43 protein-coding genes are annotated in these 46700 nt (G+C 42.4%); 32 read left to right on the top strand and 11 right to left on the bottom strand.

Features of this window, described 5'->3' with window-relative positions; genetic code table 11:
- Positions 1-342 (top strand): zinc ribbon domain-containing protein (locus ACTQ16_RS13725; RefSeq protein ID WP_441937887.1); only part of this gene is annotated, 342 nt, incomplete at its 5' end.
- Positions 343-587: 245 nt separating this feature from the next.
- On the opposite strand, the gene ACTQ16_RS13730 is transcribed toward ACTQ16_RS13725, so the two are convergent.
- Both ACTQ16_RS13730 and ACTQ16_RS13735 read right to left on the bottom strand, forming a co-directional pair.
- Positions 588-1838, bottom strand: coding sequence for a type II toxin-antitoxin system HipA family toxin (locus tag ACTQ16_RS13730; RefSeq protein ID WP_441937889.1), 1251 nt, complete (start codon positions 1836-1838; stop codon positions 588-590).
- Complete coding sequence (locus tag ACTQ16_RS13735) at positions 1828-2145, bottom strand: helix-turn-helix domain-containing protein (protein WP_316211608.1); 318 nt, start codon at positions 2143-2145, stop codon at positions 1828-1830. Before ACTQ16_RS13735 ends, ACTQ16_RS13730 begins: the two co-directional genes overlap by 11 nt.
- Before the next feature lie 224 nt (positions 2146-2369).
- Between ACTQ16_RS13735 and ACTQ16_RS13740 the strand changes: the two genes are divergently transcribed.
- The gene (locus tag ACTQ16_RS13740) at positions 2370-2516 is read left to right on the top strand and encodes a hypothetical protein (protein ID WP_287608329.1); all 147 of its coding nucleotides are present in this window, start codon (positions 2370-2372) and stop codon (positions 2514-2516) included.
- Positions 2517-2795: 279 nt separating this feature from the next.
- Here the strand turns inward: ACTQ16_RS13740 and ACTQ16_RS13745 are convergent, their stop codons facing one another.
- The 4 genes from ACTQ16_RS13745 to amrB all read right to left on the bottom strand — a co-directional run bounded on the left by ACTQ16_RS13745 (position 2796) and on the right by amrB (position 6380).
- Complete coding sequence (locus tag ACTQ16_RS13745) at positions 2796-3203, bottom strand: DUF1828 domain-containing protein (RefSeq protein ID WP_441937891.1); 408 nt, start codon at positions 3201-3203, stop codon at positions 2796-2798.
- An 80-nt stretch (positions 3204-3283) separates the two neighbouring features.
- Entirely contained in the window at positions 3284-3991 is a 708-nt protein-coding gene (locus ACTQ16_RS13750) for an SDR family NAD(P)-dependent oxidoreductase (RefSeq protein WP_441937893.1), read from the bottom strand.
- A gap of 20 nt (positions 3992-4011) precedes the next feature.
- Positions 4012-4896 (bottom strand): AmmeMemoRadiSam system radical SAM enzyme, encoded by an 885-nt coding sequence (gene amrS, locus ACTQ16_RS13755; RefSeq protein ID WP_441937895.1) that lies wholly within the window; start codon positions 4894-4896, stop codon positions 4012-4014.
- A 44-nt stretch (positions 4897-4940) separates the two neighbouring features.
- Positions 4941-6380 (bottom strand): AmmeMemoRadiSam system protein B, encoded by a 1440-nt coding sequence (gene amrB / locus ACTQ16_RS13760; protein WP_441937897.1) that lies wholly within the window; start codon positions 6378-6380, stop codon positions 4941-4943.
- A gap of 405 nt (positions 6381-6785) precedes the next feature.
- Here amrB and ACTQ16_RS13765 point away from each other — a divergent pair, with 405 nt between their 5' ends.
- Positions 6786-6965 carry a hypothetical protein gene (locus ACTQ16_RS13765; RefSeq protein WP_264949527.1) on the top strand — a complete coding sequence of 60 codons (180 nt, stop codon included), beginning with the start codon at positions 6786-6788 and terminating at the stop codon, positions 6963-6965.
- A 302-nt stretch (positions 6966-7267) separates the two neighbouring features.
- Positions 7268-8659, top strand: a complete 1392-nt coding sequence (locus ACTQ16_RS13770; RefSeq protein ID WP_316211594.1) for an ATP-binding protein — start codon at positions 7268-7270, stop codon at positions 8657-8659.
- Positions 8660-8990: 331 nt separating this feature from the next.
- On the opposite strand, the gene ACTQ16_RS13775 is transcribed toward ACTQ16_RS13770, so the two are convergent.
- From ACTQ16_RS13775 to ACTQ16_RS13785, 3 genes are read right to left on the bottom strand one after another with little or no spacing between them, the layout of a single operon-like run.
- The gene (locus ACTQ16_RS13775) at positions 8991-9326 is read right to left on the bottom strand and encodes a hypothetical protein (protein WP_293575208.1); all 336 of its coding nucleotides are present in this window, start codon (positions 9324-9326) and stop codon (positions 8991-8993) included.
- A 45-nt stretch (positions 9327-9371) separates the two neighbouring features.
- Positions 9372-9941 (bottom strand): hypothetical protein, encoded by a 570-nt coding sequence (locus tag ACTQ16_RS13780; RefSeq protein ID WP_441937898.1) that lies wholly within the window; start codon positions 9939-9941, stop codon positions 9372-9374.
- Positions 9942-9945: 4 nt separating this feature from the next.
- The gene (locus ACTQ16_RS13785) at positions 9946-10236 is read right to left on the bottom strand and encodes a sulfide:quinone reductase (protein WP_287609351.1); all 291 of its coding nucleotides are present in this window, start codon (positions 10234-10236) and stop codon (positions 9946-9948) included.
- A gap of 616 nt (positions 10237-10852) precedes the next feature.
- Between ACTQ16_RS13785 and ACTQ16_RS13790 the strand changes: the two genes are divergently transcribed.
- The 24 genes from ACTQ16_RS13790 (at position 10853) to ACTQ16_RS13905 (ending at position 41507) form a co-directional block, all read left to right on the top strand.
- Positions 10853-11317: a hypothetical protein gene (locus tag ACTQ16_RS13790; protein WP_441937899.1), complete on the top strand. Its 465-nt coding sequence runs from the start codon at positions 10853-10855 to the stop codon at positions 11315-11317.
- A gap of 12 nt (positions 11318-11329) precedes the next feature.
- On the top strand, positions 11330-11683 hold the full coding sequence (locus ACTQ16_RS13795) for a DUF4134 family protein (RefSeq protein ID WP_287596230.1): 354 nt from the start codon (positions 11330-11332) through the stop codon (positions 11681-11683).
- Positions 11684-11727: 44 nt separating this feature from the next.
- Positions 11728-12117, top strand: coding sequence for a DUF4134 domain-containing protein (locus tag ACTQ16_RS13800; RefSeq protein WP_441196202.1), 390 nt, complete (start codon positions 11728-11730; stop codon positions 12115-12117).
- A 9-nt stretch (positions 12118-12126) separates the two neighbouring features.
- Positions 12127-12426, top strand: coding sequence for a DUF4133 domain-containing protein (locus tag ACTQ16_RS13805; RefSeq protein WP_287596232.1), 300 nt, complete (start codon positions 12127-12129; stop codon positions 12424-12426).
- 31 nt (positions 12427-12457) lie between these two features.
- Positions 12458-15358: a TraG/VirB4 family ATPase gene (locus ACTQ16_RS13810; RefSeq protein ID WP_441937900.1), complete on the top strand. Its 2901-nt coding sequence runs from the start codon at positions 12458-12460 to the stop codon at positions 15356-15358.
- A gap of 82 nt (positions 15359-15440) precedes the next feature.
- On the top strand, positions 15441-18041 hold the full coding sequence (locus ACTQ16_RS13815; protein ID WP_441937901.1) for a hypothetical protein: 2601 nt from the start codon (positions 15441-15443) through the stop codon (positions 18039-18041).
- A gap of 11 nt (positions 18042-18052) precedes the next feature.
- On the top strand, positions 18053-18886 hold the full coding sequence (locus tag ACTQ16_RS13820) for a hypothetical protein (protein ID WP_441937902.1): 834 nt from the start codon (positions 18053-18055) through the stop codon (positions 18884-18886).
- Positions 18887-18889: 3 nt separating this feature from the next.
- Entirely contained in the window at positions 18890-19633 is a 744-nt protein-coding gene (locus ACTQ16_RS13825; protein WP_293575187.1) for a DUF5045 domain-containing protein, read from the top strand.
- A 90-nt stretch (positions 19634-19723) separates the two neighbouring features.
- Positions 19724-20836: a hypothetical protein gene (locus tag ACTQ16_RS13830; RefSeq protein ID WP_264949586.1), complete on the top strand. Its 1113-nt coding sequence runs from the start codon at positions 19724-19726 to the stop codon at positions 20834-20836.
- A 29-nt stretch (positions 20837-20865) separates the two neighbouring features.
- A complete protein-coding gene (traK, locus tag ACTQ16_RS13835) occupies positions 20866-21483 on the top strand; it encodes a conjugative transposon protein TraK (RefSeq protein WP_264949515.1) in 618 nt (205 codons plus the stop codon).
- 20 nt (positions 21484-21503) lie between these two features.
- On the top strand, positions 21504-21833 hold the full coding sequence (locus ACTQ16_RS13840) for a hypothetical protein (protein ID WP_441937904.1): 330 nt from the start codon (positions 21504-21506) through the stop codon (positions 21831-21833).
- Position 21834: 1 nt separating this feature from the next.
- Complete coding sequence (gene traM / locus ACTQ16_RS13845; protein WP_441937905.1) at positions 21835-23091, top strand: conjugative transposon protein TraM; 1257 nt, start codon at positions 21835-21837, stop codon at positions 23089-23091.
- A 36-nt stretch (positions 23092-23127) separates the two neighbouring features.
- Positions 23128-23976, top strand: coding sequence for a conjugative transposon protein TraN (gene traN / locus ACTQ16_RS13850; RefSeq protein WP_420493316.1), 849 nt, complete (start codon positions 23128-23130; stop codon positions 23974-23976).
- A 22-nt stretch (positions 23977-23998) separates the two neighbouring features.
- Positions 23999-24511, top strand: a complete 513-nt coding sequence (locus tag ACTQ16_RS13855) for a hypothetical protein (protein ID WP_441196194.1) — start codon at positions 23999-24001, stop codon at positions 24509-24511.
- A 19-nt stretch (positions 24512-24530) separates the two neighbouring features.
- Positions 24531-25202, top strand: coding sequence for a hypothetical protein (locus tag ACTQ16_RS13860; protein ID WP_287596259.1), 672 nt, complete (start codon positions 24531-24533; stop codon positions 25200-25202).
- A gap of 19 nt (positions 25203-25221) precedes the next feature.
- Complete coding sequence (locus ACTQ16_RS13865) at positions 25222-26793, top strand: hypothetical protein (protein ID WP_441937908.1); 1572 nt, start codon at positions 25222-25224, stop codon at positions 26791-26793.
- A 26-nt stretch (positions 26794-26819) separates the two neighbouring features.
- Positions 26820-27668: a M23 family metallopeptidase gene (locus tag ACTQ16_RS13870; RefSeq protein ID WP_441937910.1), complete on the top strand. Its 849-nt coding sequence runs from the start codon at positions 26820-26822 to the stop codon at positions 27666-27668.
- Positions 27669-27679: 11 nt separating this feature from the next.
- Positions 27680-27952: a hypothetical protein gene (locus ACTQ16_RS13875; RefSeq protein WP_264949584.1), complete on the top strand. Its 273-nt coding sequence runs from the start codon at positions 27680-27682 to the stop codon at positions 27950-27952.
- 13 nt (positions 27953-27965) lie between these two features.
- Complete coding sequence (locus ACTQ16_RS13880) at positions 27966-30041, top strand: hypothetical protein (RefSeq protein ID WP_441937912.1); 2076 nt, start codon at positions 27966-27968, stop codon at positions 30039-30041.
- 366 nt (positions 30042-30407) lie between these two features.
- Complete coding sequence (locus ACTQ16_RS13885) at positions 30408-35279, top strand: ArdC-like ssDNA-binding domain-containing protein (RefSeq protein ID WP_441937914.1); 4872 nt, start codon at positions 30408-30410, stop codon at positions 35277-35279.
- A 46-nt stretch (positions 35280-35325) separates the two neighbouring features.
- Positions 35326-36735, top strand: coding sequence for a glucosaminidase domain-containing protein (locus ACTQ16_RS13890; RefSeq protein ID WP_441937916.1), 1410 nt, complete (start codon positions 35326-35328; stop codon positions 36733-36735).
- Positions 36736-36770: 35 nt separating this feature from the next.
- Complete coding sequence (locus tag ACTQ16_RS13895; RefSeq protein WP_294419610.1) at positions 36771-37376, top strand: hypothetical protein; 606 nt, start codon at positions 36771-36773, stop codon at positions 37374-37376.
- Between the two features lie 262 nt (positions 37377-37638).
- Positions 37639-40227 (top strand): hypothetical protein, encoded by a 2589-nt coding sequence (locus tag ACTQ16_RS13900; protein ID WP_441937917.1) that lies wholly within the window; start codon positions 37639-37641, stop codon positions 40225-40227.
- 206 nt (positions 40228-40433) lie between these two features.
- Positions 40434-41507: a hypothetical protein gene (locus tag ACTQ16_RS13905; protein WP_441937919.1), complete on the top strand. Its 1074-nt coding sequence runs from the start codon at positions 40434-40436 to the stop codon at positions 41505-41507.
- A gap of 221 nt (positions 41508-41728) precedes the next feature.
- On the opposite strand, the gene ACTQ16_RS13910 is transcribed toward ACTQ16_RS13905, so the two are convergent.
- A complete protein-coding gene (locus tag ACTQ16_RS13910; protein WP_441937921.1) occupies positions 41729-42250 on the bottom strand; it encodes a hypothetical protein in 522 nt (173 codons plus the stop codon).
- Positions 42251-42275: 25 nt separating this feature from the next.
- Positions 42276-43010 carry a DUF4099 domain-containing protein gene (locus ACTQ16_RS13915; protein WP_441937923.1) on the bottom strand — a complete coding sequence of 245 codons (735 nt, stop codon included), beginning with the start codon at positions 43008-43010 and terminating at the stop codon, positions 42276-42278.
- Between the two features lie 207 nt (positions 43011-43217).
- Between ACTQ16_RS13915 and ACTQ16_RS13920 the strand changes: the two genes are divergently transcribed.
- The 4 genes from ACTQ16_RS13920 to ACTQ16_RS13935 form a co-directional block, all read left to right on the top strand.
- Complete coding sequence (locus tag ACTQ16_RS13920; protein WP_441937924.1) at positions 43218-44219, top strand: glucosaminidase domain-containing protein; 1002 nt, start codon at positions 43218-43220, stop codon at positions 44217-44219.
- Between the two features lie 54 nt (positions 44220-44273).
- On the top strand, positions 44274-45476 hold the full coding sequence (locus tag ACTQ16_RS13925; protein WP_441937926.1) for an OmpA family protein: 1203 nt from the start codon (positions 44274-44276) through the stop codon (positions 45474-45476).
- Positions 45477-45550: 74 nt separating this feature from the next.
- On the top strand, positions 45551-46153 hold the full coding sequence (locus ACTQ16_RS13930) for an IS607 family transposase (protein WP_316211599.1): 603 nt from the start codon (positions 45551-45553) through the stop codon (positions 46151-46153).
- Positions 46137-46700: hypothetical protein (locus ACTQ16_RS13935; RefSeq protein WP_441937928.1), on the top strand; the 564-nt coding region annotated here is incomplete at its 3' end. The genes ACTQ16_RS13930 and ACTQ16_RS13935, both read left to right, overlap by 17 nt.

The following is a 46700-nucleotide window of genomic DNA, read 5'->3' on the forward strand; positions in this document are numbered from 1 at the left end:
AACCAGAAGTTTGTTCAGATGCCTTTTGCGAGATTAACCTCCTATCTAAGATACAAGTGCGAAATGGTTGGCATTGACTTCGTGGAACATGAAGAAAACTACACAAGTAAATGTGATGCACTGGCTCTCGAACCAATAGGAAAACATGAAGAATACCTTGGAAGAAGAACTAAGAGAGGACTCTTTTGTTCTTCCATAGGTAAACTTATTAATGCCGACCAGAATGGGGCATTGAACATCATGCGGAAAGTAGTTGGCGATTCCTATGTCAGTAGGATAGTCAATAGTGGGCACTCGTTATGTCCTGTAAGGTACAGCAATCCGTTTGTTCGGATTGTGTAACTTATGTAAAAAGTAGAATAAAGTTTAACACATTTAATACTTTTAATAACGTGAAGAATTTCAATTTTTATGCACCCACTCAGGTGGTGTTCGGTCGTAACACAGAAACACAGGTAGCAGAACTCGTCAAGATATACGAAATGGCTAGATAATAACCTCAAAGACTCAAAACAAAAGATAATCAGAAACAGATTGCATCCTAAGCTTCTGTTTCTGATTATCTTTTTTAATTCTCCTCTATCTTCTTATTCGTTCAAAATCCGTTCTATCTTGCGTATCCAACGCTCATCGATTTCCACTTTCTCGGCATAAGACTTGAAGTTCATCACCACGTCTTCCACTTCTTCTATGATACTAGAAGCATTTCTGATATCCTGTCTTTGTGCAAAAAGCATCAAATCCTGCTTCGTTATATTCTTTCGCTTGCCAAGAACCGTAAGTTCATGGTAACGATAGAAATGTGAATCTGGATCAGCAGAAAACACGATGTCGTAAGCTGGTGATATATGCCATTCTCCGTTGGGATACATCACAAATGAGAAGTTCTTGGTATGGTCATCAACATTCTCTGCAAGAACATTAAACACCATTCTCCTATATTGCTGACTCTGCTCTTCTGCAGACAAATTCAGTTTTCTACCCACAACAAACAAATCTTCGTAAGCATCAGCCAAGGAACTCATGGCAGCTAAAGTCTGGGTATATATTTTTCTGCCCTCCACTCTATCAAAGCGTTGGGTCAGGAAATTCTGGGTTCCTTCAATCTCTATCAAACGTGAAGGCATCATGTTAATACCGGCATCCTTGGCCATCAGATAATAAGCCATTTCTACCCTGGTAAAAGGAAGTTCATTCTTCCTGCTTGTATCAAACTTCAATATATAATGTTTAAAGTTGGCTGGCAAATCGGCTTGACCAGAACGAATAATACCCGTAGTTTCATCCATGCCAATAATCGCCTTAGGACGCTGACCACCAGCGGAAGTTCCCACCTTGTACAGATCTTCCATGATAAGGCTGTTGCTCATATCAATGCTTACATCCTGCCTGTCCAGAAATATCTTAGTGGCAAGTTCATAAAGCGAAGCCAATTCTATATTTACAGATGCATCCTCCTGGATATGAGCAGGCTGAAATTCCAAGGCACCCATTGCTCTCTTACCGATGAAAGACAGTCTATCCACTGCATTTACCATTTTTGATTGCAGATGATTGGCTTCCATCCATTTCTGAAAGACCACATTTCCCCAATGGTCAGGCAAAGAATCTGCTATGAACTCAGGCAAACCTGCATAAAGTTTTTCTCTGTTTCCAGACATAGGGAAAGTTCTTTGAACATAAACAGAATCTAGCGGTGCTACCAATGGTGCAATATTCCAACCATATTGAATAAAATCCTGGTCGAATTGGAAGACAGAGCAGCTGCGCTTGTCATCCCAAGACAACAAGCCCACATTCTTATCCCACAAATTTACCAGCACAACATTATCTTTCATGTCTTACCCTTTCCTTCTTTTCATTCATTTTCTTCACTTGGCTAGGCAGCATTGGCAGTGGCGGCAAGAGTTTCTCTGCTTCCTCCAGGAATCCGATACTCCTCAACAGAGAAAGAATAGTGCCAAAGCCTATGTTCTTAGCTTCGCCATTTTCAAACTGGCTAATGGTGAAAATGCTCACACCAGCCTTTACAGCCACCTCTTTCTGAGTGAGATTGCTGAACAGACGATATTGCTTGAATCGTCCTCCCAATTCTGATATAATCTCAGAATTAGACTTTGCCTCTATACCATATTCCGTAATCATGATGCAAATATAGTTATTTCTTTATTTATCGCCAAATATCGGGTTAAATATTTAAATATCTTTAGTTATTAGAAAGAAATAATAAAGAGATAAAGGAGTAAAAATAGGCAAAATTTAAGTTTTAAAAATTATTAGGAAAAGAAGTGGCGATAGTTACATAAAAAGTCGTACCTTTGCATTCCATAAAACATGTAACATAAAACATAAAATAGATGTTAAACGTTATGGAACAGCTGAATAACCCATTTGTTATCTACGGATATAAGGGAGCAGAATACTTCTGCGACCGCAAGAAAGAGACAGAAGTCATCATGAAGGCTTTGCAGAGCATGTGTATCACGGCATCAGCTCTGCCGATGGTACTCAAATGAATTGAGCAGTCCATCGCATACCCCTTATTTGGAATTCCCAACGTATATTCTCGAAACATCGGTTCAAATTTCTTGATGGTCAGATAACCATTCTGATAAGGCAAAGGCAAGGCATCCGTCATTTCCTCAGTAGATAGGTCGAAGGAACTCAATACCGCCTACTGCCCTTCCAGAGAAGCCAAAAGAATCTCTTCATAACTAAGCTCAATGGATTAAAAAGCAATATGAGCACATACCTCAGAGAAAAAGAAAGGAGCAATGCTATGCACCGCTCCTCTATTATTTATTATTCGAGAGCCTTGACATATCAGATATTAATGATATAGCAGACATAAAATTGTGCATTTTCCTTGCAAAATCAGCACCATTGGATTCTGTGACAATTTCTCCTTCTGGTGTTATCTTTATGCCAAAGTTATTGGCAACCTTTTGCATGTAATCTTTACGCTTTTGTGAACGTAACACATCTACTCCTGAGAGAAATAATTTTTCAATGGTCTCACCATCATCCGAAAGTAAAATTTTTGTCTCGGATTCTTTCTTGACAAAAATTTCTATATTGTCATTTAATACCCCCACAAAAGGTGTAGATACAGAAAACCATCCTGTACCTTTATCCTCTCTAATAGCTGTGTTATCTTTCTGCCATTGGTAGTATTCTGCTATTCTATTATCTATCCATCCCATACATTAATTCACTTTCAAATGTTAGCTTTGTCTGTAAATTTCTCACATCGCTAATAGTTCAAGGAAATGATAATCCTTCCTTAATCTTCCTTCACGATAGGATACAATTCTATGAATTCGCCATTATGGGACTGTCCATCATTGATGAGCTTTGCAAACTTCTCGCCTACTGTATCAATTGTATGGAAACCAGACAAAGCCATGTTGCCATTCAGATCAGTGGTAGTTGGACCAGGGTGTACGCTGAAAATCTCAACAGGTATGTCGTTCTGCTCAAACTCCATTGCCATCACACCCATCATGGCATTCTGGGCAGCCTTGCTTGCCACGTAAGCCAGAGGATGCCAATACGGACTGATTTCACTAGGAACGGTGATGTTGACGATTCTACCCTTGTTGGCTTTGATGAGTGGAAGAAGGGCCTGAGTCACGGCCAAGGTGCCAAAGTAGTTTACGTCAGCAGTCTCCTTGATATCCTTCATGTCTGTCTCCCAGCTGGTCTTCGACATATCACCAGGAATACCGGCATTGTTCACTAGAAGATTGAGCGAAGGATATTTTTCATTGATCTCCTTTGCCGCCAAACTGATGCCGTCGAGATCACAGAGTTCAATTTTCACCCAACCAAGCACTGTACATCCTGCATCTTTCAACTTGTTCATAGTCTCCAAGGCTCTTGCTTCATTGCGGGCACCGATAATGATATCCCAGCCACTTAACCCTAAATACTTACTGATTCCCAAGCCAATACCTTTATTGGCTCCTGTAATTAATGCTGTTTTGTTCATTTCAATCTATATTTTTTGTGTTAAATATTTCCTAAATATATTTTTCTAATCCCTTCTTCTTGTGCAATCCTTCGGGCAGTAAACAGAGTTTCAGTAGGTGTAGGTACAGAATCCTGCATCTTGTACTGTGGGAAAAACCTGCTAAAATGAAGAGGACAATCGGCCAAACCATTGTCTCTGAGCCAACTGCACATATCTCTTATCATGCCCTCGCCGTCGTTAACCCCAGGAATCAGCAGGTTTGTTATCTCCAGATGCACACCAGTTTCCTTCATTGTGAGAAGCGTATCCAGAACAGGCTGTAAATGACCGCCACATTGCTTCTGATACACATCATCAGAGAATGCCTTGAGGTCGATATTGGCAGCATCAATGAGTGAAACTATCTCCCTAAGAGGCTCCGGGTTGATATAACCTGCAGATACCAGGATATTCCAAAGCCCCCTGGAATGAGCTTCCTTGGCGATGTCATAGATGTACTCATAATAGGTAAGCGGCTCCGTGTAGGTATAGGCAATGCCCGGCAAATGATGCTTGGCTGCAATATCTACAATATCAGATGGAGACAACTCGTAGAAATCTACAGCAGACGGAAGTACCTGCGAGATGTCATGGTTCTGACAGTTGAGACAGCGGAAGTTGCAACCTGTACAGGATAGAGACAGACAACGGGTTCCGGGATGGAATTCATTCAGCGGTTTCTTCTCTACAGGATCATCTGCCAAAGCACACGGTTTACCGTAAACAACAGAGTAAAGCATTCCGTTAAAATTCCATCTGCTGCCACATTTTCCATGCTTGCCTTCCAAGATAACACAACAGTGGGGACATAATTCGCACCTTACTGTATCAGAAGTATACTCACCTCCCCCATCAACTTTCTGATAAAAACAACATTCTTTCATACCCAAACCATTTCATGATAACACAATCATCTGAATATCGGCTACTAGAATACAATAGCCTCATAAGTATAAAGCTCAGCTGTCTTCCAGCCATCCCAACCTATTCCAGCCTTATCCTGAGAGCAATGCCCCAGGAATTCTTCTTTGGTCCATGATACTTCATCAGCCACCTGTGGAAGGAAAGTACCCGTATGATAGCCCTTGCGTATGAAAATACCCTGCTTGCCCAGTTCAAACTCATCTATACTTTGGATGCGTTTCATCGGTGTGAGTACTGAGATTTCGATATCAATATCATCCAGTTCCTCCATGGTCACCCCATAAAAGCGTGGATCCTCAAAGGCTGCCGCCTTTGCCATGTGCTCAACTACCTGATATAGTGGCATGTCTTCACCAAAATGTCCGATGCAACCTCTGAGTCTTCCCTTTTTGTGCAGAGAGACGAAGGCTCCACACTTTGTAAGAAGAACATCAGATAACTTGCCTGGCTCATACTTCTTACCTTCAAGAGTAGCCTTGATGGTATGATAAGCGATAGACTTGAGCATCTTTCGGTCTTCAGAAGTTAAATCAAAACCACAGGTTTCTGTAGTAAAAACAAAAGAATGATACCCTACAACCTTGTCTTTTCCTCCATATGGGGAATCACCGGAGTTGCAGTACATAACATGATGTGGCTTGATCTTTGCATCATTTTCTGTCATCATCAACAATGTGGCAATAGGAGCCATGCCACATGCACTCGTTGCCAGATGGTCAATGCCAAGCTCCTGGTTGTGAAGGGTGGCGTTCACAAATGCTTCTACCTTTCCTGTCATGATGCTATCTTTGGTAAGTCCATCTACAATCTCTGCATCCTTGTATGCGGGATAGTGCGAGAAGTCGCTGCTGATAACAAAAAGATTCTTCTCATTCAGGTAGGGCTTCAGGGTATCAGCAATCTTCTTCAAGGTCGTCAATTCCTGCGTGGCAATGATGATAGGAACAATGGATGGTAACTTTTTCATGTGATATTGCAGGAATGGCAGTTCCACCTCCAGGCAATGTTCGCTCTCATGTGCTTCTTGAGCATAAGTAATAGCATCACTCTTTTCCATAAGGTCTTTACAGAGAGCGGTATCTACAGGAACATTTCCCAGAGGAGTGGCATAGGCAGAAGCACCTATATTTACTGATGCCTTCCCCAAATACACATGATGGCTAGGTCCCAGGAGAAAGATGTGCTCATATTCTGCATCCGGATTGATGGCAGCAAATGCCGATGCTGCAGTCACCCCAGAGAACACGTAGCCGGCATGAGGTACGATTACTGCCTGTACATTCTCCATTAAAGGGTTCTTGCACCTAGAGAAACAATTCTGAACATCCTGGCGGAGTTCTTTGGCATCGCCAGCATAAAAACTTCCTGCTACAGCAGGTTTGCGAATCTTAGCTTCCATCATAATACTTACTGTTATTAATACGATGAATATGATTTTTCTCATAACTCAAGATGATGATTCAGATGGCAAGATGCCACCTACTTGCAAAGATACAAAATATCAGATAGAAAAGAGTAAAATAGGGTAAGATTTAAATTAAATTTAATTTCCTCCATATCATCTGAACCATGATGCTCTCATTAGATGGTATTTGACTTACCCCCACAGTCAGTGCTTCCCTAAATCATCAACGTCAAGCATAACTTAAAGGTTATTTGATGTAAAACGATGAGAAAAATTTGGTTGTTAGGACAAAAATATGTATTTTTGCAGTGTCTTTGTGAGGTGTTGTCATCTCTGTCTTCATCATAAGATTCGTTTGCCCCCTACGACTCGCAATGCAGTGCAGATTAAACATCAAAATAACCGGTATGAGAGGGGCATCTCATATCAAAAAAATGAAGAGTCATGAAGAAAACTCTACTAGTATCAGCATTCTCAGCTATTGCCATGGTTGCAGGAGCACAAACTGAAGTGGCAAGTGCTGCCGGTGAATTTGATTTCATCACCAAGAATTTTACAGTAGGTCAGAAGACAATTCCGTATTCCTTGGTAAAAGACTTCCTGACTGCATTGAGGGAGCCGTGAATATATCTAACTGAGGATTCGGATCTGTCTTTTTAAACATAGTCATTCTTTTAATTGATGGTGTAAAGATACGAAAAATATTCCAGATAACAGCATAAAGCAGAGATTATTTTCGTGAAATATAAACATCTTAAACAGGCCTTACTTTTTAAAGTGGGCTCAGTAAAGAACATGCAAATACTACTTAATGATTTCGATTAATAGTTAAATAACAATAACAAGCAACTAATTGTTGCTCAAATATTTGGAATTATCGTTCAGAAAGATTATCTTTGTGAACGATAATAATAAAGCATAACATTATGGAATATAATAGATTAATAGATAGAAAGGCGGAGACAGACCGAATAACAGAAGCTCTGAAACGAGAGAACACCCAATTTATCGTTATATATGGTCGTCGCAGAATAGGAAAATCTACGCTCATCAAATATCTTGTGAATAGTCAAGAACAGGCTATTTACTTCTTGAGTGATACTTCTACAGAGGCAGTACAGCGATCTGCTTTTGCCAAATCTGTGGCAACAGTCATTGATGGGTTCGACAAGGTTATCTATCCCGACTGGGAATCACTTTTCCGCAGTATGAACAATCAACTATCTCAGAGAATCATGGTATGTCTGGATGAATTTCCTTATCTCGTAAAAAGCTGTGAGGCACTTCCTTCCATCATTCAAAAGCTCCTGAACGAGAAAATCTTAAAGTTTGATTTTGTTCTTTGCGGTTCTTCACAACAATTGATGCATGGCTATGTACTCAATCGCCAGTCACCACTTTATGGACTTGCCAATGAGATTATCAAGATGCAACCGATTGCGGCTCAATATATGAGGGAGGCAATGGAGTGTGATGCCGTGCAAGCGGTAGAAGAATTTGCAATATGGGGCGGTGTGCCTCGCTATTGGGAATTGCGTCGTGACTATCCTGATACAAAAACGGCGATTCGCAAGGTGTTGCTTGATCCACAAGGCCCCTTGATGGAAGAACCTCAGCGACTGCTTCGTGATGATATGCGAGATACCGTTCAGGCATCAACCTTACTCACTATTATCGGTAATGGCGCCAACAAACTTTCAGAAATAGCATCCAGGGCTGGTAAGGAAGCCAACTCCTTGTCAGAGCCTCTGGGCAAATTAAGAGATTTAGGGTACATAAGAAGAGAGGTACCTTTTGGCGACAATCCGAAAAAAAGCAAAAAGGGACTTTACCACATCAACGACTCACTTCTCAGATTTCATTATCAATTTATCGTGCCTTATCGTTCTATCCTTGAGTTGGGAAAGATTGATACGGTGATGCAGGTTGTGGAAATCCAGCTACCGCAGTTTATTGGCCAATGTTGGGAGTTACTATGCCGTGATTACGTAAGTGGCAATATCATAGATGGCATTGCCTACAATGTGGCTTCCCGATGGTGGGGTAAAATTTTTCCGCCAGAAGAAAAGGATGGTAAAATGGTAGAATTGGACGTTGTAGCAGAATCAATAGATAAGAAACATATATTGATTGGCGAATGTAAATGGACACACAATGATAGTGCTGACCGCCTGATGGAAACTCTTGAGCAAAAGGCGAAATATCTTCCTTTTATCAAGAAAGGACAGCAGGTACATCTTGTCTTGTTTATGAAAGAAGCCCCTACTTATATGAACGAAGAAGCTAAGATACTTCTACCTGAAGACATCATGCAATAGGGAAAAGGGTCTATACACCCTTTTGTCGAGGTGTATAGACCCTTGGAACAACCGCAAAGTATGGATTGATAATTATTTTTTCAGATGATTGGTTTTCCTTCAGCTTAGGACTTTACCACATATCTTCATTTTTATCAACTGGACTTTGTCCCTGATAGAAAGCAGGATTAAAATTGGAAAGACTCGCATAAGGTTCACCTAAGCTACCATGCCTTTTCTATTCGTCGTAGATACAAAAACCGTGCTGCCTATATACCACTTGAAAGTATATAGGCAGCACCGCCCATAAAAAGGGGCAGGCGCTTCTCACCCCTGCCCCTATATCTGAACATCAGATTCTCTGATAGATAGCATCATAAACCGAGTCAATGCAACCAGCTAATATATTGTCCGTGACATCGAATGGTATCCATTCTTCATCTATCTCCCAAGCACTCTCGCCTTTATAGAAAAGGCTATTGCCATAGAGTTTGATGTATGCCACCTGTACTTCTTCAAGTTCACTGGCGTTTTCAACTCTTCTAATCACCCATCCCGCATCATAGTGCTCCTCATCCTGTGTGAGGTCAATTTCCGTTACACCCTTTTCTGTCATCATGTTCTTGATGGCATTTTCAATTTCTTTGTGAAGTTCTATCTTCTTTTTCGTAAAATCGATGTATTCCATACCTTATTATATGTGGAGAGGTGGTTAACCTCTCCGTTACCTTTTTTATGCTACAATCTGGTATTTATTGAAATTCATGTAATCATCCCCATTCACGTGGCATTCCTGCCATGTTGCCAGCTGCTCGGTGGTGATGGAATCAAGTTCCAAGCGTTCTGCGATGTACTGGAGTGCTTCCTGTTCCGTATTGAAATACTCCCACTCATATGAACCATCGAGACATGAGTTCACCACGAAACGGCAACTGAAATACTTGCCTTCGGAGTCATTCGTGGCATAAACTTCGTTTCCTTCCTCTTCCACCATGAAATAAACCTTCATGTCCTCATAGTGCTTTTCAAGAATATGACGGAAATCCGAAGTTCCCCATGCCTCCTCTGCCTCAATGGTGAGTAACCCTTTCGCTATTTCACAACTTTGGATGAAACCTCTGAGATAGTAATCCTTGGTGTCTTCTCCCAAAGCCCATGCGATGTTACCTTCCCAATTCTTGGCAGAAAGCTCATCAAATGGCTTTCTTTCACCCTTGTCAAACTCTCCGAAAAGCTCATATATCTCCTGGAGGTCCTTTTGCTTACCTTCAATTCGGTATCCGACAGTTGCCCAATTCGCCATCGTCCTACTGATTTTCTATTTGTGAATAATAAAGCTGCTTCTCCTTCAGATGTGCCATGATGGATGCCGCCAATGTACACGCCCACTCATCACGTGGGTCATACCATCCGTGCTCGTGGCATTGTGCGAGCTTGTCAATGAATGCCATTGCCACCTTGAATTTCTCATTCACTAAGTACCGATGGTCATTAGCCAACTCTTCTCCAGTGAGCTGAGCACTACCCATCTTGCCATTAACGAAACGTGAGAACACGTCTGCAAACTCCTTGTCATTTGGTGAAATTACTTTTCCCATGATTTCTGCTATTTAAAAGTTCAACATTAAAAATATATTCTAGATTTCCTGAAACCCAGCCTTTTTAGGACTTTTGTTTTGGGAGAATCCGAGATTTTTTTTAAAATTACATTCCAGCGTAACCTTTACCACTATGCCTTTTTTCGTGCATAAAAGATGGCTTGTCCACCAAAGGCAGAAAGCCAAGCAAGAAACATCAAACTTTTTCGGAATACCCAATCTCTGATTGCGGAAGGCTGCCGAAATAAGTTTTATGCTTCTAAACCTTTAGGTGGTGCTTGGAGTCTGCCAGGACAACCATACCTTTGCAAAGAAAAAAGCCTGTGGTGAAGGACTGCCTGGAGATGGTATTGAAAAATTGAGGTTTTCCCGCATGACAAAAACGAAGTAGTTAAATAGAAAAATCTCAAATCAACCAATCCGGTTGTCGAAAATTCCATCCTTATGCCAAAATAGCTGCTAAATAAACACCTTAATTTTAACACTTCATAGCCCGTTTTTTTACATAAATGCCCATATTTTAGTTAAAAAATAAGTTTAATTTTTTTTATCCCCTCTATCTCAAAAAAACTCTGTTCCTTTGCAGCCGATTCAGGAATTTAACAATAAAATAAAAATGGGAACATTTAGCATATTTGCTTTAGTATTGACCTTCATTCTGGTGTTTTATTATGCTGTGGTCATTTTCATGGATCTGAGGAAAATCAATCCAGGGCTCAGGAAGGATGATGTAGAGTTTATCAAAACTGCTGAGGAGCAAGAAACTCAGCATGAAGAAGAGGAACAACCTGTGGATGTGGACGAGGACAATATCCTTCATCCTTTATCACATGAAGTTGGTGACTCTCAACCGGCATCTGGCCAACCTCATAATGAAGGCACCTATATGACTGTTGAAGATATCAAGAACATGAAGACGAGTGAGGTGTATGAGAGAATTCGCAATGCCAAGAATGAGATGATCACCTATCGTGCCGATGCCGAGCATGAATTGGCATCCGAGGATTTCCGTCAACACATGATAGAGGGTGAAATGCTGTTGGATCAAATGTCAGAGAGTCTTGCCAACATGTCGTTATAAATATCATTTCGTATGAAGGATAAAGTCAAGATTCTAGCCATGTTTCTCCTGTTGCTGTCCATTTCCCAACTGGCGATGGCCAATTGTGGAACAACCGATTATAGCGGAAGCACCGGCAGGCTTTACGATATGGTGACTTATGTACTCACCATGTGTTCCTACGTGGCACAGCTTACGTATGTCATAGCCACTCTTTTGAGCTTCTACTGCGCTATCAACATCTACATCAAGCTGCAGACAGGTGAGGATGGATTTGCCAAGAGTGTTCTGATACTCATCGGAAGCCTGATATTCCTGGCTTCGGCAACATTTGTATTCCCTGCGTTTTTCGGTTTCCGATATGGAGTAACAGACCATTTATGGTAGAAAAAAATATAATATATATTCATTTAATTATTCTAAGACAAACAATGAACAAAGTAATCAGTAATTTGGTTAGTGGCGCAAGCAAGGGTGCCGCAGCCACAGTTAAGAAAGCCAAGGCTTTCGTAGTGAACCCTCGTATGGGTATGCTTTCAATGATGCTCCTCTTTGTGAGCGTGTCAACTTTTGCTCAGGATGTGGATGCAGGTCTCGCTGCTATCGAAACCTCCACTGAGAGCTTGAAACGATATGTACCTGTTGTGACCAACTTGTGCTACGCCATTGCCGGTATCGTGGCCATGATTGGTGCCATCAGTGTGTATGTGAAGATGAACAACGAGGAGCAGGATGTCAAGAAGAGCATCATGATGATTGTAGGTGCTTGTATCTTCCTCATCGCAGCAGCTCAGTGTCTGCCTTTGTTCTTTGGTCTCTAATCCTTGGATATGAGTAACATAGACCAGGAAAGATTCCAGGATTATCCAGTTTTCAAGGGGCTTCAAAAGCCCCTTGAATTCATGGGTTTGAAGGGAAGATACATCTATTGGGCCGCAGGTGCTGTAGGAGGGGGCCTTCTGGGTTTTCTCATTGGCTATATCATATTCGGATTCATTGTTGGACTCATCCTGCTTACCACTTTCTTGTGTGTAGGTGGAGGGATGATTTTCATCAAGCAGCATAAGGGCCTGCATAGTAAGAAGTCTCCCAAGGGCATCTTTATTTATGCCCGTTCTAAAAGCTATTAGGTATAATAACAAAATAAATTGATTCAACAACATGGTAGCAATCGCAGTGGTAACGCTCTTTGTCGCCATACTGGCAGGCATGGGCATATCCGTTTGTGCCTTTGGCACTGGAGGAAAGAGACCCAAGGTCTTCGAAGACATTTATTTCAGTGTGGAAGAGGTAAATGGTATGGGAATAGTTTATACAAAAAGTGGTGATTATTCTGCTGTCCTCAAAATCAAGAACCCTATCAGAAAGTATTCTGCTTCCAAGGCCAGCTATTATGAATTCACGGATCTCTTCACTTCTCTACTGCAATTGTTGGGTGAAGGATATGCCTTGCATAAACAGGATGTTTTCGTACGCAAGCAGTTTGACATGAACAAGATTGCAGCTCATGAGGATAAAACTGCAGCCAAACGTTTTCTGTCCGATTCCTACTTCCGTTTTTTCAATGGCCGCACATATGTGGCACATGAAACCTATCTGATTATTACACAGAAGGGTAAAAGTGGAACAATACATAGTTATGACACTGCCAAGTGGAAGGATTTTCTAGTGAAGCTCCAAAAGGTTCATGACCGTTTGAATGGCTGTGACGTGGAAAGCTCATTCCTTGGAGCTGAGGATTGCAGAATCTTAGCAGACCGTTTCTTTGCCATGGATTTCAAGCATTCTCGTGTATCCATGAGTAACTTCAGGGTTACCAGTGAGGAGATTGGCATGGGAAACAACCATCTTAAGGTTTACAGTCTCCTGGATGTGGATCAGGTAGGCCTGCCTGGCATGATTCGTCCCTATTCCGAGAATCAGGTGGGTAACAGCATTCTTTCCGAGGATTTGCTCTCAGCTTTGGATTCTCTCCCGGATGTAGATACCTTGGTTTATAATCAGGTTATCTTTTTGCCAAATCAAAAGAAGGAAGTCATGAAGCTTGACAAGAAAAAGAACCGTCATGCTTCCATTCCCAATCCTAACAACCAGATTGCCGTTGAGGACATAGAAAAGGTTCAATCGGAAATCGCCCGAAACGGCAAGATGCTTGTTTATGCCCATTATAATATGGTGATCAAGATAGCTGGTGATAAAGACTTCCAGAAGATTACTAATTCCCTGGAGAATATGTTCTCTAGGCACAGTATTCATATATCGAAGAGAGCCTATAACCAGTTGGAACTCTTTGTAGCCAGTTTCCCTGGCAACTGTTTCAAACTCAATGCGGACTATGACAGATTCCTCACGCTTTCGGAGCCGGCTCTTTGCCTGATGTATAAGGAACATCAGCAGCAGGGTGACAATTCGCCTCTGAAGTGCTATTATACAGACCGACAGGGACTGCCTCTTCCCATTGACATTACTGGAAAGGAAGGTAAGGTGAAATATACCAATAACTCCAATTTCTTTGTACTGGGACCAAGTGGAAGCGGCAAGAGCTTTTTCATGAATTCCGTGATGCGACAGTATTATGAGCAGGATACAGATGTGGTCATCGTGGATACGGGCGACAGCTATGAGGGAATCTGCAACTATTTTGAGGGAACCTACATTTCCTACAGCAAGGAAAAGCCCATCTCAATGAATCCCTTCAAGATAACAGAGCTGGAGTATGAGGAGAATTTTGGCGAGAAGAAGAACTTCCTGAAAAGTCTTGTCTTTCAGCTTTTCAAGGGAACAGATTATCCCACAAAGATTGAAGATACCATTATCAATCAAACCATTACGGAATATTATGAGGCCTATTTTCATCCCTTTGAAAAGTTCAGTACCAAGGAAAGAAGCCAGCTGAAAGAGATGCTGCTACTTGAGGATAAGAAGAATGGTAAGTATGATCAGTATGAGCAGGAAATGGAGGAACGCTATGATCGTGTCATGGAGGAAAAGGAGACTTCTTCCAGAAATGCACGACTCATTGATAAGCTCCAGGCTGTTTTGGACGATACTGCTGCCACTGAAGGAGAGAAGAAAGCTGCCCTTCATCAGCTTCAGCGCCTTACTCCAGAGTTGATAGAGAAAAATTATCTCCTTCGCATTGAGCGTAAGATTGATAAGATGGAGAGACAGAGAAAGAATCTCAGAGTGCAGGAACTTTCGTTCAATTCCTATTATGAGTTTGCCCTTGAAAGAATCCCGCAGTTGATTGTCCAGCAGAACATTGAGTTTGCAATCCATGATTTTGCGGCTATTCTGAAGCCTTTCTATAGAGGTGGTGAGCATGCGCACATCCTTAACAATGACTTGGATGCATCCCTATTTGACGAGAAATTCATCGTCTTTGAGATCGACAAGGTGAAGGATGATCCTATCCTTTTTCCTCTTATCGTTCTCATTATCATGGATGTCTTCACTCAGAAAATGAGAATCAAGAAAGGCAGAAAATGCCTGGTCATAGAAGAGGCATGGAAAGCTATCGCCACACCCGTGATGGCCAACTATATCAAGTATCTCTATAAGACGGCCCGCAAACATTGGGCAATGGTGGGTGTGGTCACCCAGGAAATCCAGGATATCACCTCCTCTCCCATTGTCAAGGAAGCCATTGTCAACAATTCAGATGTGTTCATGTTGCTGGACCAGAGCAAATTCAAGGATAAGTTCTCGGAAATAAAGGCAACCCTGGCTCTTACAGAGAATGACTGCCAGAAGATTTTCACAATCAATGGCCTTGACAACAAGGAAGGCAGATCTCCGTTCAAGGAGGTCTTTATCAAGAGAGGTCTGGTGGGCGATGTCTTTGGAGTGGAGGAACCTCCTGAGTGCTATATGGCCTACACGACGGAGAAGCAGGAGAAAGAAGCACTGAAGTTCTATAAGAGACGCTTGGGTTCCGACTATAGAACCGCCATCGAGACCTTTGTGAGTGATTGGCATTTGAGTGGTATCCAGAAATCTCTGGAATTCTCCCAGAAGGTTCTCAAGGAAAGAAAAGTATTCAATTATAAACAGTCATCATAAAAGAACCATGCAAAGAATCTTAGCATCGATCATCTTATCCTTTCTTATTTGCTCTCCTCTTTGGTCACTGAGCTGGAGCAGTGTGAATATAGACAAGGTGACGGCCGCGGCTATGTCTGCTGCCTATGAAACGGAAACATTGGTGGAAGGGAATACGGCCAGTAACATCAATAAAATCTTTGATCATTATCAGTCTGCAGGCTTGGCATCTGCCGGTATCTTCCAGAGCATGAAGAAGTTGAGGGACGCTAGACGTAACCCGGGACTCTTTGCCTCAGAGGAGAATTATTATTACCAAAGAATCTTCCGTTTGGTGAAGGACGGTATCATGCCGAAGTTCATTACTGTGGCAGGAAAGATGCTAAAGCAGCCGGATAATGCCATCCATTGGGGTCCTTACCTATTAAAGACCACAACGAATGTGGAGAATCTTTGCAAGCAATTTGAGGTGGTGGTTACTCATGGTAAGCTTTCCTTCAAGGACATCAGGTTCTTGGTTCTCAATGAAGATCTCCAGCGGATATTCGATTTGACGAAGCTCGGAGAAGTGGACTGGAAGTCGCTTCTGGGAAAATTGGGGGAATTTGGAACAGGCATCACCCAAGAGGAAATCGCTGAGGATTACAAAAATCTGGGAAGTATCATTGCGCAGGCAGGAAAAGCCGCCTATGACAGCAACCTGGAAAGTGTCAGCAAGATTGGTGTTATATTCAAGGCTAAGCCCAAGGAGATTACCAAGCTGTATAAGTCCTTCAAAAACCACTATAAATCCTTTAAGGATGCCGGTAACATCAAGGAATTGTTGTTTGCCGTGGTGGGAGAAGGCAATGAAGATGCAGTGGAAAAACTCTTTCAGACAAGTGGCTATAACCTTACGGGATATATCTCTTCCTACATCAAGGAACTACAGGGACAGTATTACACTGAGAGATGGTATATCTACAAGCATGATTCCGGGTCGGAAGTTAAATGTGAATATAGTCCATCTAGCTATGAGGGATATGGTGATGCCAGATGGAAAGAAGCATGGCACATTCATACCAGTGGTAAAAAACGTGAAGCCTATGAGAAGATTCCATGTTATAAATCCCTTTCTCAGGATGAGGACAAGGAAGTGAAAGATAAGCTTTTCCAACTTACTGGCTGGAATGCAGATAAATGTCAGGAATATAACCAGGCGCATCCTGGTCACCAGTGTACGATACTCTATACTAGGAAGCATGAGGATAGAAAGCGCCATTATGGAGGCGGACTTTTGAAACATTCCTATGACGAACGCTTCTGTTTTAACTCCTACAAGGTAAAGGTGACAGACACTTGGGACATCAGAGAGGAGATTTATGAGGAAACCTTTGATTCTCAGACAATGGACAAAAAAACTTTCATCCAAAAGATGAAGGCTCGTCTCAATGGCTTGATTGATGAAAATGAGAAATTCTTGAAAGAGCATCCAACCATTTCAATAGAGATGGGTAGTGATCATCCAAGATATTATACCATGGCTGATGAGAAGAAAATGGAAGGCTGTAATTCTGTGAGTTTTATCGCCCAATGTGATGATGGAGCCACCCTTGGAGAAGGCTCGTTCAACTGGAAGGAAAATGGCAGCCAGGGAAATAAGCTGGAATGGCCGAAGTCCAAGGACTTTGCCATGTCCAATTCTCCAACGGCAGATGATGGATCCAAGGCATTGCTTCAAAAGCAAAAGGAATTCTCAGATGAGGTCAATGCCCTGAAATCAGAAATCAAGGGCAATGATACCAAGATGAGAAATCTGGTCAAGAGAATCAATCAGACCAAGATGAACAGGAATTTGCCCCTTGCAAAAAAACTTCAAGGCGAGTATGATACCCTGTCCGATGAAACGGCACTTCTCAAGGAACAACTCAAAGAAGCCGAGGGGAAACTCTCCCAAGCCACTCGTGCGCTGGATGAATACTACAAGGATATGAGTGACAATTTGGATGGTCCTTATCGGATACCCCACAATATGGCTAGCCTGGCCTCCATGTACCAAATCCAATGGCTGGATGAGGGAGAATGGGTGCAAGGGAGTGCTGCCTATGTCTTTGTAAGACATGGCTATTGTGCAGATGCCAAAACCAATGTCACATATACTGCTTCCTTGAAGTTAAGTCGCAAGCCTACCTATGTGCTTGGTGTACGCATACACCGCGCAGTTCTGTCAGTGGATTTCAAGCTTACCTCAAGCAGTAGTTCTGAGAATGTCATCGAAGTCATGAAACTCAATATGAACCAGAGTGAGAAATTAAGGGCAGAGGAGGTCAACATGCGACTTAAGCAATGGATGGAAGACCTTCCAAACTGTGCTGTCTCAGTGAGATACAATTATGCTTCCAATCCGACAGAAGAGGATGATGATGAAGACGGTATCCACCTTCTCCTTGCAGGTGATCGCCTACAGGTTGCAAGATATGTAGAACAGGAACTGACCAAGATCTTTGCCCAGCTGGTTCTTATCGAAAAAGTGATGACACAGAGGGAATGCATCTTGGACTTTCTCAAAAGACAGATCTTTGACGTGGTCAGCAGAAGCGGCAGAAACGGCATTGCAGAATATGCCCTCAGACGTTGGGAAGGAGCTGGTTTGGAGGCAATGAAAAAATCCTCTCTTGCCCATAAGACTGTGCAGCAGGATAATGGCAGTTCTAATGATCAATAAAATTGTAGTGTATGAATAGATTCTTCATGGAATGCCTTTTTAAAAGGTATATTTTACTCTTGGTGATATGTATCCTACCCTCCTCTATCCGGGCACTGAATGATCCGGCTTCCCTGGAGGCCATGATTGCCAACCATAAGAAGGTGAGAACCCTGCTGGAGGTGAGAGCTATCGCAGAACTGGGTGTTTATGAGTATCATAAGCAAAGCAGTAAGAAAATCACTGACCATCGCAAGGTGGCAGAACAGCTTGACAAGTACAAGCGCTGTTTCGATATCATGGACTTGGTGCTTCAGGGAACGGCAACAGCCTTCCATGGTGTCAACACCTATACGAGTATCAAGAGAAATATCACCAGATATTGGAAACTCATCGATACCTATCATGACAAGATCCTCTCCCATGGCGCAGTGTGGTCATCGGATACTTTGATTCTGAATACCACCAACAGGGCGGTGGAAGATATCAGAGACGAGGTGGGTGAACTCTATAAGTCCTATGGAGAATTATCGCTTATCGTAACAGGAGCAACGGAATGCACCACTGCCAACCTGATGATGATTCTAAAGCACATCAATGAAAGTATGGACCACATCGATAGCAGTATATACCATGCCTATTTGGATATACATACTTATATGACCATCCGACTTGGGTATTGGAAAAAGGAAATCTTCATGGCTAGAACCATCAAGGAAATCGTGAAGGATTCCTATACCAGATGGCTGAAATCCGGTCACCGGGTCTTCAACCATCTTCAGGCGAAAAAGTCATTCACCCATAAGCCCTTGGGAGGTGGCAGCCTTATTGGAGGAAGAAATGAACATGTTCAACTAATAGAATAAAGTATGAAACGAAATCATCTGAAAGGTCTCTTGTCCATGCTTCTGAGCTTGGTGAGCCTGTATGGTCAGGCACAGGAGGTTACTTATATCCACGAAAGGGATATCATGAACCAGTTCACCACCATGGAAACGGGTGCTGGTGTCCTCTCTCCTGCCTGGTATTACAATTCACTGCATAAGAATTACCAGAGAGATGCCAATCTAAGAAACAAGCTTGCCTATCGAACGGATGTCATGGCCAATACGTCCAAGGAAGTCAATGAGGCAGAGAAGGTGGATTCCGATTATGTGGAACGAGCCAAGGTGGAGGCGTTGAATATCGTTTCCCGTTCCTCTGCATCTGATTTGTCGTGGGTTCTGGAGAAGAAGAAACTGGACTCCAAGATGCTGCTCTTCGATAAGAACATCAACCATATCGTTTCCTGTGGCGGAAGTTCCAGCGATTACCGGAATTGGCGCAACATCTACAACTGTTTTGAAACAGCCATCAAGATCACTCATGAATCCTACCAGGATTTGGGTATGAGGAAAAGAGAGTATCTGGCTATCTATCAAGACATCGTGAAGAGAAATGTGACATTGGTCAAACAACTCCTGTATTGGAACTCATTGAAAAAAGGAAAGAGATTCTCTGAAAATAACACAAGGGTTGAAAGAAATACTTCCAACACGGTTATTGCCTCGGATGCCTACAGAAGATGGCAGGCTGCCATGGCTGTGGATGGCTTTTCTGGTGCAAAACCCTGATAAAAGCAAGAAACAAAAAATAGAAAAAGAAATATAATGGCATTTACATCTTTATTTTTAGACACCTCCACAGTCAGTGTCACAAGTGGTATGGGAAGTTATATCTCTGACCTCTCAAAAACCATCGGAGTGGACCTGTTTGAGGAAGACATAGACAATGTTGTGTTTAGAACCAACGAGTTTCTATGCAGTGCCGATTTTATCGGTTCGGATGGTCCCTTCTGGTACATTCTCCAGATGAGCATGGCACTTGGAGCCTTGTTTTCCATCATTGTGGCCGGTTCCATGTCCTACAAGATGCTCGTCAAGGGCGAACCCATCGATGTGGTCAAGATCATGAAGGTACTGGGTATATCTCTGGTCATGTGCTTCTGGTATCCATCATCCACCAACAATAATGGAAGTATTTTGGATGCACTGGCCTTCATTCCCAATTGTATCGGTTCCTATACCCATGACCTCTATGAGGCAGAGGCGGTTCAAGTGAGCGAGAAGTATAATGAACTCATGCCCCTGATACAGAAGCGAGACTCCATGTATCACAAGATTGCCCCTACACAGAAGGTTGCCAAGGAAATCATCCTGAGTGAAATCGTCCAGGATGCTTCCATGCAGATAGAAGATATCGAGCAGAAGCAGGAAGGTGAGCAGCTGGCACAGGAAGCAGCAGACAGGTCTATTTTTGCAGGCCTGATTATTGGTTTGGACAAAATCGTTATGTTCCTGGCACTGGTCATCTATAGAATCGGATGGTGGAGCACCATATTCTGCCAGCAGATTCTCCTGGGTATGCTCACAATCTTTGGTCCTATCCAATGGGCTTTCTCCGTGCTGCCCAAGTGGGAAGGTGCATGGGCTAAGTGGATTACCCGTTACCTCACGGTGCATTTCTATGGAGCCATGCTTTACTTCGTGGGCTTTTACGTCCTCCTTCTCTTTGATATTGTTATCAGTGTACAGGTGGAGAACCTCACTGTTATCACGGCAGGAAAAGGAGAAATTACAGGATATATCCAAAATGCCTTCATGACCTGCGGTTACCTGCTGGTGGCTTCCATTGTGTCGCTGAAGTGCCTGAATTTGGTGCCGGACCTGGCAGCATGGATGATTCCTGAGGGTGATACGGCTTTCAGTACCAGAAACTTCGGTGAAGGTGTGGCAGCTTCTGCCAAGCAAAGTGCCATGAGTCTGATGCCGAAATAGTCTTAACAACACTATCAAATAATAAGAATATGGCAGTTTTACAGAATTTGGAAAACAAGATCAAAATGGTGATGATCATCAGCAGCCTCTTTTTGGTGGGCTGCGTGGTTATCAGCCTGGGCAGCATCTTCATAGCCAGAGGCATGGTGAGTGATGCCCATAAAAAGGTATATGTACTGGATGGTAACGTCCCTATACTCGTGAAGCAGACCACGATGGAAGAGACCTTCGATGTGGAAGCCAAGAGTGACATAGAGATGTTTCACCATTTCTTCTTCACACTGGCCCCGGATGACAAGTATATCCGTTATACCATGGAAAAGGCCATGTATCTCATTGATGAGACCGGTCTGGCTCAGTATAACGCATTGAAGGAGAAGGGATTCTATAATAATCTGATTGGAACCTCCACTATCTGCAGTATTTTCTGTGACAGTATCAGGCTGAATAAGGATTCGCTGACCTTTACCTATTATGGCAGGCAGAGAATAGAGAGAAGAACCAACATCCTCATGCGCCAGATTGTGACAGCAGGTAACCTGAAGAAAGTACCAAGGACGGAAAACAATCCGCATGGTATCCTGATTACCAATTGGCGTACCCTTCTGAATAAGGACCTGGAGGAGAAAAAGAAGTCAGAGTATTAACACTATACATTATTATATATATGAGTTTGAAGAAAATGATCATGGGTGAGGAAATGCCAAGCAAGGATGATCCTAAGTATAAGGAACGTTACCTCAGAGAAAAAGAGGTAGGAATGAAGTTTGCAGAGAAGTCGGGCATCAATTTCCTGGTGGCCAGGATTCAGGCTTTTGCCAACAATCATAGAATTGCCTTCATCGGCCTGGTCTTTACCATTGTGATAGGTTGCCTTGGCATCAATGTGGTGAATATGATAAGATCATATAAGAAACACGGTTCAACCAGAACTACCGCAGCGGAGATGGTGGATTCTGTCCTTCTGAAACGTCAACAAATTATAGAACGCCCATAAGATGAAGACAAATAAGATTAATTTCAAACAGCCCAAGTATTACATGCCTCCGGCATTCTATCTGATATCCTTGTTTCTTGGTTACATCGCCATTGATACATTTAATATCGAGCTGGGTGAAGCAGGAAACGGTCATCTCAAAACCACAGATTATCTGTCCAGTGCCTTGCCGGATGCCAAGACGGATAGCCTCTTGGGAAGCAAGATGGATAATACGGAAAGAAAGTATGGTAAGATTACAGACCTTTCCGGATTGGCCAGTGTGGAAAGTGACCGTGACTCAGTGAACAAAAAGGAAGAATATGAGTCTCAATACAATAAGAAAGAGGCAGCACTTATCAGACAGCAGGAGGCTGAACAGGAGGAACTCAAGAAGTTGCGCGCTATGCAAAGCCGTGTAAGAGAGAACTCCCAGCGACAAACTTCCGCTTCCAATGCCTTTGTGGCACCAGTGAGTGATTCCGAGATAGCGCGCCTTCAAAGAAAACGCAGAAATCAAACCTGGGAGGAGATGAATCGGAACCTTGCAGGATTCGCCTCACCAGATGAAATGGAGGATGAGCAGGATAAGCCTGACCGCTATCGCTTATCAGATACGAATCGAGTGAGTGAGAGACGGGAAACTACGGAAGGCGGAAGCCTCAAAAGTGGCCAGTCTCCAACACCACCCGACAGTGAAACTCCTGGGAAAGTCACCAAAAAGACAAAAGAGGTTTCTTCCTATTTCAACACGTTGGGATTGGAAAAGAATAAGAGTCATCTTATTTCCGCCATCATTGATGAGGAAGTCAAGGCCGTGGATGGCAGCAGGGTTCGTCTTCGCCTCTTGGATGACATTGAAATCAATGGCATAACAGTAGGTAAAGGTACCTATCTCTATGCGTCGATGAGCGGCTTTGGAAAACAGAGAGTGAAGGGTAAGGTGGAAAGTATCTTCTTTGGTGAGGAAATCTTCAAGGTCAATCTCTCGCTCTATGATACGGATGGCTTGGAAGGTCTTTATGTTCCTATGAGCAGTTTCAGAGAAACCACACAGGACATCGCTTCCTCAGCCACACAAGGAGGAAACAATCTCACAGAGAACTCTACTGGAGGTACTGGCATTAAAAGCTGGGCTTCACAAGCCATGAGCAATGCCACCCAAAAGGCAATGAGTGCTTTGGGTAAGAATGTCAAGAAGAATAAGGTCAAGCTGAAATACGGCACGAAGGTTTATCTCATCGATTCATCTTCTGCTCATGGTAAGACAAAATCATAAATTATAAATCATTTAGAAATCAGTAAAATAATTGATATGAAAAGACTTAAAAAGAAGGTGGTGGCACTCATGATGATGTGCCTTGCCAGTATAGGAGCCAACGCTCAGAAAACGTTTTATGATATGGAACGTCTCACGGTGAATGAAAACGTATCCTCCATTATCACTGCATCGGAACCTATCCGTATGGTGGATATTTCTACGGATTCCATTGTGGGTGACAAGCCGCTGGATAACGTCATTCGTCTCAAACCTATCTCCTCTCATCATCAAGATGGCGAGGTGATGGGTATTGTCACTATCATCACTGAACGCTACAGAGTCCAGTATGCCCTGGTCTATACCAGTAAACTGGAAGAGGCAGTAACAGACAAGGAGGTGGAACTCGTGGAGAGAAATGCCTTCCATAATCCGGAAGTAAGCATGTCCACCACCGATATGGTGGCCTATGCCATGAAGGTCTGGAACTCTCCAGCCAAGTATAGAGGCATTATCACGAATCATCATAAGATGAAGATGCGTCTCAATAATATCTACGTGGTGGGTGAATATGTTTTCATTGATTTCTCGGTGGACAACTATACCAACTTGCAGTTTGACATAGATGAACTCCGCTTTAAACTGCAGGATAAGAAACTTCAGAAAGCCACCAATCAGCAAACCGTGGAGCTGAAGCCAGCGCTTCTTCTGGATAGAAGCTTGTCATTTAAGAAAGGTTACAGAAATGTCGCAGTCTTGAAAAAGATGACTTTCCCAAATGATAAGGTCCTCTCCATAGAACTCAGTGAGAAGCAGATCAGTGGCAGAACCATCTCCATGCAGTTAGATTATGAAGACGTTCTCTCTGCTGACTCTTTTGACTCTCTTCTTCTGCGTGAACAATAAGAGATAAAAGATGAAGTACAATATGACAATATTAAAGAAGAGTATCGGTATGCTGGCATTGGCATGGGGCATCCCATCATCCATGGTGGCACAGAACCAGGGTAGCCATCTCATGATAGCCGTGGGCGGTTCCTACCCAAGAACACTGGAGTCAACCATTTCCTATGAAAAGGAAATGCTGTATCATAACGCTTGGGAATACTTTGCCACCTACTCTGTCCAGTATGATGAGGATCCTGAGGCAAAGCATATTACCAGAAAGTCGTTTTGGCATAACCATAACACCTGGGGTGTAGGAGCCGTCTATAAGCCCTGCGTTGGAAGAGGAAGAAATCACCACGGCAGTCTCAGAATTGGCGCCAGTGCTGGTAGCGATTTCCATAAGGCCATAGGAACTGTCCATGTAGGCTATGAACATACCTATAATCTCTATGACGGATGGAGTGTGTTCTTTGCCATCAAGGAAGATATATCCATCAGGGGTAAGGACCGGTTCAAAACCGGAATTAATCTGGGCGCAAAAATTCCATTGTAACATTTTAAGCAGCAAGACAATGAAGAAAACATATATTTCTATTTTTTGTGGACTGTTGGCCATCTTATTCCAAGGTCTGTTGGTTTCATGTGACGAGCATGAACCAATGGACTATGGTATTCATGTTGGGTATGTCCTTTGTGATGACCACAGTTGTATGGATACGACCACCTACTTCTCCCAAACTTCCAAAAAGGCAGTGGGTGTAGTGTTTACAGAGGCTACAGAAGAACATCCTGCCATGGCAGTGATGTTGAATGAATTCCAGGAGGCCTTCTCTGATTCTTTGGGAGTGAGCCAAGGAACGAGCATGGATATTGAGTCCTACGACGGATTCACCAATACCATCGCCATGTTCAATAGTACCGACCAAGATACAGGAAAAGGCTCACCTATTGCTCAGGAAATGTTCCATTTTCATTCTAAAGGGCAAAGTGATTTCATTCCTAGCGTAGCAGAACAGAGAGTCCTGATAAGAAATGCCCCTTCTATCAATCCTTTGATCATGCGGCTGGGAGGGCAACCTATCGACTTATCTGAGGATACCTGGTACTGGACATCCACAGAGGTGAAGGAAAACCCCGGCTATCAGGCTTGGCTTTGCTCTTCCGTGAATGGAGGTATCATAGAAACGCCCAAGACCATGCGCCATAAGGTGAGAGCCATCGTGAATTTAAATTATCCAGATTAACTGATAAAAGCAATATGATATGGGATTTTGGAAAGAATTGGGCGTAACAGCCCTGGAAAAAGGAAAGAATCTCTTTCGTGGAGGAAAACAAGCTGTAGAAGGAGCAAAACATGTTGAAGGCATAGTTAAGGATGCCAAGGTTTCCATTCCTGCTACGACAAAGCCAACCAGCTATCGTGCTTGGGAGAAATCCCTTTCACCACCTGGTTTTACCCCTGCCTTTCATCAGAGCAAGACAGGATGGAAAACTCAGATGAAGGATTTTTGGGGAGGTCTGTGGAAGCAATCACCAAAAGAGGCTAAGCCTGCAGTGGCAAATTCCACGTCTGGGCCTTCTTTTACAGAACGAGTCAAGAATTGGTTTTCCCGTCACTTCTCCAGACAAACAACCTCGCCTTCAGTAAACCCGACTATACTAGGAAAGCCTGTTGTCCCAGATAGTCCTGTTATACCGGCAAGACCAGTAAGACCTCCGGTTTTCAAGGATAGCGGCTACCTGGCATGGGAAAAATCTCTGCCAACTCCGTCCTTTAAGCCAAGGTTTAATGTGATTTCCAAGGAAAAGGAATCTATTAAAACCAGCAAGGAAACTGTAGAGCAGGTTATCAAGAAAGAAAAGAAAACAGTTGAAACCGTAAAAGGTGAAACTAAAACAGGCAAGGAAACACCGAAAGAAACAGCTCATAGTACAGAACAAGCTGCAGAAAAGGTGAACGAAAAAGCAAAAGAATCTGCAGAGCAAGCAGGAAAAGCAACAAAAGAAGCAGCAAATGGGGAAAATTCCTTCAAAAAAGCAGCGAAGTTCTACGCTAAGAATCCAAAAGTTCTTGGTTGGCATGCAGCTCTTGGTCTGGGTGGATACAGTTTAGTTTCCGGAGAAGGTGTCATCAACCCTCTACTCTACTTCATTGGAGGTAAGAATGCTACAGAAAACGGCCTTGGTGGTATGGTTGGACAAGCAGTAGCTGGTGAAAAAGCGCCGGATATTTATGATTCGGTTACAAATGCAGCTGATTCAGTAGTAAATGAAGGAGTTGACCTTTACCAATTCAGTAAGAATACTCTAGGCAACGTGGTGGGTGAAGGTACTGACCTTTACCAAATGGGTAAGAATTACGTGGGTAATGGTATGGTCAGCAATGGAAGTGGAGGCTACTATGATCCCACGACAGAGCAAACTCCTAATCTTTACCAGGCCAGCAATCCCGACATGGGAAACCAGGATGGCATGTTGAACAATGTGATGGGAGGTATGAACCATCTTGTGAATCAGGTTTCAGGCGGTGCTGTAACAAAGATGAATATTCTTTCTTTGGCATTGTCTGCCTATATGATGTTCGGACGTTTTGGGTGGCTTGGAAGAGCTGCCAGTCTGCTTCTGGGAGGTATGACCTTGAAGAATATCAACAATCGTCAGCTCCCATATCAGCAGGTTCAACAACAACAGCAAAATCCTTCTCAGCAATATGTGCCGCAAGTTAAGCAGCCAAATGCTTCCATGGAGCCAGAGAATAGGTATAAGAGTTTGGAATATCCAATTGCTGCAGAGGACGGAGAAGTGGTAAACCGTCCAAGAAGTATGAAATTGTAATCCACAAAAAATAATAGTAAAATTGAATGAAAAAGAACTATAAAGATATGCTCCTTGAGTCGGGAAGTGGCTTCATGATGCCATTTCCCCTCAGGGATGATGAGGAACTGCAGACCACGTTGGGATTTGGGTTGCAGCAACATCCAACTGGTGGACAGAAATTTGAGCACCATGGTGTGGATCTTCTAACCAGTGGAAAACCTCTCTACTCTATTGCCACCGGTACAGTCATCGGTGCAGGTCATGACAGTATTCATGAAGATTACATCATAGCCAAATATGGCAAATACGAGGTGAAGTACGGCCATATCACCGAAGCATATTGTCCTTACGGAACCAGTATCAGGGCCGGACAGGAAATCGGCAAGAGTGGTCAATTTCTTCATTTGGAAGTCAGATTTGATGGTGTCACCATTGATCCCATGGAATTCCTGGCCATGATTTGGGCTAATATCCAGCAGCTGGCTGCAATGGGTATCAACAATGCTCCTACTACAGAGCAATTGGGTAGCAGAAAGCCGAAGACTCACTATGATAAGGAGCAGGATGAAATTCTGATGATGATGATGCGTTGGCTCCCAGCCTACATGAATGAACTGAGATTGGGCAGCTATACTCCCTCAGATAGAATGCAGACCACCCTCAAACATGTCATATCCGAGGCTGCAGAACGCAATTATTTCTTCGAAAAGCTTCCTGATATGGCTAATCCTCTAGGTCTCACCGGTAGAAGCCTGCCTGTGGCTGAGAAAATCCAGAATCTTCTCATTGAAGATTTCCTGAGCTATGCCTGGCTTCGCCATGATGCGTGTCCTGCTTCCTGGAACGAGACTCAAAAAAAAAACTTTCTCATCAAGTTGCCCAAGACGGCCTAGTGGTGGATCCTCTGTCAGATTTGAGCATACACGTTGAGAGTTATGATGTCAAACATGAAGCCTATGTTTATTTCGATGCCTCAGGAAGAAGATCCTGGACCAAGGCTTGGTTCAATGGAAGAGACAGGGGAGAAAACGCCATTGAGGTAACTCGTCAGCAAGCCATCAAGTTCATCAATGATGAGATCTCTCATGATGATTGGCTAACAAGGTTCTATCCCAAGCAAATGACAGTTTATCATAAGGCCATTGAGCAGGCACGACAGCAGCTACTGGGCTTTTAATATCATTTTTATAATGGCTAAAGAGAACAATTATCAGAATTTGGCGCAAGTTGACTACTGTATCCGCCAATATTTCAGCAAATATATGGCACCAACGCTGGTAAAGGAGGTAAGAAATCTCCGAGAAAAGCAAACCGAGGAATTTATCAATCGTTTGGAGAAAAACGAGTCTCCATTCGTGCCAGTGGATGTACAGCTTCAAAATGCTGACAATCAGCTGAAAGTGTGCGGAAAATGGTACAAGAAATCATCAGATGACATGATCAGGCAATGTAAGCACAGATGGGGAAAAGATGCCAAATTTGCCAAGGATTATCAGACATTTCTTGATTCCTTCTATAAGGAACTCATCAGACAAAATGGGGGTAAATCTTCAGAGAAACTTGCAGCCTTTGCAGAAAACTATGTGGCACATCGATTTCAGGGACTTATCATTGAGCAGCTGGCCAGAGAGAAAGTTCCCAAGAACAGTGCTACCTACATTGCAAGAAAGGCATTTGATGACAGTTTATTGGGACTGCTTCCAAAAATCGGTCCCAAAGAAGGTGAGCATGATTCTCTCATCGCTCAAAAAGCAGATGACCTGTATAATCCCAATATCTGGGAACAGGGTGCAGCCATGGGAGGTTCCATGGTCATTGATGCTGCGGTGACAGGAGGTTACGGCTCCGGTAGTTCCCTCATAGTAAAAGGTGCAACTAAGGCTGGAATCAAAGTGGTCCCAAAAGCCGCTGCTTTCTTGAATTCTGCCTGGAGTGGTGTAGCCATTGATGGCGGGCTGAGAACAGGCTTCGCGCTGAACCATGCCAGAAACTGGGAAAATGAGAAATATGCCAAGGAAGACAGTAAGCTTGCACTTCAGGATGAGGATGCCATCAAGAAGATTCAAACAGCCAGTGATTCCATCAAAAGGGGAAATTCTGAGCTGATTTATCAGTTGAATGGGCAGTTGGAGCGAAAGATAAAAACATATAGTCCTTCATTCACAACACGAAGCAAGAAAGAAATGGACTCCTTCTATGCCGCAAACAAAAATCAGGCAGGTAAATTGCTGGCTCAGATAAGGGAAAACTTTTCGAAGCAAACCGTTCCATTTCGTGCCAATAACCATCCGCCGGAATGGATGATTAAACTGGGGAAGAAACGCTGTGAACAATGTGCCTCCGGGTTTTATGCCATTGCCATGGAGATGTCGAGGGAGGAAAAAACATGGATGAGTATTGGGGGTAAACGCATGACCCTTAAAGAGGTTAGTCAAAGAGCCATGGATTATGCTACGGCTGCTGTAGCTTGTGAAAAGAAACGGGCGTCTGGTCAGGCGAAAGCTCCCAAGAAAGATACCTGGGATTCTAATATGGATAAGCTTAATAGCTTTATCAATCAAGCAAATCCATCATCCACAGATTCTTCTCCATCATCAGCTTACCATTCTTATAGTCCTGTGGAAGAAACTCAAAGACAAGATTCCTCTAGGTATGAGATGACAAGTAATAAGGCCTCTTTTCAAGATTTAAATGCCGGTTGGGCTGATGCCTTGGATAAGATGGGACTTTCCGGTTTCAGTGATGTCACCAAGAACATGGGCTACGTTTTGGCCATGCTGCCAGACATGATGATAGGCCTGTTCACGGGCAAAAATCCTAACTTACAGGTGAATGACAATTTGCTGCCACTTGCTGCCATCTTTGGTGGCATGTTTGTCAAAAGTCCCCTTCTCAAACTCCTTCTGCTTGGTTTTGGAGGTGCCAATTTGCTCAACAATGCCGGTCATGCAGCATTGGGACTGGTCAAACCGGCTTCACCACAGCGGGTTTCTTACAGGCAATATGAGGAAGAAAAGCTGAATCCGAGAATCTCAAATCCGGCCATCAGCGGAACAAGTATGATTGCAGACATTGACGGAAAGCCATGTGTCATAGAAATCTCTGATCATGCAATCGATGCTTACGAGAGAGGAAGCCTCCCCTTATCCACATTGGCCAATGCCGTTTTGAAGAAATACGATGAGAATAATGCCTTCGCAGAACGAGAATATGAAAGAGGTATTCATCAGGAACTTCAACAGCAGTATTCCTTAGGCATCAAATAGACTGAAAGAAGATGAGAAGACAATGAAAAGGAAACTATGCATGAATCTTGCCAACACTTCTAAGAAGGTAATTGATGGTATTTCTTGATGGAAATTATCGCCTGATAGAGCCCCAATTCCACAAAGTCTTAATGGTTAATAGAAGGAATATGAACATAATATCAGAAAAAGTCATGTCAGATAGAGGTGCTAAATTTAACACATTTCAAGGCAAAAACTTTGAATTGAAGAGGATTTAAGTTAAAAATAAAAATCAATTTAGTTTAGGGTGTTCAATCCAAAACTTTTCTTTTATTTTGCCATCAGATTCAGCGTTATGGGACAGCTGAACATGACATAGATTAATAACGATCATATATATCATTTATGGATTTCGAAGAATTGAATAAGGCTGCCTCACAAGAGGACGGACCTACACGTATTGACAGAGCATTGGACAAATTTGCCAATATGATGATTGAGCGCTTGGAAGCCTGTAAAACAAAGAACTGGGAACAAGGATGGACTTCTGGTGATAGACTGGTAGGACTTCCTCAGAACATCAATGGAAGACCTTATGTAGGAGGAAATGCATTCCTTCTGCAGATGCATACCATGATAAAGGGTTACCATGTTCCTGTTTACATGACCTCCAAGCAAGCACGAGACAATGGAGCCTTGATTAAAAAGGGAGAGGCTTCTGTGCCGGTGTTTAAATGGGGACTGAGTGTGAAAGACGAAAACGGAAAGCGCATCAGTGAAGACAAATACCTTGCCATGGATAAGGAGGACCAGGCTAAATGCCAGGTTCGTCCCTATCTGATGGTCTATAACGAGTGGAATCTTGACCAAACCACTTTGGAAGAAGTGAATAAGAAAAAGTATGATGCCATTATTTCCCGTTTCAATCCTACCACATTGAGTGACGATGTGGGGATGTATAAGAATGAACCACTTGACAGAATGTTTGAGAAGCAGGAGTGGGTGTGCCCTATTCATGTTAATGAGGAAGTGCCTGGTGCAAGCTATAATAAGACCCGAGACTTCATTAAGGTACCGATGAAAGCACAGTTCAAGATTCATGAGGGAGAGGATGAGATCTTCAAGGATGGTCAGGAATACTATTCGTCTGCCCTGCATGAAATGGCCCACTCTACCGGTCATCCCTCGCGACTTGACCGTCTGCCAAAAAGCAAGTTTGGTTCTGAGGAATACGCCAAGGAGGAACTTGTTGCAGAGACTACTGCATTTGTGATAGGCAATGCACTAGGCTTCTCTAGCAGAATTTCTGATAACAATGCCGCCTATATAGACAGCTGGATTCAAACGCTGCGTGAAAAGCCAAAGTTCATTACAACGCTTATGTCGGACGTGAATAAGGCATCGCGCATGATTTTGGAAGAGATTGACAAGCAAAAAGTAGCATTGGGTGAAAAGCCGCTCATGGAGGGCAACCTCGATGGCATTGAAGAGCAAATCAAGAATGAGGAACAGCTGGAGAAGATCAAGCAGCAGAACGTGATGAAGGAGGAAAATGTATCTGATTCCATCACGAAGCCACTCTCCTCTCCAGAAGCTTACTTTTCATCCCTCATGACCCAGATTACGTCTGATAAAGATAGCGAGCATACAGTCCTTGCATTGGAAAGTCTTCCTGAACTCAGAGCGTATTTCCAGGACAATGAGGTACTAGGCAGTTGGATTGAAGAGGTGAGTGATGAGAAACTTCTCTCTTTAGGTGCTTCCCTTCTGCCCAATATAAAAGCGCAAGAAACAGTGGATAGTTCACAAAATACAGATAATAACATGAAGGATTCTAACGAAGAAGGCAAGACAAGCCAGGATAGTGTGACAATGCCAAAGAATGAGTATTATTTCTCTTATCTGTACCTGCAGAGCGTGGATAATACACAAGAGTTTGATGATCTCTCCAATAAGGAAAAATGGGATGAACTCCTCACTTTGACCCAGCAATATGATCAAGGTGATAGTCTCTCACAGCATAGCATCAGAAAAAATGCCACCAGTCAAAGTGGTGATGACCTGCTTGTTGAAAACGACCATTATGCCCTGGTTTATAACAATTCATTGGGTGGAACCTATGAACTCCTACGCAGAGTTAGTGAGGAAGATATTAAACTGTCTATAGAGCAATATGGTTTGGAGAATGATGCCAGTCAGGATGTGAAGGCCATAGCCCAGGACATGGTACAAAAGGAGTTGGATACGATAAAGGCCAGTATTCCTGCCTTTTCCATGGCTAACGGAGACGTTCTCTATTTTGAATATAATAAGGAGAAGGATTCGCTAAACGTGGGAACCCTTACCAACATTGGCTTGTCTGTTCATTATAGTTTCCCGTACGACCATTCGGCAGGTTTAGATAAGAATTTGCAGCATGTTGAAGAGCAACTCTCGGAAATGCCTGAATATCAAATACAGGAGGAAAATGAGGAGGTAGAAGACTCGGTTGTTGATACTCAACAGCAAAATGAGTATGCTTCCATTGCTAAGAAATTTTCTGAGCAGATTAATCCGGCATATCATATGCCTAATGGTGAGATTCTTGATTTCCAATATGATCCTGTCACCAACCTTGTTCAGGTTGGCAAAAAGGAAGAAGAAGCTTTCAAGGAAGTTTATAGCCAGACTTATAACGTCAATCTGTCCATGGCAGAAAATATGACGCAAATTTATAAGGTATTGGCAGAAAAAGATGAATATAAGCTTCCTCTACAGAATGAAACTCCACATGAAGACAGCAACATCCAAACAGATGTTGTAGGCGTTGCTGAGCAAATCGAAGCCACCGGTGTTCCTATGCATGAAGCAGAGAAAGAAGCAAAGACGATCGTGGATGATGAGCAACATGTGAAATATCATGAAGAAAAGGCTCAGGAACAGGATACGCAAAAGCACCAGGAAGACAATGAGGAAGTCAAAAAGGAAGACAAAGCTTCTGTAGAGAGCGACCATGAAGATAAGGAAGAGAAGAAAAGTGAGAGCAAGGCAGCTTCACATGCAGCCCTTCTTCTTGCAGCATTGGAGATGGCAAAATCACATGAAGGCGTCTGGATGAATGAAAAGGGTAAGAGCAATGCTGAGTTTTTGACCTCCAAGAAGCCAATCACAGCATTCAATAACATCATGATGAACCTGCATAGTGATCAGCAAGGCTATAAGACCAATCTTTATTCCACCTATAACCAGGCAAAGGAAAATGGCATGTCAGTCAAGAGAGGTCAAAGCTCGCTTCCATTCAACTGGACCAAATGGGAATACCAGAATGTCACGAACCATAATGACACCATTTCAAAGGAGCAGTATAATGCTCTCCCAGATATGGAAAAGTCCAATTATGCAGTACATGCCCATCGCCAGCGTCATCATGTTTATAACATAGACCAAACGATTCTTTCTGCCAGTGATTCTGAGCAATATTCGGCATTACTCAAGGCCAATGGGCAAAAGATTGAGAAATTCGTGGAGACAGCTAAGAATGCATCTAGTCCCCAGTCTGCTCTCCAGTTTATCAAGGATCAGGAACAAAAGCATCCTGAGGTTGTTGTCTTTATCAAGAAAGGCAGCTCCTATGAAATCTATGGAGATAAGGCTAAGACGATTGCTCCCGTAATTGGTATCCAGGATAAGGATAAGGAAATTGATGGTAAGAAAACATCCTACTTATCGTTTCCAAGCTATGCGCTTGATACGGTGCTCCCTAAAGTAATCAGGGCTGGAAACCGAGTCGCTATCTGTGACAATCCACTGGAGACGAAAATCAGTAAGGATGTAGTACCTGCCACCAAGATTCTCTCCCATGCCTACCAGATAGCTGATGCTGTTTGTAAGGCTTCCGGTATTAAGAATGAGCGAGTTCATGTACTACAAGATGCCAAATTCGATAGCAAGGAGAATACGCTTTTCATAAGTGGCATGAGCAAAACGGAAGGAAATGAGCAAGTAAATGCCATTATGAAGGCAAATGACATATTCCGTTCCGTAGTAGCAACCACTGGTGATGCAAAGCGTCTGGACCGCTCAGGGCGAAACAGCCTTTTACCAGCGGATGATGCCAAGCATGAATTACTCATTAGAGAACTTTCCGCCGGTGTGCTGATGGCAAGACAGGGACTCCCTGCTACATTGTCAAAGGAAAGCCAGCAACTTATCCCCTACTGGGAACGAGAGTTGAGAGAAAATGGGAACTTAATGGGTATGATTGAGCGTGACGTGAACAATGCCATCGAGACGATTGACAACCTTGTAGAAAAAAGAGAAGTGAACTATGATGCTATCCGAGGTCAGTTGCCAACAAAAGATGTTCTCTTAACAGGTAAAGATTATTCCATCTCGGCAGACCTCAACAAACTTCCTTCCATGGAGGCAAAGGAAATGGTCGTAGTACTTGACAGAAAGCAGCAAACTGCAGATGTCATCCTGCCATCGGGTGCCTCCTTGCTTGTGAATAACGAGGTGCAAGGTATGAGTAAGAAGAGAATTGGTATAGCTCTGAAGAAAGAAGACGTAAAAGAGGTAAGCTTCTATAATGCAGGTGGTAGTCTTGCACTAAAGGAACCAAACAGTTATTATAAGGACAAGGAGGTGACTGTCAGCAAGCTCAAGCAGTTTACGCTAGAAATTCATCAAACCATCGATGTATCAAGCCAGCTTACAGAAAAGCAGGCAACCAAGATTGAGAAATTTCAGGCTATCCAGGACTCTGAGGGAAAGTATGCCTTCTTCATCAAGCCAGAGAATGAAAAATCATTCTCTATCTATCCGATGAAGGAACATCTCAATGCCTATTTCAATGTCATGGGCAAGGACAACAAGCAGGAAATGCATCAGGCTCTGGCTCAGAAATATTATGATATAGGTTACAGGTATCCAGAATCCAAGCAGCAACTCATTGTGCCAAATACCGAGGGTATTGATATGAGCCGCATTGAGAAGGTTAGAATCTGTGCCGACAAGGATGACCCGAAGGTGAAGGTAGTCATTGCCACAGTGGATGGAGAAAGAATGCAGAAGCCAATAGCCAAGCAACAGTGGTACAATCTCTGGCTCGCTGATGACATGGCTGAATATAAAAAGGCTGTAGCTGCCGTTACATTTATTCCTCAGATACAACAAACTGTTGGAAATAATCAGCAGCAGGTTCTTGAAAATGAGGGAAGAAATGTGGCCGAAAAAGAGCCTGGAGAAAAGGAGGGCTCCCATCAGGAAGCAAGTTCACATAGAGGATTTCATCGATAATAACTAGCCATGGGGAATACCCATGGCTATCACCAACCCAAATGATATGGCAATAGATAAAAATGCATTTTATGCAAAATATGCCCAGGTGGCCATTGAACAACAAATCAAATATGGCATCCCGGCATCCATCACCCTTGCTCAAATGGGATTTGAGAGTACTTTTGGTACATCGCGTCTTGCACGTGAAAGTTCCAATTTCTTTGGAGTGAAGCAGGGTGGGTCATGGAAGGGGCCTGTCAGCTACCATGTGGATGATCATGGTTATCCGGAAGCATTCAGAGTGTATTCCGGGGTAAATGCCAGTGTGGAGGATCATTCCAAGGTTCTTCTGTTGGACAGATACCAGAAATATTGTGCCTCAAAAAGTTCCCAAGACTATAGAGGCTGGATTAATGGCATTGTGAAAGGTGGATATGCGAGCAGTCCTACCTATAAGGAAGACCTGCTTGATGAAATTCAACGTTACCATCTTGACCGATATGATCAGATGGCAGTTCTGCAATCCCAGAAACAAGGTGTCAATATCGGGTATGCAAGGAAGGGTGAACAGTCTCTTCCTAGAATGCCCACCACCCTATCCCTCCCCATTGATTTCAGAAATCTCAAAGTAACAGGTATGTTCCATGAAGATAGAGGAAATCATCTGCATGGAGGCATAGACATCGCAACTGGAGGCAAGAATCTGCCAGTGTATGCAACAGAAAATCAGGGCAAGGTCATTTCTGCCTGCTATGGAAAGGCTACCGGTAATATGATTAAGATCGCATATGACAAGGACGATGGAACTCAGCTCCAGTGTATCTATATGCACCTGAGCCAAATAAATGTCAAGGAAGGTCAGGTCGTTCAGGCTGGTCAACAGATTGGAATATCGGGCAATACAGGTCGATCCACAGGTCCACATTTGCATTTTGAGACAAAAATCAAGGATGCTTCCGGCAAAATAGAGGCATTCAATCCGATTCATTATCTCGCAGCAATAGAAGGTAGAACCAGTAACGATACACCTCTTTTGAGAAATGGGCAAGACCTTCTGGCAGAGGAAAGAAGCAAATATTCACCCGTCGCTCATCCTATATCCCAGGAAGATAAGGCGCAAAATCTTCTTGCCAACATTACTCAGTCCAATGATCCAACCAAATGGCTCGGATATTTGATGAGTCAAAATAGTGAAACTGGTATGGATAATAACAAAGATGCCTTTTCTGAGCTGATCTCCACTCTCTTTTCAGCAGCTCTTGTCATGGCAGCTAAGATAAAGGCCAATGAGATGCAGGCTGTAGTTAATAGGGAGGCCAGATTGACTGAGAATGACGAGGAAAAGACGGAATGCCAACTGGTAAAGAGAGAGAGGGAGAAAGTGGATGCATCAAAGCTGCACGTCCTCGCAAGTACTATTTTTGAGATCGAATGCCCAGAAAACAAGCAGACTTTCGGTCTCAAACAAGCATAAATTTAAGAATTGTATCATCATTAAAACAAGAAAATATGATCAAATGTAATGTTACCGCGTGCGGCATCATTGTCAGCAGCGCAGTTGAAAAGCAGAATAAGGAAGGTGGAAAATTCCTTGCTTTTACCATCATCGTTCCTATTGAGGGAAAGGACAAGAGTGTCAAGGAACTTCATATTGGAGTAACGGCTGAAGGTGACCAGACTACAGCTGCCAACTATCAGGCAGGACGCCGTGTCACTGTTCATGGAAATCTCTTTATCAAGAAGGTGGAAGAGAATCTTTATTTCAATCTCCGTTCGGAAGGAGCCATTGAGCAGAACGACTCCTCTCTCCCAGACCGTCTGGAAGGAGTTATGGAGTTTAAAGGCAAGATCGGAAACAAGGGTATTGAAACCATGACCAGTAAAAAGGGCACTTCGTTCAAGGTATTCTCGGCCTTTTCTTCTGATAAGGATGGTGAGAACAGAGCCTTTACATGGGTAAAGTTCATTGTAGGCAAGCCCTTGGACATCAATGTTAATGCCGGTGAGTATGTGGAAGTACATGGTGACATGCAACTGGATGTCTATAAGAATAAGCTTCAGATCGGATGTCGTACCACCTCGGTATCACATTGGGATTTGAAAGCCAATACGTAGTCCAAATGTCATGTACTGAGAAGGAAATAAAAGAACAGATAGGAAAACATTGCCATATATGCTGGGCAATAACCTTGTATCTAGCAATGTTTTCCTATCTAATCATTCATAATAGAAAAAAGAATTAATGAATTATCAAACAAGTCAGAGCAAAGGAGACCGTTTCATGAAGGGATGGCAAACCCTTTTCTCTAAAAGTCAGCAAGCAGGCAAGAAGCCGTTTCCTAAGGACCGTTTTTTCTCTCCAGAGGAATTGGAGTTCTTGGATACAACTCAAAGCGAACTCTCATTGCTGGAGAAATGGGCTTTACAGCTTGGTAAGTGGGCCCGGGATAAGTCAGAAACGTCCAAATTCCCCCAAGTGAAATGGCAAGCAGGAAGATTTTCAACCTGGGTAGATAACATCGAGGAAATGGATTCCAAGAATAAACAGATAGAGCGCTTTCGCCAGTTAAAGGCAGATGGTTACGTTCTTCCTTCTGCCTATGAATCCATGATAGAAGATAAACTGGGTAAGGATTTGGTAGGAATGTTTTTCAAGCAGGGACATGGTAACAAGGAACGAATCTGTACAGTGGATACCTATATTGGCGGTAATTCTGCAAGAGAATCACATATAGCATATTCCACTTTCCTTTCTCCTTCAACACAACCAGAGCTTCATGAAATTCCTCTAGCGAGGTTTCAGCAACTCATTCAATCCAAGGAACTGGTGCAATTGACACCAGAAGAGACAAAAAGTTGGGTAAAGGGAAGAGAACAGGTGGAGGCCGCTCGTAAGGATTTTATGGCTTTGCAAAAAGATATAGGCAAAACTTACCCTTTGAATTTCGGAGGAGACTTTCCCGCAGTCTCGCGTAAGCAAATATTCTCTCAATTCCTGCAAAAGAACATCACTCCATTGTCATGGAGTTTGAATGCAAAAGATGATATGAAGGTGAACTTCTATGTCAATGATAGATGGGAAAAAGTGCAGCAACTTGATATTACCCCATTGAATGCCCACCAGCACATGGAACTTTTGAGAGCTGTCAAAACGCAACTGGAAAGTGATAATTTGAATGCCCACTTGGAGAAGCTCATGTCCTGTTTGGGAAATAAGATAGGTGATAGCATCTTGTTCACCCCAAATTCTCCTGGTGGCATTCAAACCACCGATGACCATGCCGATGGGGTACTTTTATCCAACAGTGGCAAATTGTCTGCTTTCAAGAAGCCAAAGAATGTTGAAATACCTCTCAATACGGATGATCTCAAACTCATCAAGGAGGGATTAATCAAGGAAGGTGTGACTAAAATTGCCTTGCTGCAATCCAAATCACCTGAGGAAACTGAGCAACTTGCTCAGCTCACCAAGGAATTGACCATGATTTTAGGTAGCAAGCAGGCTTTCAATCAGCATCTTAGCCATGTGCTCAGTTCTCCAGAACCATCTCAAAAAGAGTTCAAAGAAGCCTCTAAAGAAGATCATGTAAATGACCGGCAAGAAGTTGCGCTCATGAAAGACTATGTTCAATCGATGAAAGATGCCAATAATCCTTTTTCTGGAGATATGATGCTTCTTCCAGACGAGACCGAGATCAAGACTCTGTTTCAAGAGCAAGAGATGTTGGAAGATGATTATGAAAGAAACGTCTCTTCCATGGATCTAAAGGCAAGAAATCAGATGGAAGTTCAAATTCAGAAAAGTGTGGATCATTACGAGAAAAAGCTATCTTCCCTGATTGGTGATTATTTCTCACAGGAGAAGCTTCAACAGAAGAAAAATGCTCCAGAGAATGAAGAAAAGGTTTATATGTCTTCAGAGGATGGTTTTTTCGAGCCCATTAAAGGTAGGTGGCATACTGAGGAACACCTTCATACGCAGGCGTACTCACAGTATGGAAAGCTTATTGCTGATCGATTGAGTTTGCAGGTTACCTATCCGGAACTTCCATGGATTAAAAGCAATGCTGCTCTTCCTCAGGGTATTAATGGAGACAAGTTTGACAGCAAAACATCCTTGCTTCTTTCCATCCTGACGGAAAAGGAGGGATACGAGGTTCCTATCTACATGACGCTTGATGATATTAAGAGAGAAAATCTCAAGGTTGATATCAGCAAAGAAGGTTTCTGTCTGTCAGATGGGAAGACTTTGCAAACAGTATATAATATTGAGCAAACCAATTTTTCTATGGAACATCCTCAGAAATGGGAGCAACTTAGAAAATCATGTAAGGTTCCTGCATCGAAACAAACTTCCGTGATAGGCATGCTTACCGAAAAAGGCAAATATCCTGCACAGGTAATTTTTGATGGCAGAAAAGGTCTGGTCAGCTATAGTGCTAAGGAAGATGCCATTCACCTTGCACCTCATCAGTTATTTGAATCAGAGGATGACTATATGAGAGACCTTTCAATAGGCCTAGTGCGTAGTACTCGCAAGGAAGCTGCTAAACTTACCAGATATGAACATTTGGTAAAGGAAGAACTTCTAGCACATATGGGCGGAGCCATGATTGGCCAAAGATGTAAGTTTGACGTGAAAGGCCTGGACTATAACAAATACTGGAAAGACCTTCTCAAACAAGATCCAGGATTCACAAAACATGCCTTGACATCTGCAGAACATGCTGTGAATATCATCTTCCAGTATGTAGAAAAAGCCAATCAAGCAGAATCCCCAGATAAGAGTATTGATTTAAGAACCTCAACCCCCATCGACATGGATGTAGATGGCAATGGCATTATTGAAAGCCAGGAAAACATGGCTGCCGATACCAAGCAAGGTGAGAATGAGCAAGCTCATGATCATAATCATAAAGAAGATACCATGCTGCCACATGCATCCAAAAGCAAGTGTTCCAGATAATACGGAGAGTGTGTCATAGATCTATGACATACTCTCAAATTTCACCAAACAGCAACATAACGGGTGCAAAAAAAGTACAAACAAAACACAATGAACGGAAAGATAATGGTTTAAGCCACAAATAGTTATCTTAAAATTTGGCGCTTTCATTTATTTTTAGTATTTTTGCGCAAATATTTTAATTAACTTGAATCTTCGAAATAAATATGTATCAAGAGTATTACGATAATGACAACTATCAGGATGATATGAATTATTCCCCAGTTGAAGAATACAACTGGAGTCCTAATTTATTTGCCAAGCTTGTATCCTACTTGAATGAGTCTGTCTCACCGGATGTAATCAGATTAGGCATTATAGCTGGAATAAGAAAATCATCATCCACAGAGGACGCACCTGCCAATTGGGATAAGGTGGAAACCATGCGCCGTTATGTGGATAGCGTTAACAGAGGACTGGGCTTGCCAGAGGATGCGACTCTCATGTCTCTTCTCCATTCAACCCAATGGACGGGTTATGGACTTTTCTCAATGAGTTTTATCTCAGAAATGAATCTGGACTATCAAGGAATCTGCATGGATGAGCAAACTTCCCTATCCTACCCAAGTATGGTATTTCTCATCGCATTAGTGAAGGGAATGAGTATGATTAATCTTAAAAATCCGTCTTCAACTGACGAAACTGCTAAAACATATACCTATCTTGTTCCAAGCCAATTCTCAACATTTTCATACGCATCATTCCTCAATGTAGCCAATAATCGTCTCTTCAATAAAGAGGAAGTCACCCCACAGGACATAGAAGAACTTACCGGCCTTGCATTCAAGGGACGCTATTGGAAACAGGGAACCTCTTTAAAAGGTAAAGATAGCGAACTGTTTATCAATGTTCTCAAAAGTATCATGTCCGATATCCTGGGACTCACGCTCAATGTTGATATGGAGTCTTTTTCAAAACAGGCAAAGCAGGTTGAACTGATTGCTGCCACTCCAAAAGAGGTAACTCTTACAGAAAAGGAGCTATCTACCCAAAAGTTGAGTGTTGCTAAAGCAGTGGAAATTGTACTCAACAGATGCTCTCTCCCTCTTGAAAGAGACCAACTCCTCTTAGAAATTCAGGAATTAAGACCTTCTACAAGAGAAGATACCTTCAATACCATGCTTTCAAAACTTCATAAGGACGATGTTATCAACTTCTTCGAAGGTGGCTTAATTGGTGTCAAAGGAAAACGATATGGAAGAGGCTATAAAAAAGTTGATCGTTTTAAGAAAAAAAGTTAACAATATAAAATAACAGCGGTTTTCCATTAAGGAAAAACCGCTGTTGTCTTTTACAGAACAATTCAAATCGCACTACTCATCACAAGCGATGCGATTTGAGAATAGAATTATTCATAATACGCTATGAGTCGGTTCAAACTTTTTAAAAACATCTGTTACTTATGCTATTCTCACGAATGACACAATAGTACTAACAATTGGATAATAATTTAAAAGCTTATCTATATATGTAGTTGGCAAACATACAAAATCGCCATTGATATGGATTCTTCGTCCAACCTTATTGGCTGATAATTTCCTCCATGTTCAAAATTCAAGAAATCCACTACAGACCACCATTTCTCAATTTCCCCTGTGGAAACATCCAAGTCATGGGCACATTTCTGCTTATCTGTGGAATATGGATTCTGATATCGCCAGAGAGTCACATGAAGGGCGGGCTTAGATGAATATAGCTCATCCAAAAACTCGCTGTTCTCACACCATTGATGAAACATAGAAGTATCTGCTGCAGTTGAATTCTCATTCTTACTGACTACAGTGTCCAAGAATAGTCCATTATATTCATCTAAAAAATCCTTGGCAGATTCTTCATCTTCACTGCTTCCACTCTCCTGACACCACTTCTTGAAGCGGTTGATCATACCTATTGAATGATGTTCAATATATTGCAGAGCAGAGATTGAATCCTGCTCATACCAATCGAGAAGCTGATGCTCCTCTTGAAATCCACTTAGTATCATACCTGTTATCCTTTAAAAATGAATACTAGCGATGGAATGCAGCTCTCTTTACCTGGTTCACTCTCTCAGCCAATGCATCTAACATGTCCTGAGTATAGTCTTCTTCCTTCACATAGGAAAAATGCCCATCATTCACCCAACAACCGCTGATGCCAAAACTGTAAAGAGGAAATTCGTCTCCAGTGAATTCTCTCTGCCACTGTTCTTTATCTCCGTTCACTACACGAATACCTATATCCTGCATCAGGTCAATTCCCAACGAAATTGGTTTGTCTTCCTGTATCAGACAAAGAACATCCCCTTCTTTAAGTTGCTCAAAATCTGAGACTTCCATATCCAATTGTCTGCCTAGTACACGCATGTTATGCTGTATTACATAGGCCGGCATGGAAACAATCTGCTGGGTAGCATAATCCAACTGATAATACGCATTTTTTTCAGCTGAATATAGGGCTTTACCGTTTTTGAGAGCCTGTTGCTGCTGTAATTCAAACTCTTCCAGCAATTTGCTTTTCCAGCAGGACATGAAGATGACATCAATGCCATCTTCTGTCCTCACTAGAGAAAGTCTTGCGAGAGAGTTATTACAATTTCCATTCTCATCTACATTGCAAATAGGCAGAAGTGGAGTTCGTTGCCCAGAGAGCAACTGCTCCAATACCTTCTGTGGAAGGTCATCTACCATTTCTTGCGAGAGTCCAAATGAAGCTAGAAGCTCATAAGGAATCTCATTATCCTGAAATCTTTCTACCTTAGTCATACCTTATCTAAATTTTTCGGCAAAGGTAATGCTAAAAAATGAATTTTTCCTCCTCTGCATAATTAAACTTTATTTTTAACATATCTATGACAATATATTAACAATAGAACTGCTTTTGTGTTAAAAAATAACTTCAATTCATTTTCTACCTATAAATTCAATCTTTCCATTTACCTTTGCACCCTGTATTATATAAATAAGGTAGAAATGATGAAAAGATTGAAATGGATGATTACAAGCTTGCTCTGGCTGCCCATAAATGTTCTGGCACAAGGATCTGCTGAAGCCGCGAACTATTGGATAGACAAGTACCAAAGTGTCTGCTATCCCTTAAAGAGCATTCAAATCTGCTCAACATACGGAATAAGGTCTGACCCATTCACTGGGAAAAAAAGGAATCATCAAGGCATTGACCTAGTTGCTAAATATGAAGAGGTATATGCCATGTTTGATGGTTTTATCAAAACAGTGGGTTATGATCCTATCGCAGGACATTACATCACCTTGCAGGCAGGCAACTATACATTGAGTTATTGTCATCTCTCAGAAATCTGGGTAAAGAATCAGGAAATGGTATATGCTGGTGATGCTTTGGGAAAAACAGGTGCTTCCGGAAGGGCTACCGGCCCTCATTTGCATCTTACATGCCGCCTCCTGGGGAAAATAGAGAATCCCTACCTGCTTCTGACTTTTGTAAGGGACACCCAACAAAGAGCTGTAGAAGCTTTAGACCTGGACAAAAAAGATAAATTAAGTCCGGCGGATTTCTTGAAGCGATATGCCCCACTAGCCATGAGCCAGCAACGTAAATATGGTATTCCATCATCGGTTATCTTAGCCCAGATGGCCTTTGAAAGTGGTTGGGGAACAAGCAAATTAGCCAAGGAAGGAAACAACTTCTTTGGTATCAAGGCTAGCAAGAACTGGTTGGATAAAGGACTACCCTATAGTCTGCATAATGATGATAAGCCAAGTGAGAAATTCTGTAACTTCTCTTCTGCAGAAGAAAGCATGGAATATCATTCCAGGCTTTTAATGGGTGAACGCTATCAGAAATGCCATAAATATGATTCCACTGACCATCATAATTGGCTCAAAGGGATTAAGGCTGCCGGATATGCCACAAATATTCATTATGTCAGATGCTGTGAGAGGATTATCAGCCGATACAAGCTTTTCCTCTTCGATCATCTTGCTGAAAAGTTGTGACTCTGCTCAACTACACATTATAATATATATAACATAAAAGATTAAAATAAGAGCATGAAAAGATTGAAACTATTATTCCTCGGACTTTGCCTGGCAGTGATTTCTGCACAGGCCCAAGTCGTCTTCTCGGAGGACGAGAAGAACTTTGTGGTATCACAAGTGACTACACCAATACAGGATGCAGCGACCACGTGTACTACCAATCATGATGCATCATGTCTAAAATTCAAGCCATCTGGCATTCTGGACAACTGGTTTGTCTCTGCACGAACTGGAGCTGCCGCTTTTGGCGGTTCTCCATCGGGATGCGGTGATCTCTTTGACAGAGTAACTCCCAACTTGGAAATCACCTTGGGCAAATGGCATACTCCATACTTTGGTACCCGTATTGCCTTTGATGGATTCAAGTTCAAGACAGCTAATCTCAACAAGGAAAGATATGAAAACTATCACTTGGATCTGATGGTCAATATATCATCCTTTTATCATAAGGATTATGAGAAAATGCCAAAATGGAACTTTGTTCCTTACATGGGAGCTGGTGTCATCCACAATTCACACCTCCACAAGACAGAGTTTGCCCTCAACTATGGTATGCTATGCAGCTATAGAATCGCTGACAGATTAAGTTTGTCCGCAGAAGTTGGTGCTATTGCCACTGCTCAGAAATTCGATGGCCTGGGAACAGGAAGTTCACTCAGAGATAACCTGTTTCATGCCAACTTGGGACTTACAATAGATATAGGAAAGCAAGGATGGAAGAAAAAATCATTAAAAACGGTCCCTTACTATCATTGCAATGTGCCAAGAGAAGTATCTTTCTATCCTAAGAACAACTATCGAGGCCTCAATGAACTGAGAGAAAGAATAAGAAGCGTAATGGGTTCGGGTGATGTCATACATGATAAGAATATCGACGTTCCTATCTTGTTCTTTTTCAAAATCAACAGCATTGATTTCGTTGATAACCAACAGAAAATAGAACTATCTGAGATAGCAGCTGCAGTGAAGGAATATAATCTCAAAGTAAAAGTCATTGGTGCAGCAGATAGCCGCACAGGCAGTAAAGAGTATAACAGAAAGTTGAGTATCAAAAGAGCTAAGTATATAGCCAAGCTGCTGATTGATGCTGGTGTACAAAAGGAAAAGCTACAAGGTGTGAGCCATGGAGGAATTGATATATATAAGCCATACACGGCCAATCGCCATACATGTGTCATTTTATCCAAAGACAATTCATCACTGGAAAATAAATAGGATATAATAACAAATAATATGAAAATTATGAAATAATATTTTGATAATTGAATTATTCTTCTTAACTTTGCAACATGAAAAGTGCAAAAGTGTTGAAGATATTACACATATCACGCCAAACTTTGGTAAAATATGTACAGAATAAAGAGATTAGGGTAGTCGAGTTGCCAAACGGTTTCTATGATTACAATGATGACGATGTTTACCGCAAGGCTGGTCTTGCCAATGAGAGACTGAATGTCACTTACGCAAGAGTCTCAACAGCCAAGCAGAAAGCAGACCTCGTAAATCAAGAGCAGACGCTGATTAGTTATTGTAACAAGAACGGAATAAAGGTCAACAAGTCATACAAGGATGTAGCAAGTGGTATGAACTTCGACCGCAAGCAATTCAAATTACTACTTGATGACATTCTTAGTTACAAAGTTGCAAAGCTCTACATAACATATAAAGATAGACTTTCGAGAATATCTTTCGATATGTTTCAGAGACTGTTTGCTGAGTTTGGATGCGAGATAGTTGTGATTAATGATTCGGATGACAAATCCGACGAAGCCGAAATCTTTGAAGAGATAATTTCTTTGCTGCACTGCTTCGCCATGAAGATGTACAGCAAGAGAAGAAAACGCAAGTTAGAAATAGTACAAGAAGACTTAAAAAATGAGATTAGTCTATAAATTCTACATACGCCACACAGATGAGTTAGACAGATTGTTCCGCATATCGAACAACCTGTATAACCAGGCTCTCTATCTGTTCCGTCAGCGTCTCGATGCTGACGGTGTTTGGACGTGGTATAACGACATGGATAAACTCATTAAGGGTGTCACCAACCTCGAAGGCGAATGTAATTACAAGTTGTTGAAGTCTCAGTGTTCACAGCAGATACTCCGTGTTCTGGATAAGAATATGAAGGCATACTGCAAGAGCATCAAGGATTGGAAGAAACACCCAGAGAAGTATAAAGCCATGCCACAGATGCCGCATTATCGCAAGCGCGGTGGTATGTTCAACTTGTACTATACCAATCAGTCATGCAGTATCAAGGATGGACGCTTAAAACTTGCAAAGGACTTGTTCGTAGATATTCCTCAATGGGAGAAATACAGCAGTCGCATTGTCAAGTTTAATCAGGTGCGTATGCTCCCTAATAGACATAATATCAAGGTTGAGATTGTTTATGACTACGACGTACAGCACGCAGATGTTGATACGGACAAATGC

It is taken from the genome of Prevotella sp. LCP21S3_D2 (assembly GCF_052118345.1).
GTDB lineage: Bacteria > Bacteroidota > Bacteroidia > Bacteroidales > Bacteroidaceae > Prevotella.

Excerpts from the sequence above, each read along its gene's own strand:
- ACTQ16_RS13890 (WP_441937916.1), top strand. The coding sequence starts at position 35,326 with ATGGCAATAGATAAAAATGCATTTTATGCAAAATATGCCCAGGTGGCC.
- ACTQ16_RS13730 (WP_441937889.1), bottom strand. The coding sequence starts at position 1,838 with ATGAAAGATAATGTTGTGCTGGTAAATTTGTGGGATAAGAATGTGGGC.
- ACTQ16_RS13830 (WP_264949586.1), top strand. The coding sequence starts at position 19,724 with ATGGGAAGTTATATCTCTGACCTCTCAAAAACCATCGGAGTGGACCTG.
- ACTQ16_RS13770 (WP_316211594.1), top strand. The coding sequence starts at position 7,268 with ATGGAATATAATAGATTAATAGATAGAAAGGCGGAGACAGACCGAATA.
- traM (WP_441937905.1), top strand. The coding sequence starts at position 21,835 with ATGAAGACAAATAAGATTAATTTCAAACAGCCCAAGTATTACATGCCT.
- ACTQ16_RS13885 (WP_441937914.1), top strand. The coding sequence starts at position 30,408 with ATGGATTTCGAAGAATTGAATAAGGCTGCCTCACAAGAGGACGGACCT.
- ACTQ16_RS13840 (WP_441937904.1), top strand. The coding sequence starts at position 21,504 with ATGAGTTTGAAGAAAATGATCATGGGTGAGGAAATGCCAAGCAAGGAT.
- ACTQ16_RS13905 (WP_441937919.1), top strand. The coding sequence starts at position 40,434 with ATGTATCAAGAGTATTACGATAATGACAACTATCAGGATGATATGAAT.
- ACTQ16_RS13925 (WP_441937926.1), top strand. The coding sequence starts at position 44,274 with ATGAAAAGATTGAAACTATTATTCCTCGGACTTTGCCTGGCAGTGATT.
- ACTQ16_RS13795 (WP_287596230.1), top strand. The coding sequence starts at position 11,330 with ATGAAGGATAAAGTCAAGATTCTAGCCATGTTTCTCCTGTTGCTGTCC.
- amrB (WP_441937897.1), bottom strand. The coding sequence starts at position 6,380 with ATGAGAAAAATCATATTCATCGTATTAATAACAGTAAGTATTATGATG.
- ACTQ16_RS13805 (WP_287596232.1), top strand. The coding sequence starts at position 12,127 with ATGAGTAACATAGACCAGGAAAGATTCCAGGATTATCCAGTTTTCAAG.
- ACTQ16_RS13750 (WP_441937893.1), bottom strand. The coding sequence starts at position 3,991 with ATGAACAAAACAGCATTAATTACAGGAGCCAATAAAGGTATTGGCTTG.
- ACTQ16_RS13780 (WP_441937898.1), bottom strand. The coding sequence starts at position 9,941 with ATGGCGAATTGGGCAACTGTCGGATACCGAATTGAAGGTAAGCAAAAG.
- ACTQ16_RS13775 (WP_293575208.1), bottom strand. The coding sequence starts at position 9,326 with ATGGAATACATCGATTTTACGAAAAAGAAGATAGAACTTCACAAAGAA.
- ACTQ16_RS13860 (WP_287596259.1), top strand. The coding sequence starts at position 24,531 with ATGAAGAAAACATATATTTCTATTTTTTGTGGACTGTTGGCCATCTTA.
- ACTQ16_RS13930 (WP_316211599.1), top strand. The coding sequence starts at position 45,551 with ATGAAAAGTGCAAAAGTGTTGAAGATATTACACATATCACGCCAAACT.
- ACTQ16_RS13740 (WP_287608329.1), top strand. The coding sequence starts at position 2,370 with ATGGAACAGCTGAATAACCCATTTGTTATCTACGGATATAAGGGAGCA.
- ACTQ16_RS13920 (WP_441937924.1), top strand. The coding sequence starts at position 43,218 with ATGATGAAAAGATTGAAATGGATGATTACAAGCTTGCTCTGGCTGCCC.
- ACTQ16_RS13870 (WP_441937910.1), top strand. The coding sequence starts at position 26,820 with ATGAAAAAGAACTATAAAGATATGCTCCTTGAGTCGGGAAGTGGCTTC.
- ACTQ16_RS13825 (WP_293575187.1), top strand. The coding sequence starts at position 18,890 with ATGAAACGAAATCATCTGAAAGGTCTCTTGTCCATGCTTCTGAGCTTG.
- traN (WP_420493316.1), top strand. The coding sequence starts at position 23,128 with ATGAAAAGACTTAAAAAGAAGGTGGTGGCACTCATGATGATGTGCCTT.
- ACTQ16_RS13910 (WP_441937921.1), bottom strand. The coding sequence starts at position 42,250 with ATGATACTAAGTGGATTTCAAGAGGAGCATCAGCTTCTCGATTGGTAT.
- ACTQ16_RS13915 (WP_441937923.1), bottom strand. The coding sequence starts at position 43,010 with ATGACTAAGGTAGAAAGATTTCAGGATAATGAGATTCCTTATGAGCTT.
- ACTQ16_RS13895 (WP_294419610.1), top strand. The coding sequence starts at position 36,771 with ATGATCAAATGTAATGTTACCGCGTGCGGCATCATTGTCAGCAGCGCA.
- ACTQ16_RS13865 (WP_441937908.1), top strand. The coding sequence starts at position 25,222 with ATGGGATTTTGGAAAGAATTGGGCGTAACAGCCCTGGAAAAAGGAAAG.
- ACTQ16_RS13790 (WP_441937899.1), top strand. The coding sequence starts at position 10,853 with ATGGGAACATTTAGCATATTTGCTTTAGTATTGACCTTCATTCTGGTG.
- ACTQ16_RS13745 (WP_441937891.1), bottom strand. The coding sequence starts at position 3,203 with ATGGGATGGATAGATAATAGAATAGCAGAATACTACCAATGGCAGAAA.
- ACTQ16_RS13880 (WP_441937912.1), top strand. The coding sequence starts at position 27,966 with ATGGCTAAAGAGAACAATTATCAGAATTTGGCGCAAGTTGACTACTGT.
- amrS (WP_441937895.1), bottom strand. The coding sequence starts at position 4,896 with ATGAAAGAATGTTGTTTTTATCAGAAAGTTGATGGGGGAGGTGAGTAT.
- ACTQ16_RS13810 (WP_441937900.1), top strand. The coding sequence starts at position 12,458 with ATGGTAGCAATCGCAGTGGTAACGCTCTTTGTCGCCATACTGGCAGGC.
- ACTQ16_RS13800 (WP_441196202.1), top strand. The coding sequence starts at position 11,728 with ATGAACAAAGTAATCAGTAATTTGGTTAGTGGCGCAAGCAAGGGTGCC.
- ACTQ16_RS13855 (WP_441196194.1), top strand. The coding sequence starts at position 23,999 with ATGACAATATTAAAGAAGAGTATCGGTATGCTGGCATTGGCATGGGGC.
- ACTQ16_RS13785 (WP_287609351.1), bottom strand. The coding sequence starts at position 10,236 with ATGGGAAAAGTAATTTCACCAAATGACAAGGAGTTTGCAGACGTGTTC.
- ACTQ16_RS13735 (WP_316211608.1), bottom strand. The coding sequence starts at position 2,145 with ATGATTACGGAATATGGTATAGAGGCAAAGTCTAATTCTGAGATTATA.
- traK (WP_264949515.1), top strand. The coding sequence starts at position 20,866 with ATGGCAGTTTTACAGAATTTGGAAAACAAGATCAAAATGGTGATGATC.
- ACTQ16_RS13765 (WP_264949527.1), top strand. The coding sequence starts at position 6,786 with ATGAAGAAAACTCTACTAGTATCAGCATTCTCAGCTATTGCCATGGTT.
- ACTQ16_RS13820 (WP_441937902.1), top strand. The coding sequence starts at position 18,053 with ATGAATAGATTCTTCATGGAATGCCTTTTTAAAAGGTATATTTTACTC.